General features: G+C 42.5%; 49 protein-coding genes, 2 tRNA genes, 2 rRNA genes and 1 pseudogene. 29 read left to right on the top strand and 25 right to left on the bottom strand.

Annotated elements, in window-relative coordinates:
• The 4 genes from BUB99_RS19255 to BUB99_RS19240 all read left to right on the top strand — a co-directional run.
• A 23S ribosomal RNA gene (locus tag BUB99_RS19255) occupies positions 1 to 321 on the top strand; the annotation flags it as partial.
• Between the two features lie 153 nt (positions 322 to 474).
• A 5S ribosomal RNA gene (gene rrf, locus BUB99_RS19250) occupies positions 475 to 586 on the top strand.
• A gap of 343 nt (positions 587 to 929) precedes the next feature.
• A complete protein-coding gene (gatC, locus tag BUB99_RS19245; RefSeq protein ID WP_073125423.1) occupies positions 930 to 1,217 on the top strand; it encodes an Asp-tRNA(Asn)/Glu-tRNA(Gln) amidotransferase subunit GatC in 288 nt (95 codons plus the stop codon).
• A 4-nt stretch (positions 1,218 to 1,221) separates the two neighbouring features.
• Complete coding sequence (locus tag BUB99_RS19240; protein WP_139281108.1) at positions 1,222 to 3,963, top strand: tetratricopeptide repeat protein; 2,742 nt, start codon at positions 1,222 to 1,224, stop codon at positions 3,961 to 3,963.
• On the opposite strand, the gene BUB99_RS19235 is transcribed toward BUB99_RS19240, so the two are convergent.
• From BUB99_RS19235 to rpsT, 3 genes are all read right to left on the bottom strand, one after another.
• Positions 3,946 to 4,575: a DUF1684 domain-containing protein gene (locus tag BUB99_RS19235; protein WP_073125417.1), complete on the bottom strand. Its 630-nt coding sequence runs from the start codon at positions 4,573 to 4,575 to the stop codon at positions 3,946 to 3,948. The genes BUB99_RS19240 and BUB99_RS19235 overlap by 18 nt on opposite strands.
• 2 nt (positions 4,576 to 4,577) lie before the next feature.
• Positions 4,578 to 5,273 (bottom strand): RadC family protein, encoded by a 696-nt coding sequence (gene radC, locus BUB99_RS19230; RefSeq protein WP_073125414.1) that lies wholly within the window; start codon positions 5,271 to 5,273, stop codon positions 4,578 to 4,580.
• Between the two features lie 115 nt (positions 5,274 to 5,388).
• Positions 5,389 to 5,640, bottom strand: coding sequence for a 30S ribosomal protein S20 (gene rpsT / locus BUB99_RS19225; RefSeq protein ID WP_073125411.1), 252 nt, complete (start codon positions 5,638 to 5,640; stop codon positions 5,389 to 5,391).
• 162 nt (positions 5,641 to 5,802) lie between these two features.
• Here rpsT and BUB99_RS19220 point away from each other — a divergent pair, with 162 nt between their 5' ends.
• On the top strand, positions 5,803 to 7,119 hold the full coding sequence (locus tag BUB99_RS19220; RefSeq protein ID WP_073125408.1) for a serine hydrolase domain-containing protein: 1,317 nt from the start codon (positions 5,803 to 5,805) through the stop codon (positions 7,117 to 7,119).
• Between the two features lie 209 nt (positions 7,120 to 7,328).
• A complete protein-coding gene (locus tag BUB99_RS19215; protein WP_073125405.1) occupies positions 7,329 to 8,873 on the top strand; it encodes an OmpA family protein in 1,545 nt (514 codons plus the stop codon).
• Here the strand turns inward: BUB99_RS19215 and BUB99_RS19210 are convergent.
• The 3 genes from BUB99_RS19210 to BUB99_RS19200 form a co-directional block, all read right to left on the bottom strand.
• The gene (locus tag BUB99_RS19210) at positions 8,870 to 10,036 is read right to left on the bottom strand and encodes an aminotransferase class V-fold PLP-dependent enzyme (RefSeq protein ID WP_073125402.1); all 1,167 of its coding nucleotides are present in this window, start codon (positions 10,034 to 10,036) and stop codon (positions 8,870 to 8,872) included. The two genes, BUB99_RS19215 and BUB99_RS19210, sit on opposite strands and share 4 nt — an antisense overlap.
• A gap of 222 nt (positions 10,037 to 10,258) precedes the next feature.
• Positions 10,259 to 11,623 carry an outer membrane beta-barrel protein gene (locus tag BUB99_RS19205; protein ID WP_073125399.1) on the bottom strand — a complete coding sequence of 455 codons (1,365 nt, stop codon included), beginning with the start codon at positions 11,621 to 11,623 and terminating at the stop codon, positions 10,259 to 10,261.
• Positions 11,610 to 12,158: an RNA polymerase sigma factor gene (locus BUB99_RS19200; RefSeq protein ID WP_073125397.1), complete on the bottom strand. Its 549-nt coding sequence runs from the start codon at positions 12,156 to 12,158 to the stop codon at positions 11,610 to 11,612. Before BUB99_RS19200 ends, BUB99_RS19205 begins: the two co-directional genes overlap by 14 nt.
• A gap of 134 nt (positions 12,159 to 12,292) precedes the next feature.
• Between BUB99_RS19200 and BUB99_RS19190 the strand changes: the two genes are divergently transcribed.
• Positions 12,293 to 13,576 (top strand): type IX secretion system plug protein, encoded by a 1,284-nt coding sequence (locus tag BUB99_RS19190; protein ID WP_084190675.1) that lies wholly within the window; start codon positions 12,293 to 12,295, stop codon positions 13,574 to 13,576.
• On the opposite strand, the gene BUB99_RS19185 is transcribed toward BUB99_RS19190, so the two are convergent.
• Positions 13,510 to 14,400: a sterol desaturase family protein gene (locus BUB99_RS19185; protein WP_073125389.1), complete on the bottom strand. Its 891-nt coding sequence runs from the start codon at positions 14,398 to 14,400 to the stop codon at positions 13,510 to 13,512. The two genes, BUB99_RS19190 and BUB99_RS19185, sit on opposite strands and share 67 nt — an antisense overlap.
• 251 nt (positions 14,401 to 14,651) lie before the next feature.
• Between BUB99_RS19185 and BUB99_RS19180 the strand changes: the two genes are divergently transcribed.
• From BUB99_RS19180 to BUB99_RS19165, 4 genes are all read left to right on the top strand, one after another.
• The gene (locus BUB99_RS19180) at positions 14,652 to 16,043 is read left to right on the top strand and encodes an aldehyde dehydrogenase family protein (protein ID WP_073125385.1); all 1,392 of its coding nucleotides are present in this window, start codon (positions 14,652 to 14,654) and stop codon (positions 16,041 to 16,043) included.
• A 29-nt stretch (positions 16,044 to 16,072) separates the two neighbouring features.
• Positions 16,073 to 17,245, top strand: a complete 1,173-nt coding sequence (locus BUB99_RS19175) for a porin family protein (RefSeq protein WP_073125382.1) — start codon at positions 16,073 to 16,075, stop codon at positions 17,243 to 17,245.
• Positions 17,246 to 17,323: 78 nt separating this feature from the next.
• Positions 17,324 to 17,653, top strand: a complete 330-nt coding sequence (locus tag BUB99_RS19170; RefSeq protein ID WP_073125379.1) for a Dabb family protein — start codon at positions 17,324 to 17,326, stop codon at positions 17,651 to 17,653.
• Positions 17,654 to 18,118 (top strand): hypothetical protein, encoded by a 465-nt coding sequence (locus tag BUB99_RS19165; protein WP_139281107.1) that lies wholly within the window; start codon positions 17,654 to 17,656, stop codon positions 18,116 to 18,118.
• On the opposite strand, the gene BUB99_RS19160 is transcribed toward BUB99_RS19165, so the two are convergent.
• Both BUB99_RS19160 and BUB99_RS19155 read right to left on the bottom strand, forming a co-directional pair.
• Entirely contained in the window at positions 18,115 to 19,173 is a 1,059-nt protein-coding gene (locus BUB99_RS19160) for a DUF4421 family protein (protein WP_073125373.1), read from the bottom strand. The two genes, BUB99_RS19165 and BUB99_RS19160, sit on opposite strands and share 4 nt — an antisense overlap.
• Before the next feature lie 40 nt (positions 19,174 to 19,213).
• Positions 19,214 to 19,807, bottom strand: a complete 594-nt coding sequence (locus BUB99_RS19155) for an HAD family hydrolase (protein ID WP_073125370.1) — start codon at positions 19,805 to 19,807, stop codon at positions 19,214 to 19,216.
• A gap of 111 nt (positions 19,808 to 19,918) precedes the next feature.
• Between BUB99_RS19155 and BUB99_RS19150 the strand changes: the two genes are divergently transcribed.
• From BUB99_RS19150 to BUB99_RS19140, 3 genes are read left to right on the top strand one after another with little or no spacing between them, the layout of a single operon-like run.
• Positions 19,919 to 20,143, top strand: a complete 225-nt coding sequence (locus BUB99_RS19150; protein WP_073125367.1) for a hypothetical protein — start codon at positions 19,919 to 19,921, stop codon at positions 20,141 to 20,143.
• Positions 20,140 to 20,688 carry a GNAT family N-acetyltransferase gene (locus BUB99_RS19145; RefSeq protein WP_084190674.1) on the top strand — a complete coding sequence of 183 codons (549 nt, stop codon included), beginning with the start codon at positions 20,140 to 20,142 and terminating at the stop codon, positions 20,686 to 20,688. The genes BUB99_RS19150 and BUB99_RS19145 overlap by 4 nt, the downstream gene beginning before the upstream one ends.
• 30 nt (positions 20,689 to 20,718) lie before the next feature.
• On the top strand, positions 20,719 to 21,099 hold the full coding sequence (locus BUB99_RS19140; protein WP_073125364.1) for a YccF domain-containing protein: 381 nt from the start codon (positions 20,719 to 20,721) through the stop codon (positions 21,097 to 21,099).
• Between the two features lie 419 nt (positions 21,100 to 21,518).
• Here BUB99_RS19140 and BUB99_RS19135 read toward each other — a convergent pair.
• A tRNA-Phe gene (locus tag BUB99_RS19135) sits at positions 21,519 to 21,591 on the bottom strand.
• Between the two features lie 85 nt (positions 21,592 to 21,676).
• Here BUB99_RS19135 and BUB99_RS19130 point away from each other — a divergent pair.
• The 5 genes from BUB99_RS19130 (at position 21,677) to BUB99_RS19110 (ending at position 27,117) form a co-directional block, all read left to right on the top strand.
• Complete coding sequence (locus BUB99_RS19130; protein ID WP_073125361.1) at positions 21,677 to 22,987, top strand: 4Fe-4S dicluster domain-containing protein; 1,311 nt, start codon at positions 21,677 to 21,679, stop codon at positions 22,985 to 22,987.
• Between the two features lie 4 nt (positions 22,988 to 22,991).
• Positions 22,992 to 23,786 carry a (Fe-S)-binding protein gene (locus BUB99_RS19125; RefSeq protein ID WP_073125359.1) on the top strand — a complete coding sequence of 265 codons (795 nt, stop codon included), beginning with the start codon at positions 22,992 to 22,994 and terminating at the stop codon, positions 23,784 to 23,786.
• A gap of 54 nt (positions 23,787 to 23,840) precedes the next feature.
• Positions 23,841 to 24,554, top strand: a complete 714-nt coding sequence (locus tag BUB99_RS19120; protein ID WP_139281106.1) for an outer membrane lipoprotein-sorting protein — start codon at positions 23,841 to 23,843, stop codon at positions 24,552 to 24,554.
• A gap of 252 nt (positions 24,555 to 24,806) precedes the next feature.
• Entirely contained in the window at positions 24,807 to 25,187 is a 381-nt protein-coding gene (locus BUB99_RS19115) for a hypothetical protein (RefSeq protein WP_073125353.1), read from the top strand.
• Entirely contained in the window at positions 25,123 to 27,117 is a 1,995-nt protein-coding gene (locus BUB99_RS19110; RefSeq protein WP_084190673.1) for an ATP-binding protein, read from the top strand. Before BUB99_RS19115 ends, BUB99_RS19110 begins: the two co-directional genes overlap by 65 nt.
• Before the next feature lie 225 nt (positions 27,118 to 27,342).
• Here the strand turns inward: BUB99_RS19110 and coaE are convergent, their stop codons facing one another.
• The 7 genes from coaE to BUB99_RS19075 all read right to left on the bottom strand — a co-directional run bounded on the left by coaE (position 27,343) and on the right by BUB99_RS19075 (position 32,487).
• Entirely contained in the window at positions 27,343 to 27,927 is a 585-nt protein-coding gene (coaE, locus tag BUB99_RS19105) for a dephospho-CoA kinase (protein ID WP_073125348.1), read from the bottom strand.
• Positions 27,924 to 28,877, bottom strand: coding sequence for a YbbR-like domain-containing protein (locus tag BUB99_RS19100; protein WP_073125345.1), 954 nt, complete (start codon positions 28,875 to 28,877; stop codon positions 27,924 to 27,926). Before BUB99_RS19100 ends, coaE begins: the two co-directional genes overlap by 4 nt.
• Positions 28,878 to 28,886: 9 nt before the next feature.
• Positions 28,887 to 29,195 (bottom strand): preprotein translocase subunit YajC, encoded by a 309-nt coding sequence (gene yajC, locus BUB99_RS19095; protein ID WP_073125342.1) that lies wholly within the window; start codon positions 29,193 to 29,195, stop codon positions 28,887 to 28,889.
• A 26-nt stretch (positions 29,196 to 29,221) separates the two neighbouring features.
• Positions 29,222 to 29,755, bottom strand: coding sequence for a DUF1573 domain-containing protein (locus BUB99_RS19090; RefSeq protein ID WP_073125340.1), 534 nt, complete (start codon positions 29,753 to 29,755; stop codon positions 29,222 to 29,224).
• Between the two features lie 151 nt (positions 29,756 to 29,906).
• Positions 29,907 to 30,212, bottom strand: a complete 306-nt coding sequence (locus BUB99_RS19085) for a YtxH domain-containing protein (protein WP_073125338.1) — start codon at positions 30,210 to 30,212, stop codon at positions 29,907 to 29,909.
• A 2-nt stretch (positions 30,213 to 30,214) separates the two neighbouring features.
• Positions 30,215 to 31,324: a transcription antitermination factor NusB gene (nusB, locus tag BUB99_RS19080; protein WP_158584329.1), complete on the bottom strand. Its 1,110-nt coding sequence runs from the start codon at positions 31,322 to 31,324 to the stop codon at positions 30,215 to 30,217.
• A gap of 59 nt (positions 31,325 to 31,383) precedes the next feature.
• Positions 31,384 to 32,487 (bottom strand): Glu/Leu/Phe/Val dehydrogenase dimerization domain-containing protein, encoded by a 1,104-nt coding sequence (locus tag BUB99_RS19075; RefSeq protein WP_073125332.1) that lies wholly within the window; start codon positions 32,485 to 32,487, stop codon positions 31,384 to 31,386.
• A 193-nt stretch (positions 32,488 to 32,680) separates the two neighbouring features.
• Here BUB99_RS19075 and BUB99_RS19070 point away from each other — a divergent pair, with 193 nt between their 5' ends.
• From BUB99_RS19070 to BUB99_RS19055, 4 genes are all read left to right on the top strand, one after another.
• Complete coding sequence (locus BUB99_RS19070) at positions 32,681 to 34,468, top strand: ABC transporter ATP-binding protein (protein ID WP_073125329.1); 1,788 nt, start codon at positions 32,681 to 32,683, stop codon at positions 34,466 to 34,468.
• Positions 34,469 to 34,630: 162 nt separating this feature from the next.
• Positions 34,631 to 35,941, top strand: a complete 1,311-nt coding sequence (locus BUB99_RS19065) for a DUF4270 family protein (protein ID WP_170863851.1) — start codon at positions 34,631 to 34,633, stop codon at positions 35,939 to 35,941.
• Positions 35,938 to 36,933 (top strand): Kelch repeat-containing protein, encoded by a 996-nt coding sequence (locus tag BUB99_RS19060; protein ID WP_073125323.1) that lies wholly within the window; start codon positions 35,938 to 35,940, stop codon positions 36,931 to 36,933. The genes BUB99_RS19065 and BUB99_RS19060 overlap by 4 nt, the downstream gene beginning before the upstream one ends.
• The gene (locus tag BUB99_RS19055) at positions 36,917 to 38,200 is read left to right on the top strand and encodes a hypothetical protein (protein ID WP_139281105.1); all 1,284 of its coding nucleotides are present in this window, start codon (positions 36,917 to 36,919) and stop codon (positions 38,198 to 38,200) included. Before BUB99_RS19060 ends, BUB99_RS19055 begins: the two co-directional genes overlap by 17 nt.
• Positions 38,201 to 38,203: 3 nt before the next feature.
• Here BUB99_RS19055 and BUB99_RS19050 read toward each other — a convergent pair whose 3' ends face one another.
• The 4 genes from BUB99_RS19050 to BUB99_RS19035 form a co-directional block, all read right to left on the bottom strand.
• Positions 38,204 to 38,743: a hypothetical protein gene (locus BUB99_RS19050; protein WP_073125317.1), complete on the bottom strand. Its 540-nt coding sequence runs from the start codon at positions 38,741 to 38,743 to the stop codon at positions 38,204 to 38,206.
• Between the two features lie 63 nt (positions 38,744 to 38,806).
• Entirely contained in the window at positions 38,807 to 40,594 is a 1,788-nt protein-coding gene (locus BUB99_RS19045) for a tetratricopeptide repeat protein (RefSeq protein ID WP_073125314.1), read from the bottom strand.
• Positions 40,595 to 40,772: 178 nt separating this feature from the next.
• Entirely contained in the window at positions 40,773 to 42,191 is a 1,419-nt protein-coding gene (locus tag BUB99_RS19040) for a PQQ-dependent sugar dehydrogenase (protein ID WP_073125311.1), read from the bottom strand.
• Between the two features lie 75 nt (positions 42,192 to 42,266).
• The gene (locus BUB99_RS19035) at positions 42,267 to 42,710 is read right to left on the bottom strand and encodes a DUF2867 domain-containing protein (RefSeq protein WP_073125307.1); all 444 of its coding nucleotides are present in this window, start codon (positions 42,708 to 42,710) and stop codon (positions 42,267 to 42,269) included.
• Between the two features lie 68 nt (positions 42,711 to 42,778).
• On the opposite strand from BUB99_RS19035, the gene BUB99_RS19030 reads away from it, so the two are divergent.
• Positions 42,779 to 43,384, top strand: a complete 606-nt coding sequence (locus BUB99_RS19030; RefSeq protein WP_073125304.1) for a TetR/AcrR family transcriptional regulator — start codon at positions 42,779 to 42,781, stop codon at positions 43,382 to 43,384.
• 36 nt (positions 43,385 to 43,420) lie between these two features.
• On the opposite strand, the gene BUB99_RS19025 is transcribed toward BUB99_RS19030, so the two are convergent.
• The 3 genes and pseudogenes from BUB99_RS19025 to sucC form a co-directional block, all read right to left on the bottom strand.
• Positions 43,421 to 43,494, bottom strand: a tRNA-Arg gene (locus tag BUB99_RS19025).
• Positions 43,495 to 43,542: 48 nt separating this feature from the next.
• Positions 43,543 to 43,740: pseudogene (locus tag BUB99_RS19020) on the bottom strand (GIY-YIG nuclease family protein); the annotation flags it as partial.
• Positions 43,741 to 43,918: 178 nt separating this feature from the next.
• Positions 43,919 to 45,127: an ADP-forming succinate--CoA ligase subunit beta gene (gene sucC / locus BUB99_RS19015; protein ID WP_073125301.1), complete on the bottom strand. Its 1,209-nt coding sequence runs from the start codon at positions 45,125 to 45,127 to the stop codon at positions 43,919 to 43,921.
• Between the two features lie 224 nt (positions 45,128 to 45,351).
• Between sucC and BUB99_RS19010 the strand changes: the two genes are divergently transcribed.
• The 4 genes from BUB99_RS19010 to BUB99_RS18995 all read left to right on the top strand — a co-directional run bounded on the left by BUB99_RS19010 (position 45,352) and on the right by BUB99_RS18995 (position 50,020).
• The gene (locus BUB99_RS19010) at positions 45,352 to 47,127 is read left to right on the top strand and encodes a hybrid sensor histidine kinase/response regulator (RefSeq protein WP_073125298.1); all 1,776 of its coding nucleotides are present in this window, start codon (positions 45,352 to 45,354) and stop codon (positions 47,125 to 47,127) included.
• Positions 47,128 to 47,139: 12 nt separating this feature from the next.
• Complete coding sequence (locus BUB99_RS19005; protein WP_073125295.1) at positions 47,140 to 47,796, top strand: response regulator transcription factor; 657 nt, start codon at positions 47,140 to 47,142, stop codon at positions 47,794 to 47,796.
• A 731-nt stretch (positions 47,797 to 48,527) separates the two neighbouring features.
• Positions 48,528 to 49,181 (top strand): ABC transporter ATP-binding protein, encoded by a 654-nt coding sequence (locus tag BUB99_RS19000; RefSeq protein ID WP_073125292.1) that lies wholly within the window; start codon positions 48,528 to 48,530, stop codon positions 49,179 to 49,181.
• Positions 49,182 to 49,186: 5 nt separating this feature from the next.
• The gene (locus BUB99_RS18995; protein ID WP_215978323.1) at positions 49,187 to 50,020 is read left to right on the top strand and encodes a DMT family transporter; all 834 of its coding nucleotides are present in this window, start codon (positions 49,187 to 49,189) and stop codon (positions 50,018 to 50,020) included.
• Between the two features lie 278 nt (positions 50,021 to 50,298).
• Here BUB99_RS18995 and asnS read toward each other — a convergent pair whose 3' ends face one another.
• Positions 50,299 to 51,750, bottom strand: a complete 1,452-nt coding sequence (gene asnS, locus BUB99_RS18990; RefSeq protein WP_073125289.1) for an asparagine--tRNA ligase — start codon at positions 51,748 to 51,750, stop codon at positions 50,299 to 50,301.
• A gap of 953 nt (positions 51,751 to 52,703) precedes the next feature.
• Here asnS and BUB99_RS18985 point away from each other — a divergent pair.
• On the top strand, positions 52,704 to 55,447 hold a 2,744-nt coding region (locus BUB99_RS18985; RefSeq protein WP_073125286.1), incomplete at its 3' end, for an FG-GAP repeat domain-containing protein.

The following is a 55,447-nucleotide window of genomic DNA, read 5'->3' as shown; positions in this document are numbered from 1 at the left end:
AGTGGCACGCGAGCTGGGTTCAGAACGTCGTGAGACAGTTCGGTCCCTATCTGTTGTGGGCGTAAGAAATTTGAGAGGCTCTGACTTTAGTACGAGAGGACCGAGTTGGACGAACCTCTAGTGTACCGGTTGTGGTGCCAACTGCACCGCCGGGTAGCTACGTTCGGTGAGGATAAGCGCTGAAAGCATCTAAGTGCGAAACCCTCCTCAAGATGAGATTTCTTTTAAAGGTCGTTATAGACGATAACGTTGATAGGCTGCAGGTGTAAAGGCAGTAATGTCAAAGCCGAGCAGTACTAATTACCTGTAAGCTTTTTATAACAGTGCAAGTTTTCTTTCTTTCATGACACAATGTCAAATCTATTATTTAGTACTTAGTACGAATATTTAGATAAATGACTTTACGATATTAAAAATGTAATAGACATAAGTCTAGAAACTAGAATGTATTAATCTAGTATTTCATTAAGACATTATGGTGACTATTGCGAGGGTGTCCACCTCTTCCCATTCCGAACAGAGAAGTTAAGCCCCTCAGCGCCGATGGTACTCCGGTAATACGTGGGAGAGTAGGTCGTTGCCAGTTTTTATCAAAACCTTGATTACAGTGTAGTCAAGGTTTTTTTTCGTCTATACTTTTTTGATCCATAAATATTAGCTCAAAGACTGGATCAGTCGGTAAAGTTGGAGAGATAAACTCGGTAGACAAGTTCGATATTTTTTATTCCAATCATTCAAATTAACCTCAAGGACTTATAAGAGATGGTTATTCACGAAAAAAAATAATGAATTTCGAACAATGAATCTTGAATCACGAAGTGATCTACTACCTCTCCCCCAGAAATACGGAGGGATCTGTTTTATGTACGTTTATTAGCTATCTCATCAATGACATTCGTTAAATTTAAGCCCAAGTAACAATTATCATAATGGCAATAGATATTAAAACAGTTCAGAAGTTAGCTGATTTAGCTAGACTTGACTTGAACTCAGAGCAGGAAGAAAAGATGAGAGATCAGCTGGGTGACATATTGAATTGGGTGGAGCAACTCGATCAGATTGATACGAGTGAAGTAGCTCCGTTAGCTAGTGTAAACGAAGAAGTTTCTGAACTACGTGTGGATCGTGCGAGTAACTATTTTGAACAAGGAGAGGCAGTTGTAAATGCTCCTGAATCTGGTGATAACTACTTTATAGTACCTAAGGTTTTAGGTTAGTTCTATGAGTGAGATTTTCTTTTGGAAGGGCTGGAATTTTAGAGAAAGAGTTATTTTGTTTGGTTGCTTTTCAGGCCTCCTATGTTTGATAATGGCAGTATTCGTTGTGGACTTCAACCAAGTGTCATGGTTGTATGATTGGAATGTTACTGCGTTTTTGAATAAGATTCCAGAGGAAGTTTATTCAAAGCACTCAAATTTAATTGAGTCATCTGTGAATACCGATGTGCTTGTTTTGCTTCAAAAGGTTCACGGTACATTTTCGTCTTTGAGTTCTATCTACACTGTTGTTTGGTCATTAGCAGTTTATTTTCTTTTGGCGGTTTGTGTTTCCGTCTTTACTTTTCTAAATCGTTTCTGGTTTATTGTATGTGCTGGCTTATTGATCCTTTTGGTGACTTTTAGTGGAGTCGGCAATGTTGCCTTGTTTGGGTTGTCTAGTCAGGTCATTATTTCATCTATAAGTATCATATTGATAAGCTTGGCTTACTACTGTCATGAAGTTAGGTCTACAGTTTCTTTTTATCGACGCCTTTTACTTTTCTGCGCTGTTTTTTTTCTAATAGGAACGGTTATACACGTTTTTTCTATTCATGAATCAGCACTTTTAGAGGTTGCATATCAGAGTTATTGGCTTGGCATTATTCTGTCTGCTGTTTTTTCTCTATACGTAGGGCATGAGATAGTGTATGCTATTTTGGTGGTGTCAACAGGTACAGCTAGTGAAGGTGTATCTAAGGGAAATGGGCTTCATTTCATCGTATTTTCATTGCTATACTTGCTGAATGTCGCTTTGGTCTTTATGCGAAACTCGAATTACATCGATTGGGATATTTATTATTTTAATCCCTATTTGTTGTTGGGATTGTCAAGTGTTTTAGGTGTTTGGGGCTTGAGGGATAGAGAAGGACTTTATCACCGTGTTATGCCTTTCAGACCCTTGGCGTTAGTGGTGTATTTGTCGATGGCAGTAGTGACATTTGGAACAATACTGTATTTGATGATTCAGAGTAATGACCCTGCTTTAGAGGCAATAGAAGATGCGATTGTCTTTGGGCATATAGGAATGGGAGGGTTGTTTTTTATTTATATTCTGATCAATTTCATTACCCTTTTACTCAAGGGACTTCCTATCTATCGCGTAGCATTTAAGGAAGATAATTTTCCGTATGCTACCTCCAAGTTGGCAGGAGTTATTGTTGTAGCTGCATTTTTCTTTGCTTCTAATTATGCTCCGTTTAACCAAGCGGTCTCTGGTTATTTCAATACTGTAGCAGACTTTAACCTCACGCAAGGGGATCGAGACGCTGCTAAGGAATATTACAGGAGAGGAGCGATATATGGAAATATATTAGCTCAGTCTAATACCAATCATCGATCTAATTATATGTATGCACAGCTGTTAGAAAAGGATGAGCAGAAGATGGTTTGGATGGAGAGTGCTACGAAGAAGAATCCCACAGAACAGTCTTATGCTAGTCTTGGCGTTTTGTATGAGCAAAGTAGTTTGTTCTTTGACGCAGTATTTACCTATCAGGCGGGATTGGAGCAGTTTCCGGACAGTTGGGCATTGAATAATAATCTTGGATTGTTGTATGAGCGTATTCAGTTATCTGATTCAGCGGATTATTATTTGAACCAGAACACTAATGCCGTGTTTTGGCAGAAGGATGTATTGAGCGCGAATAAGCTTGCATTTTGGGCACTGAGTCCAGATAGAAAGTCACAGGGTATGTTACAGAAAAGTGGTCGGTTGGATCATCAAGCGAATTGGATGGCTAATCAGGTAGGTCGCGATTCGGTAGATGCTAGTATGGGGCTGATTGAGGAGATGAGTTTGCAGCTGAATTTATTTTCTTATGCCTATTTGAAAAACTTAGGATTGGTGTGTGCTAAAAACAGAGCAACTGACTTTCTCAGTGTTATTGATCCTTTTTTAGAGTATTCAGGGAATGATGCTTTTAGGAATGAGTTATCTGTCACTAAGGCGATGAATCTATATGCTACTGGTGATGTGAGCAATGCATTTGTTTTGATGAATGATACTTTCGAAAAGTCATCTCAAGCTTTGCCAGATGTGAAGATGTTATTGGGGAAATGGTCGATGGAGCTTAATGCACCTAAGTTAGCTGCGAGATATTTTGAATCTGCCAGAGAATATGCGTATCCGCTGGCAACTGCAGATTTGGCTCAGGCATACGCTATGATTGGTCAACGGTCGGTTGCTCAATATTTGGTAGGGAAGGAATTAAATGAATTAGATTCGTCCAAGACGTCACTAAGGAGCCAGTTAGAGGTGTTGGTAGAGTCATTGGATAAAGAGCCAATTGTATGGAATCATAATACTGAGGTTTTTGAGCAGGGGGAAGATTTGCTCAAGCATGCTGCTGAAGCTCAGAATAAAGGTCTAGTAGAAGATGCTAGAATTTTATATGGGAGATTGGGAGTAAATAATCCTTTTTTCGAGAAGGGCGTTTTACAGGCAGCTAAATTCTTTAATCAGAAGGGAAATGATAAGGATCGAGCTTATGAAATCCTGCGACAGTCGATCGGGGTTAATGAGTATTCTCCTGAACTCATCATGGCGTATATAGACCAGTGTTTATCTATGGGCTTGATAAGTTATGCGGAAGGCACGGTCATTCGTTTGATAGATGTTCTGGATGCAGAAGCGTATCAGCGCTATGAATTAGATTTTGAAGCAAGAAAAAGCCAAGTTGAATCGGAGTTAAACTCCTGGGACTAGTTGATTTTCTTTTTCATAATCCTTTTCGCCTGCACGTACTTCGGTGTGGAGAAAATTTTCTTTTGGAGGTAGTGGGCAGGAGTATTCATGGTTGTAATTGCAGTATGGGTTATAGGCTAGGTTGAAGTCCAATGTGATTCTTTGGGCTCGGTTGAATTCTAAATCTAAATACCTACCTGCTCCATAGGTTTCTTCTGCACTGGTTTCATCAGCGAAAGCTGTGAACAGTTTTCCTTCTCCATCACTTAGATTTTTGAGCACTAGTAAACTATGTGTTTGGTTATTGAGGTCAAAAGTAAGAACGGCATATTTACGATAGGTGCTTGTACTCCCATCTGAATTGCCTAAGGTGACGACACGGTTTTCTTCGATGAGAGAGACCTTTGCGATGACCTTGTAGCTCTCGTCTATGGGGAAGTACTTGAGTTGTATGACGGTGTCTCCCCAGCTGTAGAATGGAGAATTCGATGAGGTACTCAGGAATTGGTTTTTGTCAATTCGCTCTTGGTTGATTTCTTCTATGTAGGCATCTTGAGATGGCGTCTTGTGGGAGTTACTTAGTAGATATATGAGAACAACACAAATGACCGCAATAGGGATAATTTTTTTCATGTCTACATCATGGCTTTATCTGAGAAGCTAAAATAATCATGATCAGTAAAGATCATGTGATCTAGTACAGGTATTTCTAGTGCATGCCCAGCAGTTTGAATTTTCTTGGTGAGTTTAATGTCTTCTTCACTGGGATTGAGGTTGCCAGATGGATGATTGTGTACCAGAATAATGGAACATGCGAGTTCTTCTAGAGCATGTTTAAAGATGATTTTGCTATCCACTACTGTGCCTGTGACTCCTCCAGTACTGATTCGTTCTTGTTTGATTACTTTGTTGGCTCGGTTGAGGTATATAACCCAAAATTCCTCATGCATGAGATCCAACATGTGTGGTTTCATGAGTAGAAACAAATCTTCTGAGCAGGTGATTTTAGCTCTTTTCTCTGGTGCGGCTTCTTTTCTCCTTCTGCCTAGCTCCAGTGAGCTGATAATCGAAATGGCTTTGGCTTCCCCTATACCATTGAATTTCTTGAGTTCGTTGAGTGATAGTTTGGCAAGCTGATTAAGGTTATGGTTGACACTCGATAGTATATGCTGTGCCAACTCAACCGCAGAGGAATTTCTCGTGCCACTGCCTATCAAGATGGCTATTAACTCGGCATCTGATAATGCTGCTCTCCCTTTTAAAATTAATTTTTCTCTAGGCCTGTCTTCTTCTGCCCATTTTTTAATGGTCAGCTTGGTTGGATATTCCATAGAGATATGTTTTGCTGTCTCTAAAGATATCTTATTTGAGATCAATACAAAAGAGTAAACAAAAAAAGTCCTGACAGTTAAGCCAGGACTATAGTGTCTTGATAAGCGGAACTAATTAAAGTGCAGCGACAAATTTTGTCAACTGAGACTTTTGGTGAGCAGCTTTGTTTTTGTGAATGATATTGTTTTTAGACAGTTTATCAATCATTCCAATCACCTTTTTTAGTAGTTCTTGCGCTTCAGCTTTATCAGTAGTGTTTTTCAACCTCTTTACAAAAGTACGAGTTGTTTTGTTCTGATATCTGTTTCTTAATCTCTTAGCCTCGTTGGACCTGATTCTTTTTAAAGCCGATTTGTGATTCGCCATTATATAAAGTTGTTATTTTCTAATTTCGGACTGCAAATGTAGGGATTCTATATATAAATAAAAATAGTACTTGCATTTATATTATTTATTAATCTAGCTGAATAGTAAGAAAATCAAGGGCTTATAAGCCAACTTTGACTTTCAAAAAGTGAAGTGATATTTATGAAGAAATATTTTTTAATAGGATTGACTTTCTATTGCAATCTGATGTACGCACAAAATTTACCGACTATAGAGTTCGCTGATACATTGTCAATTATACATCCGGAGGTTCTGTGCATCGACTCGTTGGCTTTGTATCAAGGTATCGATTCGATTGCTATGGGTGCGATCGAGGCAGGGGCATTTCCGGGTTGTCAGATATTATTGGCTCAAAGAGGGCAGGTGTTTTATCATCAATCCTTTGGTTTTCATACTTATGATAGTACTAGGATGGTCGCTAATTCAGACATATATGATCTGGCATCTGTTACCAAAATAACAGCTACGACGTTGGCTCTAATGAAAATGTATGATGAGGAACTGATTGATCTGGATCAGACATTAGGCTATTATTTTGCTGATTTGAAAAGGTCAAATAAGCGAGATCTTACTTTGCGAAAAGTCTTAGCACATCAAGCAGGTATAAAGAGCTGGATTCCATATTATCAGGTCTCTCAGCGGAGAAACGGGAGATACCGTCGAAGGACTATTAGTGCTGACTCCTCGGAGAATTATCCAAATCGCATCCCTGGCTCGGAGTTGTTTTTGTACAAGGATTATTATGATAAAAAAATTCGCCGTATGATCAAACGATCCAAATTGTATGAAGAAGAAGCTTATGTTTATTCTGGATTGTCTTTTTATTTGTTTCCTGAGTTGATAGAGCGAATTAGTGGATTGTCGTTTGATCAATATCTATCCGATACATTTTATAACCCAATAGGGGCAAGTACACTAGGCTTTGAACCCTTGGATAACTATCCTATAGATAAAATAGTCCCGACCGAAATAGATTCTTTTTTCAGAATGACTCCTCTACATGGAGTGGTGCATGACGAAGGTGCGGCTATGATGCAAGGAGTATCGGGAAACGCTGGTTTGTTTAGTAATTCGTGGGATCTCGCCAAAGTGATGCAGATGTGGCTAAATGGAGGCAGTTATGATGGCAAAGAATATCTGAGTGATTCGGTGATTGAAGAATTTACAAGATGCCAATATTGTGACTTGGATAACCGGAGAGGGTTGGGGTTTGATAAGCCGCTCATCACTTATGACTCTATCAAAAGCAGTGTGGCCAAAGCAGCTAGCCCGAGAAGTTATGGACACTCTGGGTATACGGGAACGTTTGTATGGATGGATCCTGAAAACGAGTTGTTGTTTATCTTTCTATCTAATAGAGTTTACCCTTCTAGAGACAATCGAAAAATATATGAACTGAATGTTAGGCCTAATATTCACACTTTGGTCTATGAATTGCTTGAAAAACAAAAATCCTGAACTGGCTTCAGGATTTTGCTTACTTGACTTCTGAGAAGTATTGTATAGGTAATTAATATGTCCGAAATAAAAGTAACTAAAAAAAGTGTAATAAAATAGTAAAGTGCAAAATTTCCTTCGAATAATTACAAAACAGAAAGCTGTAACGGGGAGTCTAAATTGGAATTGATGAAAGAGAATGGCATTTTTACGGATTAACGGATTTGATTATGAGGAAAATTTTTGTTCTGGTGATAGGCATGATCCATGCGTTGATGAGTTCGGCTCAGATAGAAGTGTATAGTGATCAAATTTCTTTAGGTCCTATCTTGAACAGTTCCTATGATGAGTCATCAGTAGTTATGAGCCCCGACGAAAGCCAATTGTACTTTACGAGGAAGAATCACCCTGGAAATGTTGGAGGGATTGATGATCCAGGAGATGTTTGGGTGAGTGAACATCAGTTAGATGGAACCTGGTCCGAACCCGAAAATATCAATGAGTTGAATACTTCAGGCCTGAACCAGATGATAGGCTTTTTGGATATTGAAAGACGTATTCTGTTGAATACCGATAAGGGGTTGATTTCTTATTTTAGGGTAAGTGGACGGTGGTTTGAGTCTGATGCTGTAGAGGTAGAGTATTTCAAGAATAATGGAGAAATATTTACAGCGAGCGTTTCTGATGACGCTAGGTATATGTTATTTGGGATGGAGTCTTTTGGAACGTATGGTGTTGAAGATTTGTACATCAGCCAACTGAAGTCTGACGGGAAGTGGTCATCTCCCAAAAACTTAGGTTCAGTACTTAATACCGCGAATCAAGAAATAACCCCATACTTAGCTTCTGATAACAAGACCCTTTTCTTTTCGTCCAACGGACATGGTGGAGAAGGGAGTTTTGATGTCTTTATGTCCAAGCGGCTAGACGATACCTGGCTCAACTGGTCAGCACCTGTAAATTTGGGCTCTCGTGTAAATACTGAAGGATGGGAAAGTTCTTTTGTGTTGCCTACTGAGAAGGAATACGCCTATTTGATCAGCACGCAGAACAGTGATGGGTACGGTGATTTAAAGCAGGTTCAAGTCGCTATGTCAATCGAAAAGGCTGCACCAGAAGAGAAAGAAGAAGCTCGAGTAATCGCAAAGGAAGAGAAAAGTATCCCGATCAAAGCTGAAGTGAGAGATGCGGTGACACGCCGAGTCATCGTGGGTGCAGAGATAGAAATCACGACTACTCCGATTAATGTGGTGAAAAAGGGTCGAACCAATCGCATGGGGCAGTATACCGCACATGCTCCAGAAGGTGAGCAGTATGATATCAAAGCGCGTGCGTTTCGATATATGACGGGGGAGTTGGAACTGAACATAACCGAGGCACTCAAGGAGGATACTTTGTATTCATTTTATTTACATCCAGTGATCGATGGAGCTACGGTCTCATTGGATCATGTATTGTTCAAACAGGGCAAGAGCGAACTCATTGAAGGCTCTGAAAAAGAGCTTGATCTCGTCGTAGAGATGATGAAATACAACCCTGAGATTACGATTTTCTTATCAGGACATACAGATAATCAAGGTAAAGCAGAGCTCAATCTGGAACTTAGTGAAGATCGTGTCAAGACTGTAGAGAAATACCTGATCGATCATGGCGTGTCAGTTGATCGTATCAGTGGAAAAGGGTTTGGAGGGATGCAGCCTAGAGCCAGTAATGCCAATGCAGAGTCGCGTAAACTTAACAGACGAGTAGAGTTTACGATCCATAAAAAGAATTAGTCCTGATCAGCTATTCGCTGGAATAGTTGATCTATATCACTAGTCTCCTGATATAGCCCAAACCCAAACCGCAATCGATCTTCCCGACTATCTGTGATGATATCTAGTTGTCTTAGTTTGTTTTGGATACTGAGTGCATCAGGTGTTCTAAAAGTTAAGAAATGTCCGTAGCTCGCACTTTTCTCTTGCACATGAATCAGAGCGTCAGTTGATAGACCAAACAAGCCCTGCTGTGTGACTTTCGACAAGAAGTACTCTTGTAACTGCTGAACGTAGGCATGAATTTGCGAAACCGAAAGTTGGAGTTCTTGCCAGAGGTTTAGGACACTGTGCATGCGGTAGAGCCCTGAGGGGTCAGTCGTAGCACCCAGAAACCTCCGTGCATCAGGGGCATAGTTGACGGATCGCTCGTGCTGATCTAGGGAATCAAACTCTGCGAACCAGCCAGTGTACAACGGTCGATATTGATTAGCGCTTCTCGGTACGGTCATGAAACAAACCCCTTCTCCAGATTGTAAGTATTTGTATCCTCCTGCTAGGTAGAAAATCCTGTCTTGGTAGAGAGATAGGTCGGTGGGGATTGCCCCAAAACCATGATAACCGTCCACGACTATCATGGTCTCCTCTGGACATGCCTCGATGATCTCTCCCAAAAAAAGGACTGCTAAACCTGAGTTGAAAAATACTTGACTGATATAGATCATGTTGTACTGCCGGTTTTGGATAGCGGCTAAGATTCGCTCTTTGAAGGACGCAAAGGGCAGCGTTGGGATTTCGGTAATATCGATATGTTCGTACTCCCCGAGACGCTGTGCTTGACGCGAGAAGCTATAGAACTCCGAATCGGTCGTCAGGATACGCAGTGGTGCTGTGAGGTCAAAGCAAGAGACTAAACGAAAAAACAGCGTATGTACATTCGGTGCAAAACAAATTTGGTTAGGAGAATCAATTGATAGTAGGTCTGCCAGTTGGGTTTGGAGTTTGGATTCTAATGGTGCTACAGCTTTACTCCACTTTTCGTCTGCCCATGTGAAGGCATCTAAAATATACTGGTTCTGAGCAGCCATTACACAGTCAGGCCATAGGTGATGACTGTGCGATGCAAAATGCAGTTTAGCCCCCATGGCATCTAGGCTCTTGGAGTAAAGGTGTTTGTAGTTCATCGACTTGGGTTTGAACTCAAATTACTCAATGATCCTGTCATCTACCAGTCCTTGGTCAAGACTTTAATCGCAGGCCGTTAACCTGTCGAGGTAGTTTACTGCGCAAACGCATTTTAGCCCTGTGATAGGATGGACAGCATGATGACAATGAGTGTACCTAGGATAATGATCTTTCTGAGCTCACGGAGCTCGTGTTCTTGTTGGGTCTTTGTTTTCATGGGCTTAGAAGTTGTATTTTAATCCAAAGGCAATGCCCAGGTTGGTAGGTTTGCCTTGGGTTGTGTTATTAGAGTTGGTGAAATTTGTTAGTGCCTGATTGTAGTTCGGTTCTAGTGTGATTTGATATTTCCTAAAAACGACATAGCCAAATTCGATACTGGTCATGAAGTTGAAATAGACCGATTCGTAGTTACTACTGGTATCAAAATCGTTGCTTAATGCTTGGTCATTATTATGATCTCGCAGCGTTGCATCAATCAAGAAATTGGAAGACAGTCCTGTGTTCAGGATAATATTGAATCGCTGATCCAGTAGAATATAGCCCGCTTTGACAGGGATGCTCATGTATTGGTATGCGTTGCTCAACGAAGCTTCTTCTTCAGCTACATCTACAGCTTCCATACGAGACTGATCCAATAGCACAGCATCAGACTCACTGCCCGTCAGTGCATAGTAATCGCCCCCCTGTTGGAGCACTACTGTCTCTGCATCGGCTGTGTTAAAGGACTGGTAGTGAACCCCTGTACTAAGAATGATTCTATTTTTTAGGCGTTTGCCAACGTTCAGGCCAGCCGAGATGGAGTAGCCAGGGTCATACTGGAGCGGTGCTTTGCTGAGTGCGTTAGAGTTAAGTGCCGAAGAGGTGAATTCATTTTGACTATCCATAATAGGGCTGGACATGGCTTGGTTTGCAGTACTGCTAGATTTAAAGGCTGGGTCAAAACTGCCTGACGACATGCTCACTCCAGCCCAAAGCTGCTGCTTGGACTCTTCTTGCATAAATGCAGTGTTCGGTACGCCATAGAGATGTACAGGTAGTGCATTAGGTACTAGTGTAGGGTCCAGTTCCACTGGTATGTTGGTGAGCTGAACCATTTCATTTATATGGGCTGTTCGTGTTCTAAAACCAGCCTTCACTTCTGAGCTAGGTATAGTTTCGTCTATGAGGGGCAATTGGATCGATGGGCTGATCGGCTTACTTGCTTTTGGGTTAGATTTTCCTCGTAAGGGTTCCAATACGGGTGGTTGCCCCACAGTGCGTGTGACACCTGTGGGTATAGGGTTTTCTGCTTGTGTAATGCTAGGGGTTGATCGAATAGCCGGGGTTGATTCTGGAGCGGGATCATGGGCTTGCATCGCTGCATTGTCCCAATCTCTTCCCCAGTAGCCTATACCTGATATGATTAGAAGGAGTACGGCTGCCGCTGCGGACCATTGGTAGACTACTAAGCGTTTCTTGTACTGGTTGGCTTCTGCATGGGCGAGCTGACCATCGATAGCCACCCATACGTGCTTAGGCGGTGTTTGTGCTGCTTGGTCAAAGGCAGCCCCCCACTGTTGCTCGAATGATTTGTCAGCCTCGTCCATAGTTCTTTTTCGTTTCTTGCATTTTGTCTTGCAGGAGCTGTTTGGCTCGTGCATATTGGGATTTTGACGTCCCTTCATTGATTTCTAGCATCTCTGCTATTTCTCTGTGTTTGTATCCCTCTATCGCATATAGGTTAAAAATCACCTGACTACTCTGAGGTAGTTCTTTTATCATCTGCAGCAATTCATCCATGCTGTATTCTGATAGATTGGTTGGAGTCGTTCTCGTCTGACTCAGATCCTCTATGTCCACCATGGGGTAGAGGTAGAGTTTGCTACGCTGATGATTCAGTGCAGTGTTGATGACGATTCTTTTGATCCAAAAAAAGAGAGACGAATTGCCTTTGAAATTCTTCAACTGTTTATACACTTTGATAAACGACTCCTGCAACACATCTTCTGCTTCTTGCTGAGCTTTGGTATAGCGCAGACAGACCACATACATCTGCGATGCAAACTGCTGATACAGGCTCTCCTGTGCATGTCGGTCACCTTTTAGGCAGCCTTTAATCAGTTGTTTTTCATCTAGCGGCATTCAAGCAGTCTTATGGATGTTTTTGGTTCGCTCTTAAGACACGACCATTTCTGTTTTGGTTGGAAGGACGACCTAGAAATAAATTTTTCTTCAGAATATTCCTCTTCAAGTCCAAGGCGTATTATCATTGGTGCATGATTCAGATTAGTAACCGAAGACATTTTACTCTTCATTTCGTACTGTTTTTGTGGTTCACCCTTCAGTGTTTTCATGGGGCAGCCCAAAATGGGGAAGTCTATGAAAATAAAAAATATGACAAAGCAGTAGGTGTCGTACAGCTCTACCCGATACTCAATGTCGGTAACCAGGAAATGCAACCTCCTATCGTTCATCTTCAGCAGACGACCGAGTTGATGCTGCAGTTCGATATGCTCACAGAAGAGTATGACAATCTTCAAGCCAAAATTATCCATTGTAATGCAGACTGGACACAATCTGTTCTCAATGATATCGAGTTTCTGTACGATTATAACACTTTTGATCTTCGAGACTTTGACTACTCCGAAAATACGCTACAGCTCTATGTCAACTACTGGATGAAAATGCCAAAGGTGAAGGTCTCTGGTAATTATATAGTGCAGGTCTATCATGACAGCCGACCAGATGAGGTAGTTTTGACGAGACGGTTTATCGTCTATGAGCAGTTGGTCAATCTGGATCCAGGGCTACGTTCCTCGACAAGTGTCAGATACAGACAGACCAATCAGCAGATTGATTTTGCATTGTCTTATCCATCGTTACAGGTGAATAACCCTATGTCGGATTTCAAAATCGTACTGCTCCAAAACCACCGCTGGGACAATGCAGTCCAGGGTCTTCTACCCACAAGTATCAATCAAGCAGCTTCTAAGTTAGAATACAGGCACTTCAATGCTGAGAATAATTTTCGTGGTGGCAATGAGTTCCGTTTTTTCGATATCCGAGTGTACAATTTTAGAGGAATGAATGTCGGGCGAGTAGACAAAGGGGCTCGTAGCATTGACGCTTATGTGATGAGGGACAAAAGCCGTAATCAGTCGGTGTATTCACACAGCATGGATATGAATGGGAGTTTTTATATCACCACCAATGAAGCAGCGGCGAGTTATCTGCAAGCGGACTATATCAATGTGCATTTTGATCTCGCAGTGCAAAAAATCCCAGAGGATATCTATGTGATTGGCGCGTTTAACAATTGGAGAAAGGATCAGTTCAGTCGCCTGACCTACAATGCACAATCGCAATCCTATCAAGCAGAGACACTACTAAAGCAGGGTTTTTATGACTATATGTATTGGGTGGATGGTGAGAATCCATACCGGTTTGAAGGGTCGTTTTACCAGACACAAAATGACTATGAAATCATCGTCTATTACCGTGGATTTACGGATTTGGCAGACCGTGTCGTTGGGTACACTTCCGTCGAAACCGAATTCTGATTGATCGGTTCGCGGTACTTTTGGAAGGGTATGGCGAGTAGGTTGCTTAGTTTTTCGTTTTCCTGAGGATCCATGTGTGTATCTATGCCGTAGCGTATCTGTGTCATCTCCTCTACATAGATGAATGTTCCGAATAACCTGTCCCAGATCGAAAAGATATTGCCATAGTTAGTATCTGTCCAAGGCTGCTGGTAATGGTGGTGAACCTTGTGCATGTTGGGTGTAACGAAAATGTAACTAAGTGCTTTGTCTATTTTAAGTCCGAATATCGGTGTGTTGGCATGTGTCAGGTGAGCAAATAAAACAGACAAGCTTTGGTAGAGCATCACCAACCCTATAGGTGCGCCGATAATCATGACAGCCAAAATAGTGAAAGAAACTCGGAAGACCGTCTCGCCCGGATGATGTCGTAGGCCAGATGTCACATCTATGGTCGTATCGCTATGATGTACGAGATGAAATTTCCACATCCATTTTACTTTGTGCTCTACTAGGTGTACCAGATAGGCACCTATTGCATCCATGAGTAGTATACCTACGATGACTTTTAGCCAGAGTGGCATGTCGAAGATATAGAGCAGCCCGATCTGTCGAGAAGCTACAAAATCAGCAACCAAGAGTAACAGCCCAGCCATCCCGAACCCTACGATCATCGTTGTGAGTGTGAGGAAAAGATTGGTTCCAGCGTGTTTTATTTTTTGGTAGGGAAATTGAAAAAGAGGGAGAACTCCTTCGAGTATCCAAAATATCACTAGTCCTCCTATCAGAATAGAGGCTCTAAACCAGGTAGGAACCTGAGAGAAGAATTCCAATATTGCTTCCATATCAATGCTGTTTAGACAATAAATCTAACCATTTTTTGACTTGTTTTGTTAATGGGGATTTGATCTGGATGGATTTGTCTTTTCTGGGTTAATGCTTAACTTGAAATTTTCAAACCTCATGGTATTAAAGCAATTTTTTTGAGTGAACAAACTTCTGTTTTGATCGTGAAAAGTATAGATGCAATAACTTCTATTTGAGGTTTTTGTGTCGAAATTGAATTATTAACCAGTTATTTTTAAACACCTGTAACATGTCAACTTTAAAAGTATACGCCCCGTATGATCAGTCATTGATCAAAGAAATCCCATTGAAATCTGCTGCTGAGATGCAAGAGGCCATTGACCGAGCGCATGACTTGTATGAAGACCGTTCGCAATGGCTCGCCAAGCATGAGCGAACCAAGATTTTAGAAGACATAGCTTTTCTGATGGAGGAGCGCTACGACGAAATCGTTTTTCAATCCGCGCAAGAGGGAGGTAAACCACTCAAGGATACAAAAGTGGAGATGGATCGAGCGATCAATGGCGTCAAGTTGGCGATAGAGAACTTGGGGCATCAGGGGGGACAAGAAGTGCCAATGGGACAGACTGCTGCATCGGTCAATCGAATGGCATACACCATGAGAGAACCGATTGGAGTAGTTGCCTCGGTTAGTGCTTTCAATCATCCCATCAATTTGTTTGTCCATCAGACGATTCCTGCGATAGCGGTAGGGTCACCTGTGATTATCAAACCTGCTTCTACCACGCCGTTGAGTTGTCTGATGATGCAGGATATCTATGACGTAGCGGGGTTGCCTGCAGGATGGTGTACTACGATGGTTTGTGATCGTGAGGTTGCTGAACAGCTTGTGACGAGTCCAAAGGTGAATTTCTTTTCCTTTATCGGGTCAGCAAAAGTTGGTTGGGGCTTGCGCGCTCGGTTGGCACCAGGGACACGTTGTGCTCTGGAGCATGGTGGAGTAGCACCCGTGATTGTAGAGCCTGATACGGATATTAAATCCATGATAACGGGCCTTACCAAAGGCAGTTTCTACCATGCGGGTCAGGTCTGTGTATCTGTTCAGCGCGTGTTTGTCCATGAGTCTATTATGGATGAGGTGGTCAACGAGATGGATACGCTTGCTAGAAGCTTGAAAATAGGAGACCCTGTGTCTGAGGAGACCGAAGTGGGGCCGTTGATTAAGCCTGAGGAAGTCGATCGTGTACACGAATGGGTCACGGAGGCCAAAAATGCGGGTGCAAAAGTAATCTGTGGTGGTGAGAAGATATCAGATACCTGCTATGCACCGACTATTTTGCTCAACCCTCCAGAGGACATAAGAGTTTCTACGGACGAAGTGTTTGGGCCTGTAGTATGTTTTTACAGTTATTCGAACCGAGATGAGGCCATTGCTAGAGCCAATTCGCTCGATTATGCTTTTCAGGCATCGGTATATACTCAACATATCGATGTGGCATTAGATACAGTAAAGAAACTGAATGCAACCGCAGTGATGGTCAACGATCACACGGCATTTCGGGTAGATTGGATGCCTTTCGGGGGACGAGACAAGTCAGGGCTGGGGATAGGTAGCATACCACACTCCATGCATGACATGACTCGTGAAAAGCTAATGGTGATTAAAAGTGATGTACTATAATCTTTGGAAACTACCTAATCTGATACAGGATGAAACAGACCTTACTCATGATGTTACTATTGGTTTCTGTACTTTCCTTGGTAGCACAAGAGGATAATGTTCCAGAGCCTAACCTTCGGTATGGAGAGAAGGGGTGGGAGCTGAGCTATGGAGAAAACTACCTCATGACGCTGGAGTGGAGACTGCAGTTTCGTTTTGCGGGGATATCGGGACAGCAGACAGATTTTTATGTCCAAGATGAAGACAATGTTAACAGCACGTTTGCATTGCAGCGGGCCCGTTTGAAAGTAGGAGGGCATGTCTATCAACCTTACTTGAAGTATTATTTAGAGTACGACTTTCCCTCTAATAATCTCATGAACTGGGTGATGACGATAGATAAGTACAAGGGGCTACAGGTCAAAATAGGTCAGTGGAAAATAAATTACAATACGGAACGATACGTGTCTTCAGGTAAACAGCAGTTTGTGGATCGTTCGATTGCCAACCGCTATTTTACATTCGATAGACAGATCGGTGCGATGATTCAGGGAGAGTTATTCGATGGACAGATTGGTTCGAGCATGTATCACGTCGGGGTGTTTAACGGTACGGGTCGGGGAGCAGTCAACGAGAGCAACGATTACCTCTGGCTAGCACGTTATCAATGGAATTTTTCTAGGACACAGGCCAAGATGTCTTTTGGTGATTTGGAGCGGTCACAGGTGTCAAAGGGTTTTTTGGCAGTGTCTGCAGCAACCAATCAAAGCGCCTATACGAGCTTTTCCAGTTCTGGAGGTGGTGAGTTGCCTGGGTTTTCGCCGGGACTGTCTCGACAGTATCAGATCAATCAACTGGGTGTAGAACTGATGTACAAGTACAAGGGGTTTTCGCTGATGAACGAGAATCACATTAAGACTATCGATGATCAGGTCAATGGAGTACAGACGGATTTGTACGGAGGTTATCTGATGGCAGGGTATTTTTTGAGTGAGTTGATCTCGTTTGTACCTGAGCCGCTCGAACTGATCGCACGGTATTCAATGGTGAGTTATAGTGACGCCTGGGAAGAAAAAACGACTGAATTGACTCTGGGGTGCAATTGGTTTTTTTCGGGACATAGAAACAAGCTGACCTTTGATTTTTCGTTCCTGAACAATGTTGATTTCAATCCTAACTATGATGGACTCAGAGCTAGAGTACAATGGGATGTGTCTTTCTAGTTAGGCAGCTTCTCTTCGAAAAAATTGCGAAGCACTAGCTTCTGTTTTAATATCGCAAATCAATAGATAAGTAGAATCATGAGTGAACAAAAACTAACACACGTATTTTCGCATAGCGTATTATTTTGGTTAAAAGACCCAGAAAATCAAGAGGTCAGAACACAATTTGAGACGGAGGCCAAAAAACTAATTGCATCTTCTGAATATGCACATTTCGGGCACTTCGGTACACCAGTAGGAACAGACCGTCCAGTCGTGGACAATTCTTACACTTACTCGATGATCGTGACTTTTGAATCCAAAGAGGATCATGACAAGTATCAGGTAGAACCTGCTCACCTGCATTTTATCGATCAATGTAAGGTGCTCTGGACGAAGGTGCAGATCTACGATGCGATTAGTCTGTAGATGCACGTATTTGATAAGAAATTATCGGAAGTAAAGCCTTGGGCAATATTGTGGTTACTAGCGGCTGTGTTTGGAAATCCCGTGTATAATGTGCTAGCCTATATGATTTGTGATGGTTTAGGTTACTCGGCGGAGGTCAGTACCAATGTGACCCAGGTTAGTACAGGGCTTTACATCGTGATATTGCTGATGATATTTGGTGTGCGTTATGTTGTGTACCGCATCGTCTATGTCGTTCGGTTCAAAGAGCAAATGACGACTCTATTTTTCATAGAAGCCTTCGCTGAGCGACATAAGTTTCAGCTCATCAGTTTGGTTACCTTCTTTATGTGGATGGGCGAAGTGGAAGGGAATGTTGCAGGGTTTTTCTATTTTCCGATCACGCTGGGATTGACTTTGACGGTGACTACTGTTACGATCAATCGACTCTTTAGAATGAGTAAATATCTGGCAAAAAATATCTAACGGAAGAGGTCATCAATTTTGTTGACAGGCTTGGTCAAGAACTTGGGTTCAGCAAAACGCATTCCGATGTATATTTTGAAATTATTGATGTTGCGTTGGACATAACTGTCTTCTTCTTTGAGGATCCCTGTGTAAGTGGTAAAAGCGGATATACCTGCAATATATTTTTTGCCATTGTAGCCTAACGCTACTTTTAGTGCTAAAAAATCATCGAGTGTTGTTTTGTTATACCCCTTTCGTAGGTCGGTAGCATGTGCTTTTTCTACCTCAGCGCCCAATCCTAGTGTAAGCGTAGAGGTTAGGAACATGTGTTTTAAAAAGACAAGGCTATACCCATAGCCGCCAGAGATCCCCATTGTGTAAAAATCAGAGTGTCTGAGGTCGTGACTGTAATCTTGGCCTACGAGTCTACTGGGTACAACTGTCGAGTCAGCGGAAAGAGAAAAGTAATTGAAATAGCCTCCTGTGACCCAGGATCCTGCATTTTTGATTTGTCGTTCGGTTTGGGTAAAGGCCGCTTTGTATGAAAATTTTTGATTGTTGAAAATGTATATTACCGCACCGCCCACGTTGACGCTATTGATGTCGGGGCGTTGTGGATAGTTGCGTGCGGAGTATCCAGGGATGTAGGTTTGGGGATTGCTGATATAAAATCCTTTGTAGTTCTGATAGACTAAGTCAAAGACATACTTTCGTAGAAAGAGATTGGACTGGATGCCAATACCGCTAGTTTTTCCATAGCGTTCTTCATCTTTGCTCAAAAATGGTAAGTTGAAAGCAAAGTTGAATAGGACACGATCTATGCTGAAAGCAAAGCCCATTTTTATGCTCTGGTTGGGTTTGTACTTGATGGACGCACCGGTCGAATCATCATGGAGTAGCATGTATGCTGGCTGGAGAGTTGTGACCCATCTGAGAGAGACTTGGTCAAAGTGATCCGTGATATAGTCAGGATTGTAGTTAAGCGCCGTAGTACTGCTGTCTTCTGCTGTTGATTGTCCCCACCCGATACACGGCACAAGGAGTAAGGGAAGCCATGCGATTAGCCGCCTCATATCATGTATGTTGATGAGTTGAATCAAAGTCGGCACCTGATTATAGATATTGGGTCACGTCGACTACTTGCATCCCTGCAGTTTCGGCAGCTACCATGCCCGGTTTTCCATCTTCATATACTACACAATCTATGGGATCGATACCGATCAGTTCGGCGCATCGGAGAAAGGTCTCAGGGTGCGGTTTGAACTGACTCACATCGGTGGCTGTCACGACATGTTCGAAGTAGTCGCCTAGTCCGAACATCTTAAACATACGCGTGACGGTTTCCCTGTTGCTACCTGTACCTACAGCCATGGGGAGTTTGCCGTGGTAGGCGCGGATGATGTTCATCATAGGCTCGATTAGCGTGATCTCATGGAGGTTGATGTCTACGTATTCACGCTTGCGCCGTAGTGCTGCTTCCACATCGAAATCCGTAATGCCATTTTCCTCTCCGATCATGTGCATAGTGTCTCTCGTCGGGATGCCTCCGCGACTCAAGAAGACATCATGAGGATAGGTAATGTCCCAAGGTACCAGACTATGGTTGTAGGCTTTGAAGTGAAGGGGCATGGAGTCAATGATGGTTCCGTCGAGATCAAAAATGAGACCTTTTACTCCAGCAGGTACTGGGATAGTCACTGTTTGCATATATTATTTCTTTGGAACAAAAATAGAGCTTTGCAGCAGTTTACAGATCGATCTGTTATTTTATTGAGCATAAATGATGAATTTTATCTTTCAAAGTTTAGTTATATAGTCATGTTAATCCTCAAAATACCCGTTGCGTTTCCTGAAAGAGCAAAATTAGAAGCGCCTTTCAAAGAACTGTCCTTGGCATACCAAGTGGAGGAATCTCCTGGCCTTGTACAGCCCATGGCACTAAGCGGAAAAAAAAGCTATGATGGTCAAGCAGGAATAGATACCCTGATCGCAGAGATGCAAGACTACTATGGGGATGACTACAACTGTAGCTGCGCTCGATGATGGGAAGCTATAGATATGAGGAAGGGTTAGAATCGAAGCGTTTAAGAACGAGGTTTTTGACCATAGAGGATGTGAAGTTATGGTCTGGATTTTATCTCCGAGACGGGAATTCCAAATACCTTTTGAATCTAGGTGGTGATACACCCGAAGACAATGCAAGATTGGCAGTGGAGCGGCAGCTCAAGCGATATGCAGACAATACTTACGGTCTACAGGGCATAATCGAAAAAGAAACAGGTCACTTGATAGGGCAATGTGGGTTGCTGCAACAGTCAGTACATGGCAAGACTGAACTGGAGATTGGTTATCAGCTGTTCAATGATTACTGGGGCCAGGGCTATGCGACTGAAGCTGCTATGCTGTTCAGAGATTACGGATTTAGTCAACTAGGGGCTAATTCGATTATTTCTATTATCGCTACGGATAATGTACCGTCACAGCGTGTAGCTGAGCGTAACGGTATGCAACGTCAGGAGCAAATTCCATATATGGGTTTTGAGGTCTATATCTACCGCATCCAGCGAAAGGGTTGGGAGTTGCTGTAATAAACGAGCCCCACTCTGCACTAATGAGTCATGAGAACATTAGGAAATATTATTTGGTTCGTTTTTGGAGGTGTCTTTATCGCTATTGAGTATTTAGTGAGTAGTGTGGTTTTGATGGTGACGATAGTGGGAATACCCTTCGGGTTTCAGACTTTGAAAATGGCAGGGTTGGCACTCTGGCCCTTTGGTAGCGAAGTACGTGAGATACCGCAGGCTACTGGATGTCTATCTACACTGATGAATGTGATATGGTTTTTTATAGGTGGGATATGGATTTGCTTGAGTCATCTAGGTTTTGGGATTTTGTTCGCAATCACGATTATAGGACTTCCTTTTGCCAAACAGCATTTTAAACTGGCCGCTTTGGCGCTGACCCCTTTTGGTAGAGAGGTAGTTGATAGGCGTATATGAGTAACCTAGATTACTTCTTCCAATTTCACGTTATGGTGGATCAGACCGTGACGTTGGGGCAAAAACCAACATCTGTCTGATTCGGAATCAATCCGTATTTCTGGGGGAGAGGTAGTAGATCACTTCGTGATTCAAGATTCATTGTTCGAAATTCATGATTGTTTTTTGTGAATAGCCATCTCTTATAAGTCCTTGAGGTTTTTTTGAATAAAAATATCGAACCTGTCTACCGAGTTTATCCCCCAACTTTACAGACTGATCCCTGATCCGAGACTATTGGTCCACGATGTAGAGTGATTCTAAATAGATTGGGGAGAAACAAATAAAGTATGCACGCATACTTTATTTGTTTGAAATCTTCTGTACTTTAGATGGTATAAAAAAAGGGTTTCTGTTAAGAAACCCTTCTGTTAATGATGTGGTGATGAGTGGGCTCGAACCACCGACTCACGGATTTTCAGTCCGATGCTCTACCAACTGAGCTACATCACCGCGTTAACGAGGCACAAAAGTAGAAAAGTTTAGCAATGCTGCAAACGTTTTGGATAATATTTGACAAGAAAAAACAACAAATTTTATGACCCTGATATCTCAGATCATCTTTGTGATCGTCTTGGCTGTTCCGACCTATTTGATAGTCAAGAGAATACGACAGATTCGTGCCAATATCCTGCGAGGGAAGGCACTCGATAGAAATGATAACTCTTCCCAAAGATGGAAGACCATGTTGCTGATCGCCTTTGGTCAGAAGAAAATGTTCAAGAAACCCATTCCTGCTTTTTTGCACTTACTCATCTATGTGGGCTTTCTTGTGATCAATCTAGAGGTACTGGAGTTTGTGATTGATGGACTCCTCGGGACACATCGTGTCTTTGCGCCTTATTTGGGTTCGTTTTACAATGTAGCGATGAATTTTTTTGAATTTTTAGCTTTGGGTGTTTTGGTGAGTTGTGTGATTTTTTTGATCCGAAGAAATGTGGTCAAAGTACCGCGCTTCACTATGCCAGAGATGAAAGGTTGGCCTGCCATGGATGGCAATTTGATTCTGATCATTGAGATCACCTTGATGATGGCTATTCTCAAAATGAATGCTGCGGATCAAGTCCTGCAAGCCAGAGAAGTAGCTGGCTATCATGAGACGGGTAAGTTGTGGATTTCATCCGCACTCGTACCGATCATGGAGATGTTCGATACGAGTTTATTGATCTTGACCGAGCGTGGAGCATGGTGGTTTCATATTGTTGGGATTATGGCTTTCGCGCTGTATGTGACCTATTCGAAGCACCTTCATATCTTTTTGGCCTTCCCGAATACCTATTATTCTAATTTGAATCCTAAAGGGAAAATTAACAATATGGATGCGGTGACTACCGAGGTGAAATCGATGCTCGGGATGCCTGTAGAAGCACCTGCAGCGAGTCCTGATGAGATCGGGCGGTTTGGCGCGAAGGATGCGACCGACCTGAGTTGGAAGAGTTTGATGGAGTCCTATACCTGCACGGAGTGCGGACGCTGTACGTCAGAGTGCCCTGCAAACTTGACTGGAAAGACACTGTCCCCTCGCAAGATCATGATGGATACGCGAGACAGAATCGAAGAAATAGGCAAAGGTGAAGGAACTGAAAAAAGCCTGCTAGGTGACTACATCACCAAAGAAGAAATTAACGCCTGTACGAGCTGTAACGCCTGTACTGAGGCTTGCCCTATCAACATCGACCCGTTAGGGATCATCTTAGAGATGAAACGCTACGTCGCGATGGAGGAATCTGGCTCGCCTGCATCATGGAATGCCATGTTTGCTAATATAGAAACCAATTTTGCTCCATGGAAATTCGCGCCAAGCGACCGTTTCAACTGGGCAGATGATTTGAAAAACGACAAAAAATAAGACCATGAGTGATCAAACGATAAACGTGCCGACGGTAGCGGAGCTTCAAGCCAAGGGTGAAAGCCCAGAGATATTGTTTTGGGTAGGGTGTGCTGGATCCTTTGACGATAGGTACAAGCGTGTCACCGTTGCTTTTACCAAAATACTCCATCACCTCGGCGTGAACTATGCCGTGCTCGGCCCTGAGGAAAGTTGTACAGGAGACCCTGCCAGACGAGCAGGCAATGAGTTTCTGTTTCAGATGCAGGCCATGTCCAATATCCAGTTACTGGATATATACAACATCAAGAAAATTGTAACAGCTTGCCCGCATTGTTTCAATACCATCAAAAACGAATATCCTGATCTAGGAGGTAATTACGAAGTGGTACATCACACGACTTTCCTCCAAGGGATGCTCAACGAGGGCAAGCTTAAAATCACAGGAGGAGACTACAAAGGGCAGAAGATCACCTATCATGACTCGTGCTATCTCGGTCGTGCCAATGGCGTCTATGAAGCGCCACGTGAACTGCTACAGTCCCTAGATGCAGACCTGGTAGAGATGAAGAGATGCAAGACCAAAGGTCTATGCTGTGGAGCAGGTGGAGGGCAGATGTTCAAAGACGCAGAGAAAGGAGACAAGGAGATCAATATCGACCGTACCGAAGAGGCGATAGGTACAGGAGCTAAGGTGATTGCATCGGCGTGTCCTTTCTGCATGACAATGATGTCCGATGGTGTCAAAAACAAAGAGAAAGAAACCGAGATGCAGGTCAAAGATATCGCGGAGATTATAGAGGAGTCCATGGGTCAGTAAGTTGACTCGCCTAGCCCTGTGAGGGTTAACAGTATTTTTAGTAGCTTCGGGTCTATGGGTTCGAAGCTACTTTTATTTTGTATGGTGAGTATCTGCTATGTGTGTTCAGGGTTTGCACAGAACTTGGATGCGGTTTTGGAACTGCACAGAACTGCTGTGGGAGAGCAATCTCTGGCCGCTATGCGCTCGGTACAGGTAGAGATGATCGAGCGTGAAGGGGCTGCAACTCCACGAATCTACCATATCACCAAAAAGCGACCCAACAAAGTACGTAAAGAGACGGTATCAAAGGATCATCGCTTCGTCATGGTGTTTGATGGTGAGGAGGGACAAGTGCTGGAAAGTTGGAAGGAAGACTCGCTTCGGGAACTCACAGTCCAAGAACAGGCCTTGTTGGAGATAGAGTCTACGATTGGCTCGCCGCTACAGCTAGGTGAATTCGATGGACACGATTTGTTTTGGCTGGGGACAGAAACCATCGGGAGTCAAGAATTTGTAGTCATCAGGATGACTTTCTATGACAACTATTTCGTCGACTTCTATATCGATCGCGCAGATTACCTGCTGTACAAGTATGTCGTCTATGCAGACCTCAGTGCCAAGGTTGATTTTGAGTATTTCTACAAAGATTACAAGAAGCTCGGAGCTTTCGTTCTGCCCTACTCTTTTGAGAAACGCCGAAAAGGTGAGAATACCATCTACTATACGATCAAGGATATTGTATTCGGTGCAGGAGCCGCCGATACGCTATTCGTATTAGTCCGCTAGTGGTTCATAGCAATTGTATTCTTCGCCTCGTCATGCTCCGACGTAAGGGCGGGGTATCGTTGGATTTAAAAACAGAATAATACAATCCAAAAACAGATAAATCCTGAAATAGAATAGGGGCCAGTGGTGTCATACAGATTTATCCAATTCGTAAAGAAGATACCTTTTATATATGGGAGGCTTTGCTTAATATTAACGTGCAGCACGAGAGGAACTAATTGTATAATCTTATAACTTAATTAACTAATTATTATGGCCGATATTGATGTGACCATGACCGTAGATACGGTAAAACTAAGTGCGGGAGACTCTGTAGCAGATTGTTGTACTCTCTCTGATAACAATGGTGATCCTAGCGGGAGCGAAGATTTTGATATTCAAGGGGATACAGGTCAAACTGTTCAGTTTAGCATAGTAGCTGCTGACGGAACAACCCCTGTGAGTTTTAAAGAATTTAGATACGAAGGAGGAGATTCAGGCGTGTTTGACCCTATGCCATCTGCAGACGAGTGGACAGGTACTATTGCAGGAGTAAAAGGACAACAAGAGACTTATTACATTGATTTTTATGTTCCGAGTATTCAGACAGATTTTTATACTCTGGACCCTAGAGTTGATGTCAAGGGGCCTTAAGGTGAAAATTGTATTCGTTATACTTATAGCCTGTATTCTTACAGGCTTTTTTTCTTTTTCTGCCAATTGTCAATCTAGAGTCATAGCAGATAGTCTCATTCAGTTGTTGAATGAAAATGATCATTGGAATGATACGTTAAAGTGTCATCACTATAATGAGGTTTCGTTTTACGCTACCGACCCTGATGAACGGATATATTATGCTGAATTAGCTGTGGAAACAGCAAAGCGAATAAATTCAGATCGTCAACTAGCATTGGGAATGCGATATATAGGAATGGGTCATAGTAAAAAAGGCGATTTGTCTACTGCGATTGAGAAATACTTGATAGCCGCTAAGTGCTACGCAAATATTAAATTGGATTTAGGTGTGGCAGTAGTATATTTAGATTTGGCCGATGTTTATTCTATTCAAAATAACTTTACTACAGCAGACAAATATTATCAAAAGAGTATAAAAATATTTCGTCATAAAAATGACTCTATCCGATTAGCTAGTGCTTTATTAAATTTAGGGGAATTGTATAGGTTGAATAAAAAATTGGATTCGGCTATTCAATATTTTGAAGAGAGCATGATTGTTTTTGAAACAGTTGATTACCCTTCTAGAGTAGCCTATGCTAGGGGTAATATTGGGTTGGTTCAAGAAGTAAAAGGTCAATATATTGAAGCAGAAAGGAATTTAAAAGGAGCTATTTTCATACTATCTGAATTTGAAGATTATGATCCAATCTCTACCTATCAGCTTGCTTTATCTCGAATAGAAGCTTCTAGAGGAAGCGAACGAATCGCTTTGAGTTATGCAGATAGTGCATTAGCTATTGGTTTAAATGAAGGCTTGAAGGAACAAATTCGAGACGCCAGTCTTCAGCTTTCGGAGCTATACAGCAGCCAAAGCAATTTTAAAAAAGCACATTATTTTCAAAGTCAGTACATCACCTATCGTGATAGCATCAACAACGAAGAAACGGTGCGTAAGATGGCAGACCTTCGTACGGAGTTTGAGGTGGGGCTGAAACAAGCCGAAGTAGATCTTAAACAAAAAGAAGTTGACCTCCTGCAAAAGGAAGCCTATATCAGCAGGGTGTTGCTCGCTGCGGGTGGGGTGTTTGTTATATTGCTGCTGGTGGTAGTGGTGGTGCTGTGGCAGCTCTACCACATGAAAGTACGTGCCGCGAATGTTGTTAGGCGTAAGCGACAAGTGATAGAAGGGCAGCACAGACGAGTCCTTCAGCTGAATGCCACCAAGGATAGGTTTTTCTCTATTATTTCACATGACCTACGCGGACCAATCTCCAATTTTAGTGGTGTGGCGGGGTTGATTCAGTTGTATATAGAGGACGGAGATTATGTGGAGTTGAAACGCATCGGTCGCATTTTGGAGAATTCTTCTCACGAGCTATCCACGCTACTAGACAATCTGCTAGACTGGGCGATGAACCAGCAGGGGGTGTTCCCGTATGATCCTGAGGAGGTTAGTGCCGAGGAGATTTGTAACCCAACTTTGCGTGTACTGAGCAACTCTGCCAATGCTAAAAATATCACGATGACGGAGGAGGTGCACTCCGAGTACATGGTGTACGTGGATGTGAATAGCGCGACCACCACCATTAGAAACCTCGTCAGCAATGCCCTAAAATTCACCCCAGAAGGTGGGACGGTTACGTTGACAGTAGAGCGAGAGGGAGACTATGCGGTATTCGTCGTAGAAGACAATGGAATCGGGATACCAGAAGACAAGATGAAGAACCTCTTTGGTTTTGATGGTGAGCGCAAGCGCTGGGGGACTGATGGAGAAAAGGGAGTTGGCCTAGGGCTCAACCTGGTCCGTGAGTTCGTAGAACTCAACAAAGGAAAAGTCACTGTGACCAGCAAGGAATCCCAAGGATCATGCTTTCGGGTGTACTTCCCGCTGTTTGTGGAAGAGTGATCTGATGTGTTTTAGGACTCCTTGATCTAAGTTCGATTTTAAATAGCAGTTTCTTCCTATGTTCACAGGTCAGTAGTCCTTTATATTTGACCGATCTTAGATTCTTAAAAAAAGCGTTATTACCTCTTTTCTCATTAATAGATATTGCACTTGGTGTTAACAAAATCGGTTCTCACCGATGGGGATAGCCCTGTCAAAGCAGGGCTATGACGGTGTGATTGAAGCCTATTCTTTCTCTAAGATTGCTTGATGAAGCTTAAGGACTTGTGGGATAAGTAGGGATTTTTCGTCATTGGTGAGAGTGAAATCGGCGATTTGATTGCGCTCCTCGTCGGAGAGCTGCTTGTCTATGATACCTTGAATTTCCGTCTCGCTTCGAAAAGTGTCTCGGGTTTTGATGCGTTGGATGCGGAGGGTGATGGGAGCCGATACATTAACGACTACATCACAGGCTTGGTGAGATCCTGATTCGATCAGAATGGCAGCTTCTTTGATTACATAGGGGCTGGACTGTTCCTTGACCCACTGTTTGAAGTGTTTGGCTAGCGCTGGATGAACGATGCTGTTGAGTTGCTCTACTTTATTGCCATCTGAAAAAACCTGCTGCGCCATATAGTCACGGTTGAGTTGGTCGTTTAGATAGGCTTCTGTGCCGAATGTGGTTATAATCTGTTGCTTTACAGTATCTTCATGCATGAGTGCTTTCGCGTGGCTGTCCGCATCGTATATGGGGATGTTGAGGATTTGGAATATCCGACAAACAGTACTTTTGCCTGATCCTATTCCTCCGGTGATGCCTACGATTTTCATCTGAAGGATGCTGGAGGGAACTCTACGCTTAATTTGTCTAGTGCCAGTACGATATCTAGTGCTTTGTCGTGGGCATACATGAGTATGGGGGTAATGGTTGAATCACGATCATTCATCATCGTATAGTCTACGGTGACGCTAAAGTCCGATTCACTTACTTCGTCTTCGAAGTTTTCGTTGATCGTATAGTAGATTTTGATATCAGATTGACTGGCCACCGCAGAGGAGTCTTCAGGAAAATGCAGGAACTCAATGGGGATGGTGATGTCTTTGTAGAGGAAGCGTGCCACGTCGAATTTGACATTGGTTTCCTTCTGTGTAGACTTTACAATTTTGTCGAGTTGGTAGCCTAGTTCTTCGTCAAAGTTGCTGTCAATATTTTTGTCCGTGAATCGTATCAAGACTGACTGATCGAGACTGTCCATGTAGGACTTGGGGCCAGAGAAGGTTGCAGAGTCGTTGGCTATTCGAATGCGGGAGGTTAGACGATAGCTGTCCTTGAGTGGGATATTGATGCTATCTACTTGTATGGCTAATTTTTTGGTAACTTTCTCTTGGATGTTGAAAAATAAGGTGTCCGTCACGACATAGGTGAGTTTGAGTCCGTCGAGCTGTTCAGAGATCATCGGTACTAAACTAGAACGGGTCAGAAAACGGATTTCTGTAGGATTGTCCAAGGGGACAAGTATAGGGGTGGCGTTGATACGGAGTGTTTTGCGCAGGAGGTTCCATCCACCACTGGTCACGACTATTTTTACGTTTTTGACGAGAGGATCTACTACGACGACACTGTCTTGGTTGAACTCGTACGCAATGGGATAGTCCAGCCTAGTGCTGTAGCTTTTGTTCATGGCGTTAAAAAACCAGAAGGTAGTCGCTCCCAAGATTGAGAGTAAGACTACCTTCCAGTTTTCTTTTAGTCCAGGTGCAAAAAACCTAAATAAGCTCATTTACATGAATTATTTTTCGTTGGCTTTTTTGCTTAGCTCCATGGATAGCGAAGATTTTTCGATGACGATTTTAGTTCCTCTATCGATATCTAATGTCACAGTCGTATCAGTTACTTCTACGATTTTGCCATGTATACCACCGATAGTGATCGCTTGGTCACCTTTTTTTACCTCTTGGGTAAATTTCTTCTGATCCTTCTGCTTTTTTTGCTGGGGACGGATGAAAAAGATGAAGAACACCACAGCCATAACGCCGAGCATGATGAAGCTAGAATAGCCACCTTCTCCACCTATTTGCAATAATATTTGATTGAACATCTAAAAGTATCTTATGAATGTTTGAATTAGCTATCGGTCGGCGCAGGCGTCACGTCAGCTTTGATTTTGATTCTTGTTTGTGTAGGGAACGTGTTCGCAGTGATGGTAACTGTTTTGTTCTGGATACCCGGCTTTTTACGGCTATTGAATTTCACTTTGATCACTCCTTTTTCGCCGATTCCGATTGGCTCTTTTGGCCACTCAGGTACAGTACATCCACATGATCCTTTGGCATCAGAGATGATCAATGGAGCATCTCCTGTGTTCTCGAACTCAAATACATGCTCTACTACGTCACCTTCGTTGATGTTACCAAAGTCATGGTTCTCTTCTGCGAAAGCGAATGTTGGTAATGGGCCATCAGGCTTTACTTCTGGAGCAGCAGTAGTTGCTGGCTGTGCAGTAGCAGTAGCTCTAGAGTTGGCAGTTCCTTGTCCTTCGAGTTCAGCAACTCTACCTTCTAGTCTAGCAACTCTGCTTTCTAGGTCAGCACTAGAACAACCTACGATAGCTAGTCCGAATACAGCGACCATAGCAGATAATAATGTTATGTTTCTCATTTTTTAAAAATTGTTTGATTAATACATATACTGATTGTGTATAGAGTAGTCGTATATACACTACGCTATAACGGTAGCAAATGTAACAAAGACACTGGATTGATAAATATGCACTTGCTGGTTTAACAAGTCGTTAACAATCTGTGCTGAATTATGCTACTTCTTCGCCTTTGATTTGGTTGATGAGCCCGTTGACATCATCCAATAGTTTTTCGGCCTTTTCTTTGGCGTCATCTACGATTTTTTGTCCTTCGGTTTTGGCATCATTGGCTGAGAGCTCTTTTCCATCAACGAAATCTTGAATGGCTTCATCAAGTTTTTTTCGGTACTTGTCTAGGCGATAAGTAAGCTTGTCTCTGGTGTTCTCTCCCTTGTCAGGAGCGTAGAGAATTCCGAATAAGGCACCAGCTGCTGCGCCAGTCAAAAATGCTAAGAATGAATTTGAATTTTTACTCATGGTTATTTATTGTCTAGGAGTCCACGTCCACTTTTCTTAATGCGTCCTTGCTTCTGTAAATCTACAGAAAGTACGTCAAGCAATCCATTTACAAACTGTTTACTTTTTGGGGTACTGTATTGTTTTGACAGTTCGATGTATTCGTTGATCGTAACCTTGACAGGGATGGATGGGAAATGTGTCATCTCTGATAGTGCCATTTCGAGAATGATACGGTCGGTGATGGCCACACGGTCAATTTCCCAGTTTTTAGATTTTTCTTTGATCAGCCCCTCTAGATCTGATTCATCGTCGATGGTCATGTCGTAGAGTTCTTTCAAGAAGGTGAGGTCCTCGTCCCAGTTTTTGGATAGTTCCATTAGTAGTGGTTCTGATCCAGTTTCGTCTATAGATTTGAGGGTTTTGAGTACCATGCTCTTTAGGATGGGTTTGTTCTCTTCCCAGCCTATATCTAATGCTTCGAAGTACTCATTGACTCGTTCGTTTTTGAAGATGATCGCCTTGTAGATCTTTAGACAGATCTCCTGATCGTCTTCGAACTTGGTAGGCGCCATGTTATCATACTCTTCATAAAACTCTTCAGGTTTCAAAAACTCCTTGTGCCATGACCGGATGAGGTCAGAGTCCCAGGCGATTTTCTTTTTGGATACTTCCACTTGAAACTCTTCACAGTTTTTGAGTGATTTGATTAGCGTGTTTTTGGCGAAGTTGTTATGCTCTATTCCTTTTTTGGATTTCTGCGCGCTAATTAGCTCTTCTATTTCTACGATGAGGTAGAGGAGCTTGATATAGTCGTCGTAGATAGTCGATAGGTCAGAGATCATTCTTTTGCGAAAGTGCTGTTTGTTTTCCTCCTGCTTGTTTTGCCACTCTCTTAGAAAGAATTTGGCTTCTTTGATGATTTCTGGCTTGATCCCTTCTTCTAGGCTATCTATGCCTGACTCGTGTATCTGATCGTATGTTTTAGCCACCACCTCTCTGTCCTTAGCAAGCCCTTCTTTGTCTTGGACTTCCATGGAGTTGAGATCGGGCAAAAACTGATCTTGCGCTTTTTTCTTGCAGATGTTGTAGTCTGCTTCTTTGGTTGTATGGTATGCAAATATCGATTGCATTCCCTTGATACGTAAAGAACGTCTATTGAGCATTGTATCCTATCCTCTGTTTAATTGATTTATAAAGGCAATTTAATATTACCTATTGATTTAATTCTTTCTTCTGCGATTTTGATTGCTGCTTCGTGTGGTGTTTTTCCTGATTGTTGACTCAGGTCAAATACTCGACACGTCGTATCATAGATGAGTTCGGTCTGCTTCATGACGCGTTCTCGGCTATGGTTGCCAGCATATTCGTAGTATACGTTGGTAATCCCCCCTCCGTTGATTAAAAAGTCTGGGGCATACAAAATGCCTCTTTCGAGCAATTGGGTGCCATGTTTTAACTCATCGAGTAGCTGGTTGTTGGCTGCCCCTGCTACGATATCGCACTGTAGTTGGCTGATAGTCGTGTCGTTGAGTGTGCCACCGAGTGCACAGGGGGCGTAGATATCTACGTTGGCATGAGCTACTTCATCAGCAGGTATGATGTCTACGACGAATCTATCGGTGATTTTTTTTATTTTATCTTCGAATATATCGGAGACCGAAACTTTAGCCCCTTCTTTGGTGAGATAGTCTATCAGGTGTGTACCGACATTCCCAGTTCCCTGAACGAGGACTTTTTTGCCACTGAGATCGTCCGAGCCGTAGGCTTTTTTGGCAGCCGCTTTCATACCCATATATACACCATAGGCAGTGTATGGAGATGGATCACCTGCTCCTCCCATGAACTCAGGTAGGCCAGTGACGTAGGGTGTTTCCATTCGGATGTATTCCATATCACGAGTCGTCATGTTGACATCTTCTGCGGTGTAGTACTTGCCCGCGACACTGTGTACGAACTTGCCAAAGCGACGCATCAGTGCTTCATTTTTGATTTTGCTAGCATCACCGATGATGACGGCTTTCCCGCCTCCAATATTCAACCCTGCGATAGCGTTTTTGAGTGTCATGCCACGAGAGAGTCTCAACGCATCAGTCATGGCCTCTTGTTCACTGGCGTAGTTCCACATCCGTGTACCGCCCATGGCAGGCCCTAGTACGGTATTGTGTATCGCAATGATGGCTTTCAATCCCGTCTCTTTGTCATGGCAGAGTACGACCTGCTCATGATTCATGTCTTCTATTTCAGAAAATAGGGAGACCACTTTCTCGTTCATTGTTTCTGTTAGTTCTATCATTTTTGGTGTCGAATTTTTATGGGTTAAAAATTACGGACGCAAATTTAGACGTTTTTTGATCACAATCTGCGTGGGAAAATGGTATTAATGTTATGCTTTTGTTTTGACTTAAGATAAGCAGTCAACTTTCCAAAAACAATGCCGTTTGAGTTGTAATATTGCATTTTGGACAAAAACGTTTTCAGTCTGCTGAATGAAGGAGCTCGCACATATCAATAAATACCTGTTTAAATATAAGTATCATCTGCTATTGGGGACGGTTTTTATCATCATCGCCAATTTGTTCGGCGTGGTGCCTGCGGTGATCGTTCGTCATTCCTTTGACCTTATTCAGGAGAGCTTTCAGGTATATAATTTGTTTGATGGTATCTCATTGCAAAGCGATACTTATGACGCCTTTGTTTGGAGTATTTTTGTTTTTGCGGCGATTATATTGTCTTCAGCTCTGTTGAGAGGGGTATTCATGTTTTTTATGCGTCAGACAATCATCGTAATGTCTAGACTGATAGAGTATGATCTCAAAAATGAAATATACGAACACTACCAAACTTTGCCGCTGAGTTTCTATCGTAAGAATAACACTGGAGACCTGATGAACAGAATCTCCGAGGATGTTAGTAAAGTTCGAATGTATGTAGGGCCAGCCATCATGTATGGTATCAACCTCGCGGCGATGTTCGTGATTGTGATTCCTTTCATGCTCTCGATCAATGTGGAGCTCACATTGTATTCTCTGATTCCGCTGCCTTTTCTGTCCTTTAGTATTTACTACGTCAACAATATCATCAATCGCCGATCAGAGCAAATCCAAAGAAGTCAATCTAACCTTTCGACTTTCGTTCAAGAGGCATTTTCGGGTATCCGTGTGATTAAATCTTTCGTCAGAGAAAAGGACTATGATAAATCATTTACCGAGGCGAGTGATGATTACAAAACCAAGTCGCTCCGCTTGGCTTTTGTGCAGGCATTGTTTTTCCCGTTGATTATGAGTTTGATCGGGCTTAGCACGATATTGACGGTGTATATCGGGTCAGTAGGTGTACTGAGAGGCGAATTGTCTACGGGGAATATCGCGGAGTTCATCATCTATGTCAATATGCTGACCTGGCCGGTGACTTCACTGGGCTGGATTACGAGTATTATACAAAGCGCGGCTGCTTCTCAGAAGCGGGTCAATGAGTTTTTGAGTGTGAAAAATGATATCGTGTCAGAAAAAAATATTCGCCAAGACATTAAAGGAGAGCTGACTTTTGATAAAGTGAGCTTTACCTATCCAGATTCGGGTATCGAGGCGCTGAAGGATGTTTCCTTTCATGTAAAATCTGGGGATTCTATTGCCATCATCGGTACGACAGGCTCAGGCAAAAGCACCATAGCAAACCTGATCTGTCGAATGTATGATACCACGTCTGGAGGAGTGTCTCTGGATGGAGTGCCTATTAAGGATTTTGATTTGAAGTCTGTGAGGGGAGCGATAGGCTATGTGCCTCAGGACGTGTTTTTGTTTTCGGAGAGTATCCGTGACAACATCGCTTTTGGGAATGGACAGATGACTGATGCGCAAATCAAAGCAGCTGCCGACAATGCAGATTTGACTGAGAATATTGCCAAATTTCCAGAGGGGATGGCGACAGTCTTGGGTGAGCGAGGGATTACGCTATCAGGAGGACAAAAGCAACGGGTATCCATCGCCAGGGCTGTAGCTCGATCTCCGAAGATACTGATTTTGGATGACTGCCTTTCTGCGGTAGATACCAAAACGGAAAATAGTATTTTGAATAGTATGAAAAGAATCATGGTGGACAAAACGACGGTGATCATATCACACCGTGTTTCCAGTGCACAGTTGGCGGATAATATCATCGTTTTGGATGGAGGAACGATCCGCGAACAAGGCAGTCATCAGACACTGATCTCCCAAAAAGGTATCTACAAAAGCCTCTACGAGAAGCAAATCCAAGGCGAAGAAACTGTCTCATAAGACTCCTGTAAATGTTAAAAATGGTTTTTAACACTTTGTAATACATTGATATTCAGAACTTTTGTGTTTCTGTTTCTTTTCAAGACCTAATTAGGGGCAACCAAAAAAATATTTAAGACATTCCCTTTCTGAACATAAACAATGCTTCGGATGAAAAAGGGGATGAGTAGATGCGCAGTAGTCAAACCTGCGTTATTTGGCGTGGCGATTTTGGCTACTGTACTGGTGTCATGCACGGACAGTGAAACAGAGATAGGTTCAGATTTTTTTGATGATGTTTCGTTCGAGGTACTCTCATGGGATACACTGACGCTCAAAATGTCCACCGTACAGTTGGATAGTATTGTAACCAGTGATGCGGCTAGATTGCTAGTGGGGATCGCTGATCATGACCAGGCTGGCCGCTTGACCGCAGAGACATATTTCCAGGTTGGGAACGAGACCTATACCAACTTCCCATCAGGGGCAGATTTTTCCTTTACACATGCTAGTTTGATTCTGCATTATGACGGTTATTCTTTCGGGGATACCACGCAGTATATGGAGATAGAAGTACATGAACTAGCCGAAGATTTGGAATTAGATGATGACGATCAGTTGTACAATTTTTCATCTTTTACAATTAAAACGGAATCAGAGAATACACCATTCTTACTAGGAACACATACTTTCAGACCAGAGCCCTACACAGGCGACTCGATCGAAATAGATCTAGACCTGACCCGTGGACATGAGTTGTTTGATTTTCTGGGAGAGGACGAAGTGTTGATCGATGACTTTAAAGAAATTTTTAAAGGAGTTCATATTTCCCCGAGTACTGAGGGATGCATACTGGGTTTTGGTCTGTCTGCTGAGTTGCGTTTGTATTATAACGACTATGCGGATGAAGACCCAGAAGAACAATACCTAGGGTTTGAACTGGGGACAAGTGATTATTATTTTAATCACTTGTCAGCGGATCGTTCTGCAACCACTTTGGCTTCATTGAGCGGAGAGGAAATCTCTTCGGATGATGCTGGAGACCGGGTTTTTGTCCAATCTGGGTTGGGGTTAGCTATCCGAATTGACATCCCTTATATCAGAGATATATTGGCCAGAGATGATGAGTTGCTTATCAATAATGTAGAGCTGGAGTTAGCTGTAGGGAATGAACTGCCAGAAGAATTGTCCATGCTTCAAAACCTCGCCATCAATCGTGTGGATGATCACATGGATCTGCTTAGAAGTTATGAGATGCCAATTAGTCTGGACGTGAACTCAGAGTATGGCTATGACAGAAAATACACGCTGGATATCACCGATTTTATAGAAGAACAAATTGCCAACAATGTTGAGCTGAATGAAGACGGATTACTGCTCCGGTTCGAAGACGAGTCATTTAGGAGTTCGGTCGATCACCTGATACTTTGGGATCAACATGGAGGGGATGAAAATAGCAAAATCAAGTTAAACGTAATTAGAATCAAACAATGAAAAGGAAATTAGAGATAGGGATGCTGGCACTGTTGCTAGGGCTGATTGCATCTTGTACTACGGATACAGACGATACAGTAGAGGATGGTAACTGGGTCAAGCGATCGTCCTTCGATGGTGTCGGGCGATCAGGCGCAGTATCCTTTGTGATAGGAGACAAAGCTTTTGTGGGATTGGGATTCGATGGAGATGACTACCTCACGGATTTTTGGACTTATGATGCAGAGAAGAATTTTTGGCAAAGGGTTAGTGACTTCCCAGGGCTTGGTCGATCGGGAGCAGTCGCTTTTAGCATCGGAGACAAAGGTTATGTCGGTACAGGCTACAATGATGACGAAATAGATGAGGAGCTTGGTGATTTTTGGGAGTATGATAGCGGCAAGGATACGTGGGCTCAGGTGTCTGATTTTGCAGGGCCAGCACGGTATCAAGCTGTTGGTTTTGCAGCGGGAGGCTATGGCTATGTCGGTACGGGTTATGATGGAGGACATTTGAAAGATTTTTGGCGATACAATGCTGAGAACGATGAGTGGGTACAGGTAGTGAGCCTGAAAGGAGAGAAACGTCGAAGTGCAGTGTCCTTTGTGATAGATGGCTATGGCTATGTGTGTACAGGTTCTAACAATGGGCTATATGAATCTGATTTTTGGGAGTTCGATCCGTTATCAGACGATTGGGCTCAGTTGACGGATATCGATGAAGATGATGACTATGATGATATTCTTAGAGAAAGTGCAGTAGCCTTTGTTCAAGGTGGAAAGGCGTATATCACCGTAGGCTCTTTGGGTTCTAACGTGAATACTACATGGGAGTATACACCAGGTTCTGATGTATGGGAGGAAAAAACCGCTTTCGAGGGGTCTGGTAGATCTGGTGCTGTAGGTTTCACTATCAACGGCAGATCCTATGTAGCACTTGGCCAGAGCGGCTCATATAGATATGATGATATATGGGAGTTTGAGCCTAATGAGACCTATGACGAGGATGATTGATCATAGTAGAGGTATTACTTATTGCATTCGAGGTGTGTTGGGGGGGATTCTCCTATTTCTATCCAGCCAAGTATGGGGGCAAAACGGAGCTGGTTCTGTTTATTCCATATTTGGTGTGGGGGAGTTGACTCCAGCATCCTCTGTGCAGTCTCGTGGTATGGGTTTTGCATCCATAGGACTTTCATCCCCATACTATCTCAATACCGTGAACCCTGCCGCCAATGATCTGGTGGGCAACTATTTTAATCATATAGGGAATGTCGGATTTTACTATGCCGCTACTCAGTATGAATCAGGAGATGCTACGGAGAGTGCAGGGCATGGAGGATTGTCTAGTTTGAGTTTTTGGTTCAAAATCAATGAGCGATGGAATAGTATGGTGGGTTTGAACCCCTACAGCAATGTAGGGTACAATATCAATGAGACCGATGTGAATTCGTTTCAGGAGGGAACCTATGATGTCCTCTACAAAGGGAGTGGAGGACTCAATGAATTCTATTTTTCTAATGGAGTGTTGCTGTTTAAGAACCTTTCAGTAGGGATAAAGCTGGCATTTATATTTGGGAACATCGATCAGACCGAATACGTGACCAGTGATCAGAATATACAGCAGTTCTATATCCAAAATTCGGTTAATATCAAGGATGTATACGCAGAGTATAGTTTGAACTACCGGTTTCAAAGAGAGAAATATTACATCAATCTCGGCGCGGTGTATAAGCAAGCTAATTTGATGTCAGGCTCTACCCTGTCTCAGATTAGTGCGACGGATTTGAGTGATGGTACATCAGATGTGATTTTGGAGGAGGAGCTATATACTGATGACTACATGCTCCCACAGAAATTTGGCCTTGGGTTGTCGCTTAATACGGACAAACTCGTTTTGGCGGCAGATGTGGAATATAACCAGTGGAGTCAGGTCAGGTTGGACGGCTATGATAGTGATCTCAATGATACTTGGCGATATGCTGTAGGGATGGAAGTGACACCTGATCGATCTTCCTATAATTATATGTCTCGTATGAGTTATCGAGTAGGAGGTTACTATGAAAACTCTTATTTGACGATAGAGGGGGTGAGTTTTGGGAAAGTGGGCGTGACGGGAGGAGTTAGTATGCCTTTGCGGAGTGGTAGTGTGGTTAACATTGCATACTTACGCAAGTTTAATGGTACTAGAGAAAACAACCTGATCTATGAGTCAACGCATGAGGTGTCCGTCAATTTTAGTCTGCGCAACAAGTGGTTCAAGAAAAGACAGTATCAGTAATAATTATTTAGCAAATCGCTCTACCAATACAGAGTTGTCTGTGTAGTACACTTCTAAGCTTAAGTCTTGTAGACTGTCCTGTTGCAGCGCAGCATAGTCTACAAGTGCTTGTTTGACCTTGTCGGTGTTGGGCATGACGAGCGGATGCATGGTGAGCGCAGCTTTGTAGCTTCTAGCACTTGTGAGTGCGATGACTTGGAACTTACTAGGGATCGCAGTGATTTCATCGTCCAGCAGTACGCCGATAAATCGGTTGATCTCGTCCGATTCTAGTGTGTCAGATTCATAATCGATCATGCAGAGCTCTCCCTTTATTTTCTCGCTTTGGATCAGGTCACGCACTTCTTTGAAGATTTTACCTTCTTCGATATGCATGCGATGACCTTGGACATATTTGCCAGCGATGCTGTAAACATTATTGTTCGATTGTGCTAGTTGGATTTTGTCAAAACCGCCCAGTATAGCATATATGGAGATCAGTATCCCACCAATAAAGACGAGGGAAATGACCCAGTAGAGATATTTTTTGTTTACAGTTTTCAATGTTCTGACAACTATGTTGAGACCGCTAAATTAGCTAAGAATCCAATGGGAATGCTGTAGAGTTTAGAGTTTCTCTTCTTCTAGTAGCTTGTTGACTTTGGTGATGATGTGATCTAAATCTATCGCTTGCGAATGGACTTTGTCTAGGATGACTTGGAGATCTTCGGGAGTCATGTTGTTTTTTTGTGTCAGGTTGATAAGCCCTAGTAGGTTGGCTAGCGGTGCACGCACTTCATGCGAATTGGCAAAGGCATAGTCACGCAGTTTTTTGTTTTGCGTTTCTATTTTTTGAGTGCGTTCCTGAACCAAAACCTCCAGTGAACCATTCATGTGTTTCATTTCTGAATTGACTTTAGTGAGTTCTTCGGCCTGTGATGCGATTTGTTCTTTTTGCTGATTGATTTCAGAATTTAGAATCTGAAGTAGCTGAATTGTTTTAACTCTCCTGTTGTAGAAATAGTAGGAGAAACCCGCGACCACTACCGCAAAAATAAGGCAAGTAATGAGTGTCCATTGTATCGCATTTTGTCTTAGGATTTTAAGGTTTGAAGCCTCTAATTGTGTATCTCGTAGTTGATTCTCTTTGAGGAGGAGGAGGTTTTCTTGTTCGACTTTAGATATTTGATTTTGTGATTCTAATAGGGCGATGTATTCGACTTGCTCTTGATTAAAAAGACTGTCTTTCATAGAGATGTACCGTTGGGCATATTGATAAGTCCGCTCGCCATCCTCTAGCGTGCCGTATATTTGATATAGAAGTTCGTAAGCTTGGACGGCTTCTTTTAGTGCTCCTATTTGTTCAGCGATTGATAGCGCATTTTTGATGGACATGAGCGCCTCGTCAAATTGTTTTAGACCGAATTGACTTTGAGCCAATTCATGCCACGTCCTTGATGTTTCGAGTGGAGATTTAGTTTCTTTAAACGTTTTTTGAGCTTCTATGAGCAGTGGGATCGCATCAGAATAATGACCTCTTTTGTTTTGAGTTTTTCCCATAAGGGAGAGAATTACAGCCACATCTTTTTGAGCCTTGATTGTAGTAAAACCTTCGAGGGCTTGTTCGAAATAATGTTGGGCTTGATCATATTGTTGTTTTTCTAAATGTACCATACCAAGGTTTTCATAGGTATTGGCTTTTCCCCACCCGTCATTTTGTTCTAGGTCTAATTTTAGCGCAATGGCGAAATACTGTTCCGCTTCTTCGTAGTTTTTTAACAAAAGTTTGATCATCCCTAGGTTAGTATAGGATGAACCCAACGATTGGGGGTCTATTTTCTTTTTAATTTCTATCGATTTATAATAGTTGGTCATTGCGCTATCATACATGCCTACATGCTTGTAGAGGATCCCTAGGTTATTGTACACCATGGATTCTAATCTTTGGTTTTGACTCAATTTTGCAACCTGGATAGACTCTAGGTAGTGACTGAGTGCATGCGGGTACTGGCCGAGTCTTCTATATACACCGCCAATGTTGTTGTCTAACAGAGCCATTTCTGATGTTAAGCCGATCTGTTGGTAGATGCTCTTCGATTGTAGTAATAGTTCCAATGCTCGATTCGAATTTCCTTGGTTCTTGTATATGAGTCCCATTCTTCGATAACTCTCTGCTTCTCCTATTGCGTAATTAATTTGTTTGGCTATATGCAAAGCATGCTCCGCGTACCATAGTGCAGAATCAGTATCGTTACGATATGTGGCTTGAGCAAGGCCGTTTAGCCAGATGACCGTAGTAGAGTCCCCACTTATGTTTTTTAAGATGAGGTTTAGGCTGTCTGAGTTATTTGAAAAGGCACAGACACTGGATGTGATGACGCTGTACGATATCCAGGTTAGTAGGTATTTGAGCATAGAACCTCATGAGTTAGATTTTACTAGTCAGTCAAAATGATGCTTGCTACTAGACTATGGGTAATATGAGGTGGTGTTAAGTCTATTACTAGACAAGTTAGACAATATCAAGTAATAACTAAAAATATCAAATTATGAATAACCATATTTTGTTATTCATAATTTGATATGATTTGTGTTACGATTTTTTGATAGGTAAGAGTTTGAAAATGTAACCAGGCTGTTCGATTGCCACGTAGATATAGCCATCTGGCGCTACTTTGACATTGCGTATTCGTCCTATGTTATGGAGTAGGCGCTCTTCTTCTACCACTTTCTTTCCTTCGATTTTGCATAGATTTAGATATTTGAATCGCAAAGAAGCGGTCAGTAACTGTCCTTCCCATCCTGGGTATAGATCACTATCGACGAAATCCATGCCACATGGCGCAATAGAAGGTACCCAGTAGTGTACAGGTGATTGCATCCCCTGACGCGTGGTGTCACTGGTGAATATCGTACCGTCATAGTTGATGCCATACGACACTTCGGGCCAGCCGTAGTTTAGGCTAGCCTGGATGATGTTCAGCTCATCTCCACCACGTGGGCCGTGTTCGTGCTCCCAAAGGAGTCCATCCTGTGGGTTGAAAGCAATTCCTTGAGGATTGCGGTGGCCATAAGAATAGATACTAGGTACAGCAGTTGAGTCTCCAACAAATGGGTTGTTTTCTGGAATACTGCCATCGTCCAGAATCCGGTGGATTTTGCCACAGTGATTGTCTAGGTTTTGAGGATTGACGTCTCTGCTGCCCCTATCTCCCACGGAGAAGAATAAATATCCCGCGGCATCAAATTCGATGCGCGAGCCAAAGTGATAAGGTTTTTTGGAGTAGGGTGTTGCCACTATCAAGTCTTTCCCATCTGTCAGACTATCTCCAGCATATTTGTACCGAGCAATGGCTGTAGTGGCAAGGGTGTCGCTCCCCTCTATTTTGATTTTCGAATAGGAGATATATAAGATCTGATTAGCGTCGAAATCAGGATGTAGTTCAATATCCATAAGTCCTCCCTGCCCGAACTGTTGGGTACTAGGTACGCCTTTGATCTTTGTTTTTTCTTGTTTCGCATTGATTCTAAGTAGCTCGCCTTTTACCTCTGTGACTAGGAGATCTCCATTTGGCAAGAATACCATCCCCCATGGAACTTCACCTCCACTATATATTGTATCAAGCTTGAGATCAAAATCTACAGTAGCAGGAAAGGTGTCAGATCGTACGGTCTCTTCTTCAAATTCATATTGTCCAGTATTTTCTATCCCCGTACGGATGTAAGCCACCAAGTCATTAATTTCTTCGTCTGTGAAAGCTGCTTCAAAAGTTGGCATCCCTAAATCGCTTAATCCATACTTGATGGTTTTGAATAGGCTATCTGGCGCATTGCCGTGTTTCCATTTTCTATCAGTGAAAGCTTCCATTTGTGCGCCGTGGCAGCCGCTACAGTTTGTGGTGAAGCGCTCTTTGGCTGCACTAAAGTCTCTTTCTGGGCTTTTGTTAGACTGACAAGCTACCAACCATGCGCCCAAACATAGTATAGTGCCCCATAGTATTGTTTTTTTCATGGGATAAAAGTAAAGAAAGCAGTGCGAAAGATGGTACGTTGTGTGAATTTGGGACAGGAGTAATAGGGAATTGGTCTACTTGTCTATGTTTTTCAAGAGTGCTTTTACAATCAAGGGATGTATCGGACGGATGAAGGTAAAGTAGATTTTGCCGAAGAAGTTATTGATTTCTACTTGTGTGGTGACACTTATGTTTTGTGAGGAGGTGTTTTGATTGGTTATTAGTACTCGGAAGTTAAGATGGCTGTCATCTTCGCCTAAGATAATTTGATGATTAGAAAGTGAGAAGACTTTAAATAGTCCAATGGATGAGCCTACTTTTAGCTCTTGTGTTAGGTTTGGTGCTTTAGCTGTTTTGAGCCCAAAGAAGCTAACGATCTGGTTTCTCAGTTTAAATAGCAGGATGACCCATTTGGGACCAGACCCAAAGATGGCCTTGGCGATGGTTGAAAGAGAATCAAAGTGGTTAGTGATCCTGAAAGTGTCGGAGTAATCTATACGATCTAGTGATGGGTTCATTTTTTTTTAGTGCAATTGTACTAATTAAAATTATATAGTGCAAGTGTACTATTTTGTATCTTTGATGAATGATCAATACAAAGGAGCGGATATTAGATACAGCCTTGGATATGTTCAATGAGTTGGGGATGTCGCAGGTAAGTCAGCGAATGATTACTGAATCAATGAAAATAAGCCCAGGAAATTTGACCTATCATTTTAAGAAAAAAGATGATATAGTGGTCGCACTCTACATGAGATTGGTGGATAGGTTTAGTGAATTGTTTGATCAGGTAGGTGTGGGAGAGGCATCTTTGCAGAAGATGTTTTTGCTATCCGAAGTGATGTATGATGTTATCTATTCGTACCGATTCTTTTTTGTGGATTTTGTTCAGCTGATGCGATTTGAAAAGATTGAACGGCATTATAGAGAGTTGCTTTTGATAAGAAAGGAACAATTTTCTATAGCAGTGGAAGCGTTGTGTCTGGAAGGAGTGTTGCGCAAAGAACAACTCTCGCAGGAGTATGATATGCTATTTGATCGCCTTAGATTGGTGACTGATTTTTTTCTCTTGACTTTGCCTCATCGTGTAGATGACTCTTTGTTGAAGCAGGATTTTTTGAGACAGATTAAATATACCATTTATCCATATTTATCACAGCGAGGTAGAGATGAGTTTCAAAAATGGATCTAAAACAACAAAGGCTACCGATGTGGTAGCCTTTGAGTGTGCACGCGGAAGGATTCGAACCCTCAACCCCCAGAGCCGAAATCTGGTATTCTATCCAGTTGAACTACGCATGCATTTTTTATATCAACAGTATGGTTCAGAAATTCTCTGCCTGTACCTGATTTAAAATACTTTTCTCTAGCCAGAGCTTCTTCTCTTGACTTTATTACCTCGTAATAGACAAGATCTAACGGTCTATAACCTTTTGTGGATCTTGTCTTTCCAGCATTGTGCTGTTTAATTCTAGACACTAAGTTCTGTGTTTGACCAATATAATGCCAATCACTTTTTTTACTTCTAAGAATGTAAACAAAAAACATTCTACAAATATAGCACACACAGGTAACAACTCGAACCCTCAACCCCCAGAGCCGAAATCTGGTATTCCCTGCCTGTCTGCAGACAGGTGTCCAGTTGAACTACGCATGCATTATTAGATAATAGTATTGAGCATCTAGTACTTAGACCAAAAGTCTCAATACTAGATGCTCAGTACTATTATATCAATTCCTTCACCTTAGCAGCAGCGTCTTTCAATACGATCGCTGAGTAGACTTTCAAGCCTGACTCTTCGATGATTTTGGCACCTTCTTCTGCGTTGGTTCCTTGTAGTCTTACAATGATCGGAATATTGATTTCTCCGATGTTTTTGTACGCTTCCACTACGCCGTTAGCTACTCTGTCACATCTCACGATACCACCGAAGATGTTGATCAAGATTGCCTTTACGTTTGGATCCTTCATGATGATACGGAAACCAGCTTCGACAGTTTGAGCGTTGGCTGACCCTCCTACATCGAGGAAGTTGGCAGGCTCTCCACCTGATAGTTTGATGATGTCCATAGTGGCCATCGCCAGTCCTGCACCGTTGACCATACAGCCTACGTTACCGTCTAGTTTGACGTAGTTGAGTCCTGATTGCGCGGCTTCTACTTCAGCAGGATCCTCTTCTGATAGATCTCTTAGCTCGGCTAGGTCTTTGTGTCTGAAGAGTGCGTTATCATCTAAATCTACTTTCGCATCTACAGCCAATATTTTGTTGTCAGATGTTTTCAACACAGGGTTGATTTCGAACATCGACGAGTCGGTACCGAGGTACGCTTTGTATAAAGAGAAGATGAATTTCACCATGCCTTTGAAAGCTTCGCCTTCTAGACCAAGTGCAAATGCTACTTTTCTAGCTTGGAAACCTTGTAGGCCAACAGCTGGATCGATCCATTCTTTGATTATTTTCTCTGGAGTATTTTCTGCTACCGTTTCGATATCCATACCGCCTTCAGTAGAGGCCATGATTACATTACATCCCTTGGCTCTGTCAAGAAGGATACTGAGATAAAATTCCTTCGGGTCAGATTCTCCTGGGTAGTATACATCTTGTGCGATCAAGACTTTGTTGACAGTTTTTCCTTCTGGCCCAGTTTGGTGTGTCACCAAAGTTCCGTTTAGGATATCTTTTGCTTTTGCAGGTACTTCGTCAAGGCTTTTTGCCAAAACTACTCCGTGAGAACCCGTTTCGTTTACGGTTCCTTTGCCTCTACCACCAGCGTGAATTTGCGCTTTGACCACATACCATTCCGTACCTGTCTTTGCGTTTAGTTCTTTGGCAGCTGCAGCAGCAGCTTCAGGAGTGTCAGCAACAATACCTTCTTGAATTGTTACACCGTATCCTTTTAATATTTCTTTAGATTGATATTCGTGAATGTTCATGTGCCTATAGTTTTTTGTTCCCTTTGGGATGCCTTCGGCGCGAATCTACTTCAATAGGATGGTATTTTCAAGAAACGAAATTCTAATATCCGATCTGAGCCCAAAAATCTCAACAACCATCAAGTAATGTGTGGCTCTCGGCGAGAAATATTGTGCATTGGCGAAAGCTTCATTATCTTTTCTCAAATTTTAGTTCCGACTTATTGATTTTATAAACCACACCCTTGCACTACAAAAAATTAAACATCCTACTGTTAGAAAGCTCTACCGAAGATGCCGAGCTCGCATTGTTTGAGCTAAATCGTGCAGGTTTAGAAAATGACTATTTGATTGTCAATAATCTAAAAGACTTCAAAGAGAAGCTATTTGATTTTTTGCCCCATGTGGTAATCTCGGACTATTATTTACCGACGTGTACGGCATTGGATGCTTATGAACTATTAGGGGATATTAATATACCTTTCATCATCATGTCAGGTGATGTGGGGGAGGAAAAGGCAGTCGAGGCACTTAAGTCTGGAGTGGCAGACTATGTCTCCAAGGCTCATATGTCTAGACTTCCGCTCGTAATCGAGCGTGCACTCAACGAGATGAAGGCGGGTCGTCATCGCAAAAGTGTCGAGCATGAGCTAGTACAGAGCAAGGAGCGACTAGAGCTGGCTTTGGAGGGGACTAATCTCGGCGTTTGGGATTTGGATTTCATGTCTAACACGATAGTGTATAATAAAAGGAGTCTCTCTATACTCGGATTGCCGCAGGAGGATGCGATCAAAGAGTTTGCTTACTTTCAGGGAGACGGTGTAGCAGCGCGTGATCACCTCAAAAGAGAGATGCAGGATCATATCGAGGGAAAGACGCCTATGTTTGATCAGGAATACCCAATCAAAAAGAGTGAATCAGGGGATCGGAAGTGGGTGTTGGTAAGGGGGAAAGTCATTCGCCGTGCTCCTGACGGTACACCGCTTCGCGCATCGGGTACGCTGCTGGATGTGACCGAAAAGAAAGAAAACGAAGAAAAACTAGCCAAGAACAAGGCAATATTAGAAAATGCGGAAGCGGTAGCGCAAATAGGTAGTTTTGAGTGGCAACCATTGTCTTCCCGCTTTATCTATTCGGATGGTTTTGCAGAGATATTTGAGATAGAAAAGGGGGATTATCGGCAGTCTATAGAGACACTATATAGGGAGAAGATGCATACTCAGGACCAACCCTACTTCAACGAAATCTTATTTGGTGGACGAGAGTTTTATGATATAGAGCACCGCGTGACACTTACGAATAACGAAACACGGATTTTACGAAACTCTGGTAATATCAAACATGACGAAGAGGGTAAGATCATTTCTATTATGGGAATCGTACAGGATATCACTGAGCAGCGTGAGATCAGTAAGTCAATTTTTAACGCACAGCAGTATGAGCGAAGTAGAATGGCTCGTGATATCCATGATGGCATAGGGCAGATTTTGGTCGGGACTAAATTTAAAATTTCTTCTTTGGAGGCAGATGTGTCTGCGGAGGAATTCGAGCATAAAAAAGAAGAGATAGAGGACCTATTGGCCAGTACGCTAGAGGAGGTTCGGCGTGTGTCACGCAATATGTCTAACCGCCATCTGGAGGAGTTTGGTCTGCGCAAGACTATGGAGTATCTAGTAGAGCAGGTCAGTGATGCGGGAGATTTCGAAGTGAGCTCATCTATAGATATACCTGATGATTATAATATGGATCTGTCCAGTGCAATCTATCGTATCGCGCAAGAAGCCACCAGTAATATTGTAAAATATGCCAAGGCAAGTAATGTCTCGATAAAAGTGGAATCTACCAATCAAAATATTATCTTAGAAGTTACGGATGACGGAGTAGGATTTGATACAGAAAATAATTGGAATGGTATTAAAAATATGAAAGAAAGAACATCTTTGCAAAACGGGCATTTCGAGATTAGCTCGACCGTGGGCAAGGGTACTGTGATCAAATCTTGGTTTCCGCTCAATACTTAAGACCTCAAACCTATGTCAAAAATTAATATCCTAGTTGTCGATGACCATTCCCTTGTAAGAGAAGGGATCATTACCATGCTTTCCATCTATGAAGATTTTAATATCATAGGAGATGCAGAGAGTGGCGAGCAAGCACTCGAAAAAATAGCTGAAGAAAAACCAGATGTGATGTTACTGGACATTAATATGCCAGGGATGAATGGCATAGAGACTGCAAAGAAGGTGCTAGCTGACTATGGGGGCATTCGTATTATCATTCTATCTATGGAGGTGACACAGGATCATATTTCTGAGGCCATCAAGGCTGGGGTAGCAGGATATTTGGCGAAGGATACTAAAAAAGAAGTATTAGCCGAGGCGATCCGAAAAGTAATGGAGGGCGAGCAGTATTTTGGAGATAAAATCTCTGAGGTGATTTTCAAAGGGTTCTACAAGCAAAGCAAAGGAGAGCAAGTAGCTAAGGAAAACAAGGATCTGAGCAAGCGGGAAGTCGAAGTACTGCGTCAGATCGCATCAGGGCTTTCGAACCGTGAAATTGCGGATAAGTTATTCATCTCTATCCGTACGGTAGACGCACATCGTAATCATATCATGCAAAAACTGAGCATGAAGAGTACTGCTCAACTTGTAAAATATGCTATCAAAGAAAAGATTATCGATCTGGAATAGACTGATAGTCTGCATTTTCGTCTAAAAGCTAGGTAATTTTCTTAATACCTTTTCAGGCTTGGTTATATATGACTAAGCCTTTTCTATGTCTAGTGAGATAGCTTCAATCTTTCTTTTGTAAGAGTTGTTTGTATTATTTTAATTAATGTTTAAATAATGCAATTTCCGACTTCATTTTTCATCTTTTTTCTTGTTTTTATTACTGATACTCCTAAAATATTTTTTACGAGTATCCTCTATTTTTTTAGGCTTGGTTTCCATCTACTTTTGAAATGTGGTTAAGATATAAACAAAGTCAAATCACAAACTCCAAACAAGATCTGGAGATTAGCTAGAAAGAATTACACTAGTCACAAAGGGGGCTTTTTATAAGATACGGGATAATACAGGTGGATTAAAAAGGGTCGTTGCAAAGCGATGACTCTTTTTTTAACTCTTTTGATTATCTATCCAAGATACGGGATAATACAGGTGGATTAAAAAGGGTCGTTGCAAAGCGATGACTCTTTTTTTAACTCTTCTCTCATTATCAAAGACACGGGATAATACAGGTGGATTAAGAAGGGTTGTTCGACATAGTGATGTCTCTTTTTTTACTTCTTGTCTCATTATCAAAGACACGGGATAATACAGGTGGATTAAAAAGGGTTGTTCGATAGAATAGCCTTTTTTTATGTCCATACGCTAAAGTTCCTTGGCGATACATATATTTGTCCACTAACAAGTAACGCATGCTCCACGCCAAGAATATTCACAAATCTTACGGTGATCTGGAAGTCCTCAAGGGGATAGATCTACAAGTCAATACCAGCGAAATCATCTCCATCGTAGGAGCGTCTGGCGCGGGAAAAAGTACGCTGCTACAGATACTAGGGACACTAGATGTGCCAGATCAGGGCGTGGTGGAAATCAATGGCAAAAACGTAGTTGGATTGAAGCCCAAGGATTTGGCATCCTTTCGAAATACGCAAATTGGTTTTGTGTTTCAGTTTCATAATCTGCTACCTGAGTTCACGTTATTAGAAAATATTTGCATGCCTGCCTATATTCAAGGCAGGAGGAATCAGGAACTGGATGAGTACGCGGCGTACCTCATGAACTTGCTAGGAATACAAGGACGCAAATCTCACAAACCAGCACAAGTATCTGGAGGGGAACTACAGCGGGCAGCAGTAGCTCGTGCTTTGATCAACAAGCCTTCTTTGATTTTTGCTGATGAGCCGAGTGGGAATCTTGACTCTAAGAATGCCGAGGAGTTACACGGTCTTTTCTTCAAGCTACAAAAGGAATTTGGTCAAGCCTTCGTAATCGTGACGCATAATAAATCCCTTGCCGAAATGGCCGACCGAAAAATCACCATACAGGACGGTTCTATCCTCGGTTGATGCCCATGAAAATATCTAAGGGAGTTCAATATATGCTCATAGCAGCATTCGTCTTTTCGTTGATGAAGGTCTGTATCAAGCAGGTCTCACATATTCCAGCTGTGGAAGTGATCATGTTTCGTTCGGTGATTTCTCTGGTATTAAGTGGTTTTTTCCTGTACCGGCAGAAGGTGTCATTTTGGGGAAACAATAAGAAGGTGCTGATCATGCGAGGAGCCTCTGGCGCGGTAGCCTTAGTGATGTTTTTTTCTCTAGTCCAACAGATACCACTTGCCGCAGCTGCCAGTATGCAATATCTCTCACCTGTGTTCGCTGCGATATTGGGCGTATTCATCGTCAAGGAAAAAGTCAGTTGGAAGCAATACCTCTATTTTGCCATATCGTTTGCTGGGGTGCTAGTGATACAAGGGGTCGATAGCAGGATCTCTGGGTTACATCTGGCGATGGGGTTGGGGGCTTCATTTTTTGCAGGATTGGCCTACAACTTCGTGCGAAAACTCAAGACCACCGAGCATCCTTTGGTGATTATCCTCTATTTTCCATTGGTCACGCTTCCGATGGCAATCGTCGCAAGCTACTTTGTTTGGGAAATGCCAGTGGGCTCTGATTGGTTTTATCTGCTGCTGGTCGGGGTGTTTACGCAGATTGCGCAGTATTATTTGACACGATCCTATCAGCTGGAGGAGATTTCCAAAGTCTCCATCATCAACTATACTGGGCTGTTGTATTCGATTGCATTTGGCTTCCTGCTTTTCGGGGAGACCTATAGCTGGATGAGCTACATCGGTATGCTACTCATTGTCATCGGAGTGGTACTGAATGTTAGAGGGAGAGGGTAAGTAGGTTAGGGGTCTCTATATTTATCTAACCTTAAATCAGTTGCGTAATATTTCTCGTCAAAAAATGTAACGATTTACTTTTTGACGGACTAACATAGTATGCGAACCAGAACTACTTGAATTGGACAAGGAAACGAGGTTTAAGGAAGTAGAGGCAGAGTTTAATGTCTTCTCAACTTATTATTTCAGGTATCTTCCTCTTTTTCCAAAATTCAGTATGAAAAAGTCCCCACCAGTTACTGAACCGATGGGGACTCTTATGAAAATGTCCTTTTTGCTTAAAATTCAGCGTTGCCTGGAGTCCTAGGGAACGGGATGACGTCTCTGATGTTGGTCATGCCTGTCACGAAGAGGATCATCCGCTCAAAGCCAAGGCCGAACCCACTGTGAGGTGCTGAACCGAATCTGCGGGTATCGAGATACCACCAGAGTTCTTCTTTGGGCACGCCCATCTCGTCCATGCGTTGCTCGAGTTTGTCGAGGCGTTCTTCTCGCTGCGAACCGCCTACGATCTCCCCGATGCCTGGGAAGAGGATGTCCATCGCTGCGACGGTCTTGCCGTCATCGTTTTGGCGCATGTAGAAGGCCTTGATGTCCTTAGGGTAGTCCGTCAGAATCACTGGCTTCTTGTAGTGCTTCTCGACCAAGTAGCGCTCGTGCTCTGACTGCAAGTCTGCTCCCCATTCATCGATCAGGTACTTGAATTTCTTCTTTTTGTTGGGCTTAGAATTGCGTAGTACCTGAATCGCTTCGGTGTAGGTGACTCTTTCGAAATCGTTTTCTACGACGAACTTTAATCTGTCCAAGAGGTACAACTCTGGACGCTCCGTTTCTTTCTTGTTTTTGTTCTCTTCGACTTCACGGTCGTGTAAAAACTGCAAGTCGTCCGCACAGTGCTCCAAAGCATAGCCGACGAGATACTGCAGCATTTCTTCGGCGAGATCAGCATCGTCATCGAGATCCGCAAAGGCCATCTCTGGTTCGATCATCCAAAACTCCGCTAGGTGTCGCGTGGTGTTTGAGTTCTCTGCTCGGAAAGTTGGTCCGAAAGTATAGATCTGTCCCAATGCCATCGCAGCAAGTTCGCCTTCTAGCTGACCGGATACGGTCAAGTTCGTTTCTTTCTCGAAGAAGTCCTGGCTGTGATCCACAGCACCTTCTTCGGTCTTCGGTACATTGTTGAGATCAAGGGTCGTGACTTTGAATGTCTCTCCAGCTCCCTCAGCATCCGATGCGGTGATGATCGGCGTGTGCACGTTGACAAAACCTTTCTGGTTAAAGAAGTTGTGCACTGCAAAAATCATCGCATGACGAATGCGGAATATCGCTCCGAAGGTATTGGTACGGGGGCGTAGGTAGGCGATCTCACGGAGAAACTCCATCGAGTGCTTCTTGGGCTGTAGGGGGTATTTTTCTGGATCTGCCTCACCGAGTACTTCGAGCGTTTTGACGATGAGCTCGACGTTCTGTCCAGAGCCCTGAGATGCAACGAGTTCGCCCGTAGCAGCGAGGCAGGCTCCTGTAGTGGAGGCTTTGAGGAGCGCCTCATCGATCAGGTTAGGATCCGCGACCAGCTGTAGATTATTGATGGTGGAGCCGTCATTCAAGGCAATGAATGCTACATTCTTGTTTTGCCTTTTGGTTCTTACCCATCCCTTTACAAGCGCACTGGTTCCAACCTCTCCCGATTGGAGTATGTCCAGTATTTTGGTGCGTTTTTCGCTGCTCACTGTGTTTGTTTTTTTGTTGAAATAAAAATTCTCTAAGACCTAGAGGAAGGCAAAAAAAAGGTTTTTTGCTCTGAATTATGCAATTCGGGAGTTAAAACTCAAAAGTTAATCTTATATGCGATTGATAAGAGGGGTAGCTGGCATTGAATGCAGAGAATCACAACCATCATAATCCCATCCGAAAAAATGGCGTCTAAGATAGATTGGAGGGCTGTTTTTTTATGAGTAAAATATATGCGTAGTGTATACTCTTTGCACCTAAGAGCTAAACGGTAGCGTCAAAAAACCAAGGGCGCTTTTTCGATAAAAGATCGCATCTTTTTACCTTGATCCAGCCATACGAGAGCAGACTACCATATCTCCAGCAATAACCCGCTCAGTACAGAGGACGAAGAGCCAGATGAAAGTGTATACCCCCATAGCAGGTGGAGACACTTAGAGGCTAGATCATTATAGAGAGAAGCCAAACCTAACAGGTCTACCATCAGAGGAGACAAAAAGCAGTCTAAAAACTCAACCTCATTCCACTGCCTCAGGAGTGCCTCCTTGTCATAGATAATGCCCTCATTTAAAGTTTCAATACAGACTTATAACAGCTGACCTCCAACTCTCGCAGACAGTACACCCCGCTCCCAGAAAATGTACCTGTCTTTCTTGGAAAGGCGAGACATTATTTCAAGTCTGGACGGACTTCTGGTTGCGAGAAAAAATGCTGTTTATCCAGTACAAGATGGTTATCTATCACGTCCATCTTGACTGAATGCTTCAAAACTGTAATGTTTTGCATCATAATTAGACGCTCCTCTATACTGATTCGACGAATCTTGCATAGTCGATAAGTGATTATCAAACAGTATGAAAACCAAGCATATACCTAAATCAATTATATGTGTGATTTTTTTATGGTCTAATGTATTAACCTTCAAAAAATCATGAAATCAAAACCGAGCGCTATGAAACAAAAAATCATTATCACTACCTTATTAATTCTTCACTTTTTCGGTATCCATGGGCAGCATCATAATGATATACCTAATAGTGCTATAATGGCCGATAAGGCTGGTGGAGGCACTGCTGCCTGGGCTGACATAGATGGTGATGGAGATACTGATCTAGCCTTTGCGCCCTTGGATTATTTATATTTAGAATTTTATGTCAATGAACATGGAAGCTTCACGGCTAGATCCAGTGGAGTCTACAGTCCTAATGGAGGGAATATAGATTTTGCGGATTACGATAGTGATGGTGATTTGGATTTGGTTGTTAGCAGATCACAGTCCTTTGGTACTGATAATTTCTATCTAAGACTATATCAAAATATTAACGGAGCTTTTAGTTTAGTTACTGACGGGGCGGGTCTACCAGGAACAGAATCCCATTATGCCAAATGGGGTGACTATGATGGAGATGGCGACCCAGACCTAGCTGTAATCGTAAAAAAATTAGGAAAAATTAGAGGAGTAATCTATCGAAATGATGCTGGGGTTTTTACGGATATTGAAGCCAACCTACCTGAATCTGAAGATGGTTCAGTCGATTGGGCAGATTTCGATAATGATGGAGATTTAGATCTTTTGATAACAGGAGATGCTGCCAGTAGTTTCGGAATTCACAGTACTATTTTTGAAAATGACGAAGGAACATTTGTGGAATATGTTGCTGGGCTCACTGGCGTAATGTACAGTACTGGACTATGGGGAGATTATGATGCTGATGGAGATCCTGATCTGGTGATTTCAGGTTCAACTCAATCCTTAAACAACTGGCCATTCGGTATTGCAGAGTCTTTCATCTACCGTAATGACGATGGGGTATTCAACGATATTTCTGCTGAAATTGACAAGGTACTATTCAGTTCAGCTGACTGGGCTGATATGGACAATGATGGAGATTTGGATCTCCTCATGACAGGAATGCCTGAGTTTGGCGCAGGTCCTCCTGATTTTGAAGAAAAGCCCTCTATTTCTAAAATATATGAAAACAATAATGGGACTTTCGCAGCAGTAGCAACGGAACTACCAGGTGTTACTTATGGAGAAGCGCTCTGGTCAGATTACAATGGTGATAACATACAGGATTTTGTGCTATTTGGGTTTTTATCTCAGGATTACTCAAATCCAATTGCTAGTTTTTACACTTCATATATAGCGCCGGAGCAAGATCCATTATTCGTAAAGGATGAAGCGTCAGCGACTCTTTTCGAAAATGTCTTTTTCAGCAACGCTTCTTGGGCGGACTATGATGATGATCTAGATATGGATTTGCTTTTGACTGGACTAAATGGTTTTGATCCCATCAGTTATATTTATGAAAATACGGGTGGTGAATTTGTGCAAAATGCATTGGTACTTCCTGGGATAGAAAATGGAAGTGCCGAATGGGGAGCCTATACCCTAGGACGTAGAGATATCCTATTGGCAGGGATGCACGATAATCAGGAATTTATAGAAGTCTTTCGGTACAATGGACTAGACACATATGTCGCAGCAGATGCTAACCTAAAACAGTTAGGAGATACAGGCAGTGGAAGAGCAACCTGGGGAGATATTGACAATGACGATGATCTGGATATTCTTATAAGTGGCTTTGATAATTTCTTTGAAGATAACACAATAGAGGAAACCAAACTATATCTAAATGACGGTGGAACATACACTGAAACGCCAACAGAAATAGAACCCGTAGCAGATGCAATGATGACTTGGGGGGACTATGACAATGATGGAGACCTAGATCTAGTTATTTCAGGTGACGGGATTAATAAGCTAGTTCATAAAGTCTACACCAACGTAGAGGGGGTTTTTGTGGAAAACACTTCTACTCTCCTTGAAGTATTTTCTAGTGGTGAATCTTGGGGAGACTATGATCAGGATGGTGATCTAGATTTGTTGTTTAATGGGGCTGATATTAATTGGAACTACCATGCGAGAATTTATGAAAATATTGATGGTGTTTTTGTAGATATAAATGCAGGTCTGATAGGTAGTGCCTCTGGTTCGGTAGATTGGGGAGACTTTGATCATGATGGTGATTTGGATGCGCTCGTGAGCGGTGAAGAAAATGACTTGGGTTTACGTACAAGAATTTATCAGAACGATGAGGGCGTTTTCACTGAAATTCAGACCAATATTCCTGGGATAGTTTTTGGAGCGGCCCAATGGGTCAATGTAGGTAATGATCAGGATCTTGATGTATTTATTACAGGTTTTTCGGAAGAAGGAGAGGTTTCTGAACTATGGATCAACACCATGGAGACGAACCAATCACCAATGAGCCTAGAACTGTCTGATAACACTTTGAATCAATCATCAGGAAATGAAATACATGTTGGCAACTTCTCTGCTATTGATTTGGATGAAGATGATATATTGACTTTTTCTTTGCTTGATGGAGCTTCCGAAAATTCAAACGAGTACTTTACAATAGTGGACAATGGACTCTTTGCTAAGTCTACCTCTCTGATGTCTCCAGGTGATTATGTTATTCGTGTGTTGGCCTCAGATGATAATGGAGGTAGAATAGTCAAAGAGTTGGTAGTTCAAATTATAGATGATGTAGCTCCAGTTCCATTAGTTCATTCTGATAAGGTATTTTACATCAATCAAGAAGGAACATTGTCTATTGAAGCTGCGGATATTGACTTTGGCAGTTATGATCCTATGAACGAAGCAGAATTCATAATCTCAATTGATCATAC

Origin of the sequence: Reichenbachiella agariperforans, from assembly GCF_900142205.1 — a bacterium.
Lineage (GTDB): Bacteria > Bacteroidota > Bacteroidia > Cytophagales > Cyclobacteriaceae > Reichenbachiella > Reichenbachiella agariperforans.
The sequence above is the reverse complement of the archived record's forward strand: the minus strand, read 5'-3'. Positions and strand labels throughout refer to the sequence as shown.

Bases quoted from the DNA above. Each gene is read 5' to 3' on its own strand.
- BUB99_RS19005 (WP_073125295.1), top strand. From the start codon at position 47,140: ATGTCAAAAATTAATATCCTAGTTGTCGATGACCATTCCCTTGTAAGA.
- BUB99_RS19000 (WP_073125292.1), top strand. From the start codon at position 48,528: ATGCTCCACGCCAAGAATATTCACAAATCTTACGGTGATCTGGAAGTC.
- BUB99_RS19100 (WP_073125345.1), bottom strand. From the start codon at position 28,877: ATGAGCTTATTTAGGTTTTTTGCACCTGGACTAAAAGAAAACTGGAAG.
- BUB99_RS19075 (WP_073125332.1), bottom strand. From the start codon at position 32,487: ATGATAGAACTAACAGAAACAATGAACGAGAAAGTGGTCTCCCTATTT.
- BUB99_RS19205 (WP_073125399.1), bottom strand. From the start codon at position 11,623: ATGGACGAGGCTGACAAATCATTCGAGCAACAGTGGGGGGCTGCCTTT.
- BUB99_RS19220 (WP_073125408.1), top strand. From the start codon at position 5,803: ATGAAGAAATATTTTTTAATAGGATTGACTTTCTATTGCAATCTGATG.
- BUB99_RS19065 (WP_170863851.1), top strand. From the start codon at position 34,631: ATGAGTAGATGCGCAGTAGTCAAACCTGCGTTATTTGGCGTGGCGATT.
- yajC (WP_073125342.1), bottom strand. From the start codon at position 29,195: ATGTTCAATCAAATATTATTGCAAATAGGTGGAGAAGGTGGCTATTCT.
- BUB99_RS19155 (WP_073125370.1), bottom strand. From the start codon at position 19,807: ATGCAAACAGTGACTATCCCAGTACCTGCTGGAGTAAAAGGTCTCATT.
- BUB99_RS19055 (WP_139281105.1), top strand. From the start codon at position 36,917: ATGACGAGGATGATTGATCATAGTAGAGGTATTACTTATTGCATTCGA.
- BUB99_RS19040 (WP_073125311.1), bottom strand. From the start codon at position 42,191: ATGAAAAAAACAATACTATGGGGCACTATACTATGTTTGGGCGCATGG.
- BUB99_RS19130 (WP_073125361.1), top strand. From the start codon at position 21,677: ATGACCCTGATATCTCAGATCATCTTTGTGATCGTCTTGGCTGTTCCG.
- BUB99_RS19090 (WP_073125340.1), bottom strand. From the start codon at position 29,755: ATGAGAAACATAACATTATTATCTGCTATGGTCGCTGTATTCGGACTA.
- BUB99_RS18995 (WP_215978323.1), top strand. From the start codon at position 49,187: ATGAAAATATCTAAGGGAGTTCAATATATGCTCATAGCAGCATTCGTC.
- rpsT (WP_073125411.1), bottom strand. From the start codon at position 5,640: ATGGCGAATCACAAATCGGCTTTAAAAAGAATCAGGTCCAACGAGGCT.
- BUB99_RS19235 (WP_073125417.1), bottom strand. From the start codon at position 4,575: ATGAAAAAAATTATCCCTATTGCGGTCATTTGTGTTGTTCTCATATAT.
- BUB99_RS19170 (WP_073125379.1), top strand. From the start codon at position 17,324: ATGAGTGAACAAAAACTAACACACGTATTTTCGCATAGCGTATTATTT.
- BUB99_RS19215 (WP_073125405.1), top strand. From the start codon at position 7,329: ATGAGGAAAATTTTTGTTCTGGTGATAGGCATGATCCATGCGTTGATG.
- BUB99_RS19035 (WP_073125307.1), bottom strand. From the start codon at position 42,710: ATGAACCCATCACTAGATCGTATAGATTACTCCGACACTTTCAGGATC.
- BUB99_RS19045 (WP_073125314.1), bottom strand. From the start codon at position 40,594: ATGCTCAAATACCTACTAACCTGGATATCGTACAGCGTCATCACATCC.
- BUB99_RS19200 (WP_073125397.1), bottom strand. From the start codon at position 12,158: ATGCCGCTAGATGAAAAACAACTGATTAAAGGCTGCCTAAAAGGTGAC.
- BUB99_RS19030 (WP_073125304.1), top strand. From the start codon at position 42,779: ATGATCAATACAAAGGAGCGGATATTAGATACAGCCTTGGATATGTTC.
- radC (WP_073125414.1), bottom strand. From the start codon at position 5,273: ATGGAATATCCAACCAAGCTGACCATTAAAAAATGGGCAGAAGAAGAC.
- BUB99_RS19150 (WP_073125367.1), top strand. From the start codon at position 19,919: ATGTTAATCCTCAAAATACCCGTTGCGTTTCCTGAAAGAGCAAAATTA.
- BUB99_RS19190 (WP_084190675.1), top strand. From the start codon at position 12,293: ATGATTCAGATTAGTAACCGAAGACATTTTACTCTTCATTTCGTACTG.
- BUB99_RS19110 (WP_084190673.1), top strand. From the start codon at position 25,123: ATGTTCCGAGTATTCAGACAGATTTTTATACTCTGGACCCTAGAGTTG.
- BUB99_RS19085 (WP_073125338.1), bottom strand. From the start codon at position 30,212: ATGAGTAAAAATTCAAATTCATTCTTAGCATTTTTGACTGGCGCAGCA.
- BUB99_RS19210 (WP_073125402.1), bottom strand. From the start codon at position 10,036: ATGAACTACAAACACCTTTACTCCAAGAGCCTAGATGCCATGGGGGCT.
- BUB99_RS19145 (WP_084190674.1), top strand. From the start codon at position 20,140: ATGATGGGAAGCTATAGATATGAGGAAGGGTTAGAATCGAAGCGTTTA.
- BUB99_RS19060 (WP_073125323.1), top strand. From the start codon at position 35,938: ATGAAAAGGAAATTAGAGATAGGGATGCTGGCACTGTTGCTAGGGCTG.
- BUB99_RS19125 (WP_073125359.1), top strand. From the start codon at position 22,992: ATGAGTGATCAAACGATAAACGTGCCGACGGTAGCGGAGCTTCAAGCC.
- BUB99_RS19115 (WP_073125353.1), top strand. From the start codon at position 24,807: ATGGCCGATATTGATGTGACCATGACCGTAGATACGGTAAAACTAAGT.
- BUB99_RS19160 (WP_073125373.1), bottom strand. From the start codon at position 19,173: ATGAGGCGGCTAATCGCATGGCTTCCCTTACTCCTTGTGCCGTGTATC.
- BUB99_RS19175 (WP_073125382.1), top strand. From the start codon at position 16,073: ATGAAACAGACCTTACTCATGATGTTACTATTGGTTTCTGTACTTTCC.
- BUB99_RS19120 (WP_139281106.1), top strand. From the start codon at position 23,841: ATGGGTTCGAAGCTACTTTTATTTTGTATGGTGAGTATCTGCTATGTG.
- coaE (WP_073125348.1), bottom strand. From the start codon at position 27,927: ATGAAAATCGTAGGCATCACCGGAGGAATAGGATCAGGCAAAAGTACT.
- BUB99_RS19165 (WP_139281107.1), top strand. From the start codon at position 17,654: ATGCACGTATTTGATAAGAAATTATCGGAAGTAAAGCCTTGGGCAATA.
- nusB (WP_158584329.1), bottom strand. From the start codon at position 31,324: ATGCAATCGATATTTGCATACCATACAACCAAAGAAGCAGACTACAAC.
- BUB99_RS19180 (WP_073125385.1), top strand. From the start codon at position 14,652: ATGTCAACTTTAAAAGTATACGCCCCGTATGATCAGTCATTGATCAAA.
- BUB99_RS19140 (WP_073125364.1), top strand. From the start codon at position 20,719: ATGAGAACATTAGGAAATATTATTTGGTTCGTTTTTGGAGGTGTCTTT.
- BUB99_RS19185 (WP_073125389.1), bottom strand. From the start codon at position 14,400: ATGGAAGCAATATTGGAATTCTTCTCTCAGGTTCCTACCTGGTTTAGA.
- gatC (WP_073125423.1), top strand. From the start codon at position 930: ATGGCAATAGATATTAAAACAGTTCAGAAGTTAGCTGATTTAGCTAGA.
- BUB99_RS19240 (WP_139281108.1), top strand. From the start codon at position 1,222: ATGAGTGAGATTTTCTTTTGGAAGGGCTGGAATTTTAGAGAAAGAGTT.
- sucC (WP_073125301.1), bottom strand. From the start codon at position 45,127: ATGAACATTCACGAATATCAATCTAAAGAAATATTAAAAGGATACGGT.
- BUB99_RS19070 (WP_073125329.1), top strand. From the start codon at position 32,681: ATGAAGGAGCTCGCACATATCAATAAATACCTGTTTAAATATAAGTAT.